Origin of the sequence: Acinetobacter sp. AG1, from assembly GCF_001005525.1 — a bacterium.
In the GTDB taxonomy this organism is placed as follows: domain Bacteria; phylum Pseudomonadota; class Gammaproteobacteria; order Pseudomonadales; family Moraxellaceae; genus Acinetobacter; species Acinetobacter modestus.
Genome location: NZ_LBMZ01000096.1, coordinates 1 through 44,180, shown reverse-complemented (window position 1 = coordinate 44,180; position 44,180 = coordinate 1). Strand labels below are relative to the sequence as shown.

Genomic DNA, 44,180 nt, shown 5'->3' with positions numbered 1-44,180 from the left:
TTTATTTAAGTGAACATTTTTAAACCAAAATCACAATTTTTCTTATATTTTTCGACCGAATTTGTTTTAATAATAAGAGAACAACTAAACTGTATACCTTATATCTATGTTTTGCGTCATGCAGCGCAATCATTCTAATGACTGTATTTCGCTCTAATGGCGATGAAGGACTTATATGCATTACTCAAATTATATCTTGCTTGGGCTGTTAACCGCTGGGGCATGCTCACCTGTATTAGCACAAGAAGTTCAAAACGAGCCATCTATTCAAACAAGCTCTGTGGCAAATACCAACAATCAACAATCAACATCGACTATTCAAGCCATAAAAGATTTAAAACATATCACTAGAAATGATTTAAAGGTCAATGCAAACGCTGCCCAACCTGATGCTGTAAAAGATCCTTTACAACCATTAAATAGACAAATCTTTGCATTAAATGATGCTTTGGATCGTAATTTATTAAAACCTATTGCAATACAGTATGTAGCAAAAGTTCCAGAAGAAGTGCGTACGCCTTATCGCCAATTCAGAAAAAATCTAGGTGAACCTTGGAATGCAGTCAACCAATTAATCCAAGGACGACCAACTCGCGCTGCCAAAACATTAGGTCGCTTCACGATTAATACACTTACAACACTAGGTTTTGCTGATCCTGCTCGTCGTTTAGGTCTAACTACTGAAGAGGAAAGTTTTGGCGTCACTTTAGGTTACTACGGTGTACCATCAGGTCCTTATGTGATGCTGCCATTTTTTGGTCCAAGCACATTCCGTGACGGTTTTGGTTTAGCAACAGATAGTTTTGGTCGCCCACAAAAATATTTATTAGATGATCAAGAAGGAATTTATTGGTCTACTAATTTATTACAAGCAATTGATGCTCGCTCACAAATTTTGGATATTGAAGAAAGCTTAAAAGGCGATAAATATTCAATGATCCGTGATTTTTACTTACAACGTAAAGCCTTCCAAATTGCTGAAAAGCATGGAGATTCTGCAGATGTTTCATTTGTAAGTGACGAAGATGATAATAACGATCAATCAGGTGATGACAAGTAATCTCTGAGGAACTTTAAATGATAGACTTATGTATTAATTTAAAGTTTTAGCAATACTATGTTTTTCATCATATTTCATCTATGATGAATTAAAAAATGATCATACAAATACAAAAGGTCGGCTACTTATCTATGTATTTTATTCAACCCACACGCTCAATATCTTATTTAGACCAAGCACTAAATGAGTTACCGAGTTTACAAATCATTCATATTGATGATTTAGATTTGTATGATCAAACGATAATTGCTATTGCCGATGTACAAGATTTTTTAAAATACCAATGGAAATTGCCTACAATTGTTCTTGCTTTTGAACATGAAGGAACTGCATTAGCTCAAGCATGGGAAATGGGTGCGTTGGCAGGATGGATCTGGAGTGAATTACCCAAAAATCCTGTTCACTCATTGTTTAAAATCGATGCTCAATATAAACGTAATCAAGATAGTAGAGATTTACCTTCCGCCGCAGAACTACAAAAAAGATTATTACCAAACCCGATCGAATTACCAAACTATCAATTTGAATCATTTTTTCAGCCTTCAGCTTATCTGTCAGGAGATTGGTATGATTACTGGAGATTAAATGATGATGAAGTTTTGTTTTATTTAGCAGATGTTTCAGGTCATGGGGTAACAAGTAGTTTACTAACATCTTGGATGGCGGCATTTCATGGCCGATCAAAAACACCTAGTCAATTGATTCAAAAACTAAATGCAATGTTAGTACAAGAAAATATTGAAAAGCATATTACTATGGTGGCGGGAATATTAAACTTAGCAACCCATGAAGTATGTTGGTCTAGCGCTGGTCACTACCCTCCACCAATTATTTTTGAGCCCAATCAACCACCACAAATCCTTACAACAAGTAGCTTTCCGTTAGGTCTTACTGAAGAACTAGAAGTTGAAGAACACTGTTGTACTCTGAGTCGTAATGCTCGGTTTATATTATGTTCTGATGGCGCACTTGAACCATTTGATGGCGGTTTAAATGATCAATTTAATCAATTGGTCGAACATCTTCAGCATGACGCTTTCAAAGCACCAGATCACGTTGCTGACGATATTGCAATATTAAGCATATGTCGAATGAATTAACTCTAAAATCAATATTTTAATTAGATCACAGCATCCAACCACTTGTGTCTAGAATATCACTATGGGATAATTTTATATCCTTTCTCTGAAAATGGCATTTATATGTCAACAGGTCATGTTGAATATGCAAGTTTGAACGGAACGCATATTTTCAAGCTTATTGGCGAAGTGCGCGCTCACTCTTGTATAAGTTTAGACAAGTTACTCAACAAAATTGAACAGCAACAGAATGTTGTCGGTGCAATTGTTGATTTAACTGAAACTACATTTATTGACAGCACAGTCTTGGGTGTACTTGCAAAACTAGGTCTTAAGCTTAAACAAGTTCATCATATTCAAGCTGTTATGCTCTCGACAAATCCAGATATTACAACTTTAGCCAACAGTATGGGGCTAGGTCAGGTATTTGTGATTTTAAATTATTGCGGCGATCCAAACGTATGCACTTTAGAATTAACTGAAGAGCACGTTACACATAGTGCAATGCTCAACACTGTGTTAGATGCGCATAAAACTTTAATGCGTTTAAATGAAAACAACCAAAATATGTTTGAGCCACTTGTAAAGCAATTGCAAAAAGAACAAGAGTGTTTATCTCTTGATTCACAAAAACAAAATGCATAATTGCTGAAAACTAAATTGTGATGCTTGTATGACCTTACTTTCTGTTGCACAAATGAACTCTCAAAATGACATTGAAGCAAATTTCATCGTCATTGAGTCATTGATCCAACAAAGTAAGGCTCAAGCTGCTGAGCTTATTGTTTTTCCAGAAAATTTTGTTTGTTTTGCAGCAGGGAAACAACGCGAGACAGCAGCACAATTCGAGAGCATCCAACAACGTTTGGAACAATTGGCTCATCGTTATCAAATCTGGATTATCGCAGGTACCCTCCCTTGTCCGTTTCGTCCTGGTGGTTCAATCATTGATGATGGTCGAGTTCGAACCGTCAGCTTATGCATTAGCCCTGAAAGAACTGAAGCGCGTTATGACAAAATCCATTTATTTGACGTTCAGGTCAGTGATGCTGTAGGTGGCTATCAAGAATCAAAGTTCTTTGAACCTGGCGATCAAGTGGTGGTTGCCAAAACACCGTTTGGTAATATTGGACTGATGGTATGTTACGACTTACGCTTTCCAGAACTTGCTTTGATTCTACGCAAACAAGGTGCAAATATCCTAACCGCGCCTGCTGCATTTACTTACACAACAGGGCAACTTCATTGGCAATTACTATTACAAGCACGTGCAATGGATAGCCAATGTTATGTGCTTGGTGCAGCTCAGCAAGGCTGGCATGGTGAACAGCGTCAAACTTGGGGTCATGCAGGAATTACAAATAGCCGAGGGCAACTATTAGAAATGATTACGGTCGAAGGACATGGTTTAATTACATCTTCATTTGACCTAGCAGAACAAAATGATATTCGACTAGCAATGCCATTGATGCAGCATCGCAAACTTATCAATTATTAAAAATAATCGTTTTATCTAAGCATACTTTTGTTCAATTTATCCTCATATGGCATCACTTTGACTGTTATAGTCAATTTTCATAAATGTATGTTTTGTAGGATCATGATTTAATAGGCTTTATTTATCATGGTAGAACAAGATCAAATGGTCGTATTCTATACTTGATGTAATATCCTCAATTAATTCATATTAAGTTTGATTTATGTTTAAAGTAGTTTTCATTTTTTTATTTTTCATAGGGGCAATTGCACAACTTCATGCAGCAATCGTTGAAACCAATACCAGTCCACAAAGTGCCTTATCTACACCGCAAAATTTATCATTAAATTCTTTTGGGCAATGGGTGATTGGTTGGGGGACGGGTGCTGAAGGTGCAAGACAAAGATTAGATAATATTCAGCGAGAAGATGTAGTTATTATCAAACAAAAAGGTGCAACTTTAGAAATGATTATTGCTTGGCAACAATATTATGAACAAGAAGCACTTAATAACCCCAATAATCCAACAGCTCGCTACAGAGCACGTTTAATGAAGAAGATTACTGAGCTTTGGTAATTATTGATGTGAAATCTGCGTAACTAATCATAAGCAGATCACGATATACTGATCAAATGAATATACTGTTTGAGAAGCGCATGGGTGATGAACATAAGCAATTACTATTAGATAATCAGCTTTGTTTTCTGATTTATTCAACTAACCTTGCCTTAAATCAAGTCTACCGTCAATTGCTCTCTCCTCTCGGATTAACTTACCCTCAATATCTGGTAATGTTAGTGCTTTGGGAAAGGGATCAACTCAGTGTTTCTGAGATCGGAGAAAGATTATTCTTAGAATCTTCCACACTGACTCCATTATTAAAAAAGCTTGAAGCCTCACAACTAATTTCACGCAAGCGTTCAGTAGAAGATGAAAGACAGGTTATTATTTCTCTTACACCACAAGGTCATACTTTAAAATTACAAGCAGTCGATATACCATCAAAAATTTCAGAAGCAGCGACCTGTTCAACCGCATCACTTACAGAACTTAAAGATCAGCTTGCAACATTACGTCACCATCTCACACAATAGAACCTAAGTTTACAAATCGATAACTTGCATTCCCATATATATCGTGTACGATTTAATTGTATACAATATTTATTCAGGAATAAGAATCATGTCTCTAGAACAAGTCGTTTATCGTGCAAAAGCAAAAGCTACAGGTGGTCGTGATGGTCGCGCAACTTCATCAGACGGTGTCTTAGATGTAAAATTAGGTGTGCCAAAAGAAATGGGCGGTGCTGGTGGTGAAGTGACCAATCCTGAACAGCTTTTTGCGGCGGGTTATTCAGCATGTTTCTTAGGTGCAATGAAATTTGTTGCAAATCGAGATAAATTCAAAATTACGAAAGATGCTTATGTTGAAGGTGAAGTGGGAATTGGTCCAATTCCAAATGGCTTTGGTATCGAAGTCACTTTAAATGTCTATCTGATTGGTATGGAACAAGCTGAAGCTGAACAGCTGGTTGCTGCTGCACACATTGTTTGTCCATATTCAAACGCAACTCGTGGCAATATTGATGTGAATTTTAATATCGTAACTACTGAATAAATATTTCAGATTTTACAAAGAAAAATAGCATGGTGATCCATGCTGTTTTTTTACTTATATCGTATTTATACTTCCGCAGCTTCATTCGTCACACGCAATACTTCTTCTAATGTGGTTTTTCCAGCTAACACTTTCAATAAACCATCATCACGAATTGAAGCGGCATGGCGACGCGCATGATTTTCTAATTCAAACTCAGCTGCATTACCATGAATCAAACGGCGCATCGACTCATCTACTGGCACAATTTCATAAATTGCAGTTCGTCCGCTAAAGCCAACATGTGAACATTTTTCACAACCATGCGGTTCAGGCAACTGCATATATTCATCAACTTTGAGATGTTGGAACACTTGTCGCTCAAAATCATCTGCTTTTCGCCATGTCACGCAATGTGGACACAAGGTACGAACAAGACGTTGTGCAATGACACCTATTAAAGAACTTGCCAACAAGAATGGTTCGATCCCCATATCTTTTAAACGTGTTACCGCACCAATTGCTGTATTGGTATGCAGTGTTGATAACACCAAGTGCCCTGTTAAAGATGCTTGTACCGCAATTTCAGCAGTTTCAAGATCACGAATTTCACCTACCATCACCACATCTGGATCTTGACGTAGCATCGCTTTTAATGCACGCGCAAAGGTCATATCAACTTTAGTATTGACCTGCGTTTGACCAATTCCTTCCAATTGATATTCAATCGGATCTTCGGCAGTCAAAATATTGCGTGTATTGTCATTAAGATCAGACAATGCAGCATACAAGGTTGTGGTTTTACCCGAACCTGTAGGACCTGTCACCAAGATAATGCCATGTGGGCGATGTACCAATTGCGTTAAACGTTCATAGTCATTTTTCATTAAACCAAGATGAGTCATATTTAAACGCCCAGCTTGCTTGTCTAGTAAACGCATTACCACTCGTTCACCATGCGAAGACGGTAAAGTCGATACACGCACATCCACTTCACGTCCCGCTAAACGTAATGAAATACGTCCATCTTGTGGAACACGCTTTTCAGCAATATCCAGTTTCGCCATAACTTTAATACGTGATACCAATAATGGTGCAAGTTCACGGCGTGGCTGTACAATTTCACGCAGTTGACCATCGACACGTAAACGTACCGAAAGTTTTTTCTCAAAGGCTTCAATATGAATATCAGATGCACTGACACGAATCGCTTCAGACAATAAGGCATTAATTAAGCGAACAATTGGTGCATCATCCTCTTGATCCATCAAGTCTTCAGCTTCCGGCACTTGGTCTGCCAAACTTAATAAATCTGGATGGTCTTCTAGACCCGCAGCCACTTGTTGTGACTCACCTGTATCCCCTGCATAACTCGAACTCAATAGAGCATGGAACTCTTGATCAGTACATAATTGATCGTGAGCCGATTTCCCCAAAATTCGACGTGCTTCCTGCAAAGCAATACGCGCGGTGTCCTTCCGTCGCACAATGAAAATTTGATCGCCTTCATAACGTAATAAAACGCCATGTCGTTTAGCAAAACTATAAGGAATTTGTATTTGTTTAAGTATTTGCATCACACAAATAATGATAAAAGAAAACAGTGAGTGTACTCTAAGCAGATTACAGCGTGAAGTCTGTTTAGCATACTCACACAGGAATTTTGCATCTTGTCTCAAAATAATCAATATCAAGCTCCACATGCCAACGAATTGAAATGGTGGGGCGAACAACAATTTGAAATTCAACAAGCCAAAGCTTGGCAATTTGGTTCATTATTATTTCGTCTGACACGTGGCATTAAAGAATGGCGCTTGGAATATCATCGCCCTCAATCTCAACATGATTACGAACAGCAATGGCATGTCTTGAATGACACGATTTTTGCAATGCCACAACCTGCAAAGATCGAACGTTATATGTTCCATAACACCCATAGTACGTTTCACTTAATGCCCCGTTTAGCAGATCGCTCTGTGGTGATTAAACCCGTTGATCCGATTTATATTCCTGCTGGACAACGTGGAACTTTATATATTAGTACCCCACTATGGATTGCAGGTTTAGTGGATGGACTCACTGAACCTCTATTTGATATTCCTGTGATCCAACCGAAAGACACATGGTTCGGTAAAGATCCTCAGCACGGAGAGATTTGTTACGCGACCTCTGTAGATGGCCGCACAGATTTAAATCTGTTAAAACCACGTGCTTTTCGCGCAGTCACTCCAATTGAATTCCACAATACTAGCCAACATCAATTACGTTTTGATCGTATGAATGTTCCTGTTCCTGCTCTTCCCCTTTTCTATAGTGAAAGTACAGGTCGTTTATGGACTTCACAAATCAAAGTCTATTATGAAGGTACGGATCATCCAGCACGTATTCGGATTGAGAATAAAACCCCAACTCAAGCAGGTGAGGTTATCTATGTACATCCCCCTCGCGCGCCTGGAAGTACATTATTCAATATGTTTGATTCATTCTTTTAAGAGGTTGCTATGCCTGATTCGAATATTCCAAAGGATGTTGCTAGCAGTCTCGCCAGTATTTTCACCAATATTAACTTCGAACGTTTAAGCGAAATCGTTGTTGCGATTATTCTAGCGTTTATTGGTTTTGTGATCGCAAGGCTCGTATCGAATGCCTTCATTCGTACAATTGGAAATCGTTTTAATGCCCATCAACGCCTGCTATGGCGTAGAGGGATTTTTTATTTTATTTTCCTGTTATTTATTATGACCAGCTTAAGAGAGGCTGGATTTAAACTTAGCGTGTTCTTGGGTGCAGCAGGAATTCTGACCGTTGCTTTGGGTTTTGCATCACAAACATCAGCAACCAACTTAATCAGTGGTTTATTTTTGATTGGCGAAGGTTCATTTGAAGTTGGAGATACGATTCAAATTACGCTAATTCGCGGACAAACCATTGAAGGACAAGTCATTTCAATTGACCTCCTCTCAGTTAAATTGTTGACACTAGATAATGTGTATATTCGTCTACCAAACGAACAATTGATTCGAACACCCGTCATGAATTTATCAAAATACCCAATACGGCGTATTCCAATTACGTTGGCGATTAATTTCCATGAAGACATTATCAAAGTACGACAAGTACTTTTAGATGTTGCTGCTAAATATCCTTTGGTCATGGATGATCCGAAAGCAACCGTTACCGTAACAGCATTTAGGGAGTCATCGATTGAACTTCTTTTTGCGGTATGGTGTAGACAGGAAAATGCATTGAAAGTTCGCGATGAAATGCAAGAACGTGTACGCAATGGTTTCTTAGAAAATCAAATTGAGATTCCTGTACCTAAAATGGGTTTAATTGATCGCCCTTTACCATTAGAAGATGATGAGGTCGATCAATATGCAAATCAAAAAGAACTGAAAACAGCAGAGAAAGAGAGATAATTAACTCTCTTTCTGAGTGTCAGAAATTGTTGGTGGTAACGGTGCAAGATATGCAATCACAAGCATGATTGCACCTGAACCAATAAATGAAATGACACGAGTCAATGTGCCACTTTGCGATAGATCAAGCAGCAATAATTTAGCGACGACAATTGCCAATAATGCAGCTCCAACAAACCAGATTTGTCGAATATGGCGGCGACTAGAAAATGTCATCAAAATAAAGGCCAAAATCACCCATAATAAAGTCAGGCTCAGCTGTACATCACCATTCGACCAAATCTCGATCCCCCATAGTGGTGTCCCAAGATAATGATGCATCGCACGTACCACCACACTACTCAAAACCAATAAACCGACTAAAATAGTGATGACTTTAAAGCCCCATTCTATTGAATGCTCATCACTCAGCTTGTATCGATAGACTATCCAGATCAGTCCGATGAAGATCAATAAAGAGAAAAGATCCGTAAGATTTAATAAAGGTAAGAAATAATATTGTTCAGCAGAATGTATATCTAAACTAATCAGGATTAACCAAACTAGGCTTAAACTAAGCACAGGTATTTGTTGTAGAAGTTGAGTATTTTTAGTGGTTATTAAAAACATTGCATACAATACTGGAATAATGGCTAATCCAATCAATGGCATAATTGGGAAAGTCGACAAACCAATGCTCGCCAAACTTAACCACAATAAGCTTGACCATATAATAAGACTTTCCTTTGAAGTATTACTCTTCAAAGTGATTAGCATTAGAGTCAATACAACCGAAGCAACCGCAAAGCTGACTTGATTTAACTTACTCGACCAATGCAACAGGACATACACATTCTCTGCAAAACTTTCACCATAAAGCAGAAATAATAAACTTCCCAATAAGATCAGCTGTACATTGTCCCACTGTAATCTTGATGTAAAGTGAACGACTAGACTGAACGAAGCCAATAATAAAACTGCTATTGCTAAATAAGGGCTCAGTCCATGTTGTTGCCACTGCATCAATTCAACGCCTGCAATCGCTCCTGCATACATCCCCAATGCTAAAAAAATTCCACTGAGCATTCGAGCACTAAAATATTTTTCAACTTGTTGATAATTTAATAAATAGTAAGCTGAAATAAACTGAGCGATTGCATAGATGACTGTACTGAGTATCGGAAAGTGGTCATTTGACCAAACTTGAAAAATGAGTGCCACTGAACTTAACAGCACCAAGACAACACCAATATAACGACTTAAACGATAACGTTCAGTTACTCCCCAGACAATTAATGCTGTTCCTTGAATCACCCAACCCGTTGAAGTCCAATGTGCCCCTTTAGCCAATGGGAAAATTAATGCCGTAAAAACCACTGCAAGAATAAAGAAACTTTTTGCCAAGATAGATAATTGTGGATGCCGACGTTTAATCCATAGATTTAATACGATGTACACAATGGCTAATGCAACAGCTCCCCAAGTTAATGCTTGAGTCGAGTTATGCATTAAATATGCATGCAGGGAAAAACCAAGTACAGGAACACTAAAAATAAGCCCAACATCTAAGATAGGCTGTAAACGTTGACGACTTTGAGAAACTGTCTGATCGATACTTGTATCTTGAGTTTGTGTCCGTAACATCAGTTGGCTATAGCGAATGCTTAACCAAATAAATAAAGCAATATGCAGCCATAAGATAATATCTAAGGTGTCAAACTGATATGTTTTTGCATATATCCCAATCGTTGCGCCACCGATAAACATGGTGGCAAAAAATGCAATTTGATGCAAAATTTTCCACGGCTGAATAAAATTAACCGCAGCAACAGCTAAATTAATTAAAAAGTAATAGCCAAATAAGAAAATCACGTCAGGATGGTTTTGTGGAATCACCAGTGGTGCAAGATATGCCATGCTCAAAGCTAACATCGCTAAATACAAGGCTTGCTGTTTTAAACTGAGATAGACCGTCGCTAATAATAGAATTACAAATAAAATACTCGCTGTACTTAAGCTAGCAATCACGGCGAAATGATGAGTGAAAATCAAGGTCAAAAAAACGACTGCTAAACCCACGCCTTGTAAAGCTACAGCAAATAATTGGTTTTTCTTTTGCAGTAAATAACCTGCAATGGTCGTGATAACACCAGCAATAGCAATAAAACTCAGTTTTACCCCCAAACTTAATTGCCAATGCTCGCTAGCAAAGCGTAACAGTAACACCACGCCAACCATTAATATTGCAACCGCAACGCGTAAAATTGGATTGCCATGCATCATCCAATCAAGTGCAGGTTGCAACCATGATACTGTTTGAGTTGTTGCTTGATGCTCAAAATCAATAGGTGACTGACTATTTTGATTTTGTATCGCCTGATAATCAGCTTTCATCCACGCAGGATGTTGTTCAAAAACTGGTGTCTGAGCTTCTGTCTTCTTGGCTTCATCAAGATATCGTTCAATATTTTGGGCGTTGATCTTTTGCTGAGCTAAAGCCTCTATGTCAGGCTCTACATTTGTATATTGTTCTAAATGAGTTAGTCGAGTTTGAAATGCACTGATCGTTTGGATTAAACATAGCATTAATACCAATAATGCACCGCCAGCTAACCACATCCACGTATTGGCGTAAGCAAAAAGTGCCACGAGTGCCGCAGCATAAATAATAATTTTTTGCCCATTAATATTCGCTGATTGTGCAAAAAAACTTGGCGCGGCCTGCTCTAGCTGGCGTAAGCGCTGATGAATTTCTGAAATAACGTGCACAATAACAACAGTTAATCCAATTGTTGCAGCAACAATCGCTCCATGCCATTGAAATGCAATTGCGCAAGCAAGCAGCACAGTCAAAGCAACTAAAACGATAATAATTCCCTGTTTATTTTTTTTATACATAGACTTAGATCAATTATGACAGCTTCATTTAAGTTATCTTACTTGATCACTTGATAAGCAGCCATTTTTGCATACAAAATACTGCAATTATTTAATGCAACACAGTTTGCTACTGCTCTACAAGACAACAAGGACAGCCACTACTTTTTCACGTAAAATGGCATTTAGTTCATAATAAGGATTTGCATAATGCCACCTTTTGTCTTGGTTGACGGGTCTTATTTTTTATTTCGTGCTTTTCACGCTTTACCGCCATTAACAACCTCTACAGGTTTACACACCAACGCAATCCGTGGCGCAATTTCAGCAATTCAAAAGTTAATGCGTCGTACTCAGCCTACTCATATGGCTGTAATTTTTGATACACCAGAACCAACTTTTCGCCATAAATTATCACCCATTTATAAAGGTGATCGCCCAAGCATGCCTGAGGAGTTATCTCAACAAATTCCCTATCTACATGCATTGATCAAAGCTCAAGGAATTCCTCTGTATAGTCTTCCGGGTGCGGAAGCCGATGATATTATTGGCACACTCACTAAACGTGCATTGGCTGAAGGTCACCATGTCTTGATCTCAACAGGTGACAAAGACATGGCACAATTGGTCAATGAACACGTTAAACTCGAAGATAGTTTTAAAGAACGTGTGTTAGATGAAGCTGGGGTACTAGAAAAATTTGGGGTACATCCACATCAAATTATTGATTATCTCACCCTGATGGGAGATGCGTCTGACGGTATCATGGGTGTGCCAGGTGTAGGCGCAAAAACTGCCGCAAAATTACTGACTGAATATGGTTCCTTAAATAATATTATTGCCAATGTTGATCAACTGAAAGGCAAAATCAGCCAAAATATTAAAGACAATTTAGAGAATATTAAGATTGACCATCAACTGGCCAGTATTGTCTGTGATCTAGATTTAGCTTTAGATTGGCATGATTTAAAACTGAGTAACCCAAATGTAGATCAATTACGTGACCTCTATACAGAACTAGAATTCCGTAACCAATTACAATCTTTAGACCATCCCAACAATCCAAATAACTCAGCTTACCAACAAACATCTCAAAGTATTGTCAAAGCCGAACAGAAAGTTGAGCAAGTGGTCACTGAGGATCATGCCAACCTTTCCAGTCAAGATGATCAACTCGGAACTGCAACCTATCACACTGTATTAACCCAAGATGCTTGGGATGCTTTATTTCAACGTATGCAGCATGCTGATCATTTTGCAATTGATACTGAAACTACTAATCTAGATTATCGTGTTGCTGAGTTGGTCGGTTTCTCAATCGCATTCGATGCTCATGATGCTTACTATGTACCTGTTGCCCATGACTATGAAGGTGCACCTGTTCAACTCAACCGTGAAACATTATTAGCTCAGATCAAACCAATTTTAGAAAATGAGCAAATCAAGAAAATTGGTCATCACTTAAAATATGATGCGCATATTTTTGCTAATCACGGTATCACGATTCAAGGCTGGTATTTCGATACCATGCTTGCCTCGTATGTACTCAATGCAGCGGCAACCCGTCATGGGATGGATGATGTAGCACGTGTTTATCTCAGCCATTTGACCACCACTTTTGAACAAATCGCAGGTAAAGGCGTAAAGCAAAAAACCTTTAATCAGATTGAATTAGAAATAGCGGCACATTATGCTGCTGAAGATGCACATGTCACTTATCGTCTTTATGAAGTATTAAAAGCAAAACTTCAAAGCCATCCTGAACTTGTTCATATTCTACATAATATTGAAATGCCTGTAGCACGTGTGCTTACAGGTATGGAAGAAGATGGAATTAAACTGGATCATCAATTTTTGGATCAACTCAGTGTTGAGTTCTCTGAAACGATTCAAACTTTAGAAAACCAAGCAACTGAATTAGCAGGTGAAGCATTTAATATCGCATCACCTAAACAAGTGGGTGAAGTCCTATTTGATAAGCTTGGACTTAAAGGTGGTAAGAAAACTGCCACGGGTCAATACAGCACCAGTGAAAGTATTTTAGAGAAAATCGAACATCCTTTAGCTGAAGTCATTTTAGAACATCGTGGATTAGCAAAACTCAAAAACACCTATACTGATCGCTTGATCGAGCAATCACATGACGCAACGCATCGTGTGCATACCAGCTATCACCAAGCACTCACAGCAACTGGGCGTTTATCTTCCACTGATCCAAATTTGCAAAATATTCCAATTCGTACACCAATTGGTCGTCAGATTCGTAAAGCATTTATTGCGCCTGAAGGTCGTGTGTTACTCGCAGCCGATTATTCACAAATTGAGCTACGCTTAATGGCACATTTTTCGCAAGATGATGCTTTAGTCCATGCTTTCCAACAAGGCCAAGATGTACACCGTCGTACTGCATCAGAAGTCTTGGGAATTGCGATTGAAGATGTCACTAATGATCAACGTCGACAAGCCAAAGCCGTTAACTTTGGTTTACTCTATGGAATGTCTGAGTTTGGGCTTACTCGTCAACTGGGCTTTACACGCGAAGAATCTCGTAGCTATATTGCACGCTATTTCCAACGCTATCCGGGCGTACTCGACTATATGGAACGTACCCGTCAGATTGCACGTGAACAAGGCTTTGTTGAAACCATTTTAGGTCGTCGTCTGTATACACCAGACATTATGGCAACAAATAAAATGATCAAACAGGCAGCCGAACGTGCAGCAATCAATGCACCATTGCAAGGAAGTGCTGCTGATATCATTAAACTTGCCATGATTGCAGTTGATAAAGTCCTACCAAAAGATCAGGCTAAGCTGTTATTACAAGTTCACGATGAATTGGTATTTGAAGCAGATATCACCATTGCAGATGAACTTTCAAAACAGATTGCAAAAGTGATGCAGTCTGTATTAGAAATTTCAGTGCCATTTGTGGTTGAAGTTGGACAGGGCCTTAACTGGGATGCTGCTCACTAATACGTGAGCAATAAAAAAAGGATTGTGTAACACAATCCTTTTTTTATTTAAAGCAGATTAAAGTCCTGTTAAAAGAACTTTAGCAGCTTCATTCATTAATATCTCAGCAATATATAAAGCTAAGAAAGCCAAAATTGGAGATAGGTCAATCATCCCCATATTCGGCAACAGACGACGAAATGGTGCAAGTAAAGGTTCTGCAAGCTCCTGAATCACTTCAATATAAGGTGACCGTGACTGGGTAAACATCACCACCCAACTCAAAATGATTGTTGCAAAAATCAAATAACGACAGAAACGAATTAAATCTTGGATCATCGTCACAAATGTCGTGATCACAAGATACACCGCACTATGTGGCATTTGTCCTGACAAATACATCAACCCAAAAATTTTCAGTAAGTACAATACCACCAACAAAGCAACTGCGGCTAAATTGACACGCCCCTTACCTAGAGTGGGAAAAATACGGCTAAAAACATCCACAATCTTAGTCGCTTTCACGGTTGAAAGGACCACTGGATTGTATGGACTCACTGCCGCTAATTGCATTAAAAAACGGAAAAAGACCAATAAAATTGCAACATTGATCAAAACACCAAAAATTAGCGCAGAACTTGCACCCATAATTGTCTTATCCTACTTAAACCGATTTAGTCTTGTCACTCAACTCTTGTGCAAGCTCTTGGCTACGCTTCTGAGCTGCTGCAAGCGCTGCTTGAATATTTTGTGAAATCTGCGCACGATCAAACACTTCTAAAGCCGCTTGCGTTGTACCATTTGGAGAAGTCACATTTTTACGTAATTCTGTTGGAGAATTTGAGCTAGTAATCGCCATTTGTGCCGCACCCAACGCTGTTTGCAGGGTCAATGCCGTCGCGACTTTCTCATCTAAGCCCAAGTTTTTACCTGCACGAATCATACTTTCCATCAAGTAAAAGAAATAGGCTGGACCAGAACCAGAGACTGCTGTTACTGCATCAATTTGCGCTTCATTGTCTACCCAAATGGTTAAACCTGTCGCAGCCAAAATTTGACTGGTTAATTCACGATCTTGAGCATTTACTGCTTCAGATGCATAAATACCATGTGCACCCGTTTGTACCAATGCTGGCGTGTTTGGCATTACACGAACAATACGCTGACTACCGCCAATTAAATCTGAAATCGTTTGAATTTCAGCACCTGCAATAATCGAAATCACGAGTTTATCTGACAATAAGTCTTTTAATGGTTGTAATACCGTTGCCAAAACTTGTGGTTTTACTGCTAACACCACCACATCGGCGTGTTTAACTGCTTCGACATTATCGACTGTGGTTTGAATTCCTTTTTCTTCTAATATGTGACGAATTTGTTCAACTGGATCAGAAACGGTAATGCGGGTCGTCGGTAAACCACGTGAAAGTAGCCCACCAATCAAGGCTTGCGCCATGTTACCACCACCAATAAAACAAATATTTTGATTCAATGTTGTCGCCATGTCCTACTCATCATATGAAAAAGACTGCTGAAAAAAGTCATTGCAGTCAGAAATTAAACTTGGTTGCCAACCGCCCTGCTCTAAATAATCAGATTGCGCCAACCAAAAACCCTTTGGGCTAAAAACCCCAAGCATAACATTATCTACAACTAATATTTGAATTGTATGACGTAACCAAGGCAAAATCTGTGCATCTTGAATGGCTTTTTTCAGTGGCCAATGTCCAACACGACCATAGAGATGAATTTTTTCCCCCCCTAGGCGTTTCAGCAGCTTTAACTCTCGCCCTAAAAGCTGGGATGAAAACCCAATCGCTTGAGATTCGATTTTAAACGTTCCAGCCGCAACTTTGATCGTTTCACCCATCTCATATCGCTCTAATAATGCAGGCAGAATGGTAGATTGTTTTTCTGCATATAATTGGTTGTGAGTTAAACGATATAATTTTTTCTGATAGCGAACAAAATAGTGTTGATTGATATGTAAAATTGCCTGAGCATCTGGCTTTGCTAGAATAACCTCTTGTTGTAAGCGTTGTACCATATCGTAGCTTGGGCGATATTGATCCTTAGCTTTTACCCAAGCGGATAGTAATTGACGTTTTCGTGCATCCGATAATTCCAACAGACAAGTTAAATCCAGCTCATTCTCAGTTGCACATAATTTCCAATCACTTTGCAACACATCATCTAAAATTTCTGCGGCATCTTGCATCAGATAACTCGTTCGTGACACAGCTGACTGCATTTTAGGGAAGCGATTTTCTAATACAGGCCATAACTGTTCTCGACACCATGCCCGATCATAGTACGTATCGTGATTGGTGAGATCAGTCACATAATCAAAACCAAGTTGCTGTGACCATTGCTCAATTTGCTCACGACTCATATCTAAAAATGGTCGCCAAATGGTCATATCTTGCCGAACATCAATTTGCTGCATCGCTGCCAAACCATTGACCCCTGCACCAGAGAATAGTCGTAATAACAGCGTTTCCGCTTGATCCTGCTGATGATGCCCGAGTACTAAAATGTCATTCTCAGTTAAATGTCTACAATAAGCTTGATAGCGCGCATGTCGTGCTTGTTGCTCTAGATTACCTGACTCGACTGAGACCTTTTGCAAAGCACAAGGAATCTTTAGCGCATCAGCGTGCTTTTGTACTAAATTGCCCCATTCTTCACTCATCGATTGAAGTTGATGATCAATATATATCGCACGGGTTCGGGTGGGGAAAAGTTCAGACATCAGATACAACAACAGCATGGAATCCATGCCGCCGCTGCACCCAATTAAGAATTGAGTTTGTTCAGAAAAATGCTGAGTTTGTGCTAAGACGCGATGCCTAAATTGCTGCTGCCAAATTTCATTAAACGTTGATAACGTGCATCGCATCGTTCTTGTGCATCCATCGGTTGCAATTCATTTAAGGCTTGTTTTAACACATCTTTCAAATCGTGCATGACTTTTTCAGGTTGTAAGTGTGCACCATCACCCTCATCAACTACATATTCAACAATACCTAAAGCTTTCAGCTTGTCGGCAGTTAATGCAAGCGCTTCACTGGCTTGAGCAGCTTTATCTGCAGTTTTCCATAAAATCGAAGCACAGCCTTCAGGTGAAATCACTGAGTAAATACTATGCGATAGCATAATCACACGGTCAGCGACACCAATACCAAGTGCCCCGCCAGAACCGCCTTCACCAAGTACAGTCGCAATCACAGGTACTTTTAAACTAGAAAGCTGCGCTAAACTTGTTGCAATCGCTTCTGCTTGACCACGCTCTTCGGCACCTACACCAGGATAAGCACCCATGGTATCGACAAAAGTAAATACTGGAAGATTAAAACGTTCAGCCATATCAAGTAAACGCTGTGATTTACGATAACCTTCTGGATTACACATACCGAAGTTATGTTGTAATTTTTCACGCGTACTGCGACCACGATGTTGACCAACCACCATCACTGGCTGCCCATCGAAACGAGCTAAACCGCCAATCATAGCACCATCGTCACCATATAAACGGTCACCATGAAGAGCATCAAATTCAGTAAAGATTTCACTGACATAATCTAGAAATTGCGGACGTTCAGGATGTCGTGCAATTTGAACCGTAGCCCAAGCCTTGGACTGAGTCGCTTTATTTTTCATAAGTCGTAGATAATCCCTAACAAGGATATATTGTTAATCAACAAAATTGTCTGACTGAATATTTAACTCAATGTCCCAATGTTTAAATTGCACTTGCTCATCATGTAAGTCTGCAACCAATAAGGGCCATTGTTTAGCATCACCAGAAACGCTGAGTTGCCATTGTTGATCATTTCCAACGCTCAGTTCAATGGCAGGAAGCATCTGATCACTACGACTATGGTTCAGCAAAACAGCGAGACGAAGCAACAAGCAGAGATACAATAAATGACTACCACCAACTTTTAGAACGTCATTTTTTGCATCAGCACGTAACTTGCGACGATGATGTGAAACTAAATGAGACAGATGATTTTGATCAATTTGTGAAAAACCAGGAATATCGGAGTGCTGTAATAAATATGCACCATGACGATGGTAGCCACCATGGCTAATTGCTAAGCCGATCTCATGCAAATAGGCTGCACGACGCAGTAAGTCACTGTCTTCAGTCGTTAAATTTAAAGCATCCGCCACACCATCAAATAACTGTTGTGCTGTATTTACGACACGTTCAGCTTGCTTTGGGTCAGCATTATAACGTCCCATTAAGGCTTGCACACTTCGGTCACGAATATCTTCATGTTTAAAGCGACCAAGTAAGTCATACATCACGCCTTCACGTAAAGCACCATCAGAATATGCCAATTTATCAAGCTCTAAAACTTCAAAAATGGCATATAAAATCGCAAGACCTGCTGGCAAAACTGCTCGTCGATCTTCACGTAGACCTTCAAAATCAATTTCAGAAATATGTTTAAATTTAAGCAAACGATCTTTTAACTTATATAAGCCTTCGCGAGTTAAATTTTCTTGTTCATCGCTCAAACCAAGATTTACAGTAATTTGACGACAAGCTTTGATTGTTCCACTTGAACCAACAACAGTATCCCAACCTTCTGTTTTATAGGTATTTGCAATCGCAGAGAGTTCTTTACGCGCCGCGACAACAGCTTTATCAAAAGCCTTGCTTGAAATCTCACCATCAGCAAAATAAGCTTTACTGTAAGCGACGCAACCCATTTGCAAAGATTCAGTGTGTAGCGGTTCAAACTCTTCGCCAATGATGAACTCTGTTGAACCACCACCAATATCAATTACTAAACGTCGACCACCATTGGCCATCGTGTGTGAAACGCCTAAATAAATCAGACGCGCTTCTTCACGTCCAGCAATAATTTCAATTGGTTTTGGTAAGATTTCAGCTGCTTTTTGAATAAATTCATGACCATTTTTTGCTTGTCTTAAAGCATTCGTTGCCACAATTCTTAGACGATTTGCTTGTACAGAGCTTAAACGACCTACAAAACGAGCCAAACACGCCAATCCACGCTGTTGCGCAGCTTCAGTTAAATTTTTATTTTCATCTAGCCCAGCTGCTAATTGTACTTTTTCTGACATTGAAGCAACTTTTTTCACTTCACCGTGATCAACACGAGCAATCGCCAAGTGGAAACTATTCGACCCCATATCAATTGCAGCAAGTAATTCTTCATCAATCAGAAAATCAGACATTATTCATATAAACCTATGCTCAATTCACGCATTAGAGTAATTCACACGCCAATAATTTTAAAGTCATTTTAAGCAATAATAGGTGCGTATTTTCGCTTTTAAGCTATAAATGATTGTAGAAGTCGATACTCAACATCGTGAGCATCCATTAGACTTTTCATTTTGAAACTTGAATAATCAGAACAAACCCTTACATTGAATAAAGTAGCAATGTAATATTCATGCTGATGATGAACGAATTTGCACTTTATTTATTAAATTTGGAGTAACCTTATGTCTGCGACTATTGTTAATACAACTGATGAAAACTTCCAAGCAGATGTTTTAGATTCTGAAACTCCTGTACTTGTTGACTTTTGGGCTGGCTGGTGTGCGCCATGTAAAGCCATTGCACCAGTGCTAGAAGACCTTTCAAATGAATATGCAGGAAAAGTCAAAATCGTTAAAGTTGACGTGACTGCATGTGAAGACACTGCTGTGAAGTACAACATTCGTAACATTCCAGCATTATTAATGTTTAAAAATGGCGAAGTTGTAGCTCAACAAGTCGGTGCAGCACCTCGTTCTAAACTTGCAGCATTTATTGATCAAAATATCTAATGAGATTTTGACCGTATAAATAAGAGAAATACGTCTAAATTAAGCGACGTATTTCTCAGTAAAAATTGACAAATTTCTTAGTTTCGCTTATATTCTTGGATCAAGAAGCTTTGAATGGAATCTACTTCATCGCGTTTCTTACAAGACACAAACATAAGATCGCCGCTCGGCAATAATAATTGTTTTCACATTTCTCTCTGAAACAATGAACCAGACTACTGAATTGTGGTTGTGTAACTATACAATTACATCAGCATGTATGTATGCGGTCGATTTTTTATTCTTTCCAAACACTCCTCCACTTATTCCATTCTGTCTGACCACTTATGAACTTAACTGAACTCAAGAAAAAACCCATTGGCGAACTCATTAAAATTGCGGAGTTTATGGGCCTTGAAGGCATGGCACGTAACCGTAAACAAGATATTATTTTTGCCATTTTAAAACGCCATGCCATGAATGGCGAAGAAATTTTTGGTGATGGTGTTCTCGAAATTCTTTCAGATGGTTTTGGCTTTTTACGCTCTGCTGCTGGTTCATATTTAGCAGGACCAGATGATATCTATGTCAGCCCATCGCAAATTCGCCGTTTTAACTTACGCACAGGCGATACCATTACAGGTACTATTCGACCACCAAAAGAAGGCGAACGTTACTTTGCATTACTAAAAGTTAATCAAATTAACTATGACACACCTGAGAACTCACGTAATAAAATTTTATTCGAGAACTTAACCCCTCTCTTCCCAACAGAACAACTGATTATGGAATTGGGCAACGGTACAACTGAAGATCTCACAGCTCGTGTGGTCGATTTGGTTGCTCCGATTGGTAAAGGTCAACGTTCTATTATTGTTGCACCGCCTAAAGCGGGTAAAACAATGCTATTACAAAACATTGCTCAATCAATTGTGCGTAATAATCCTGAAGTGTTCTTAATCGTACTTTTGATTGACGAACGTCCTGAAGAAGTTACAGAAATGGAACGTACTGTTCGCGGTGAAGTTGTGGCATCAACATTTGATGAAGCACCTGCTCGCCATGTTCAGGTCGCAGAAATGGTGATTGAGAAAGCAAAACGTTTAGTTGAGCATAAGAAAGACGTTGTGATTTTACTTGACTCAATTACTCGTCTTGCGCGTGCCTACAACACAGTGATTCCATCATCAGGTAAGGTATTAACCGGTGGTGTCGATGCTCACGCATTAGAACGCCCTAAACGTTTCTTCGGTGCTGCACGTAACATCGAAGAAGGTGGTTCTCTGACCATCATTTCAACTGCTTTGATCGAAACAGGCAGTAAAATGGATGACGTGATTTACGAAGAATTTAAAGGTACAGGTAACCAAGAAATTACGCTTGATCGCCGTATCGCAGAGAAACGTGTATTCCCTGCAATGAATATCAAAAAATCTGGAACTCGTCGTGAAGAGCGCCTAATGAGTGAAGAAAATCTACGTAAAGTTTGGATTTTACGCAAATTGCTTCACCCTATGGATGAACTTGCTGCAATGGAATTCTTATTAGATCGTATGAAGGAAACCAAAACTAATGATGACTTCTTTGATCAAATGAAACGTAAAGCATCTACATAAGATAAGTGCATTAAAAAAGGCTACCTTTATGGTAGCCTTTTTTATTTGGTTGACAAACTTACATAATATTTACAGATTATTTTAAAATCCCAATAAAACAATAAGCTATTGTTTTTAATATATTTAAAATTAATTTCAATGATAAAAACAATAAAATACCGATTTTAATTTTAATTTCCATAGTTTTTTTCTATCAAAAAATAGCCAAATTCTGCCCATTTTTGTCGTTTTGTTGGACAGAACAGTAGTAATTCATGATCTGCTTTGATAGGATAGCAGCAGACCAGTTAGGCTGCTCCCTGCGTTGTTACCTAAAGCGTTTAGGAATAATAAAAGCACAAACAGACTAACTCTAGGTTTTTTTTAATCTCACAATTTTATGAGAGTGATGCCATGTTATTCAAAAAAATCGCTGTTGCTGCTGCTATTGCTACTACTTTAGCTTTCGTTGGTTGCTCTAAGAAAGAAGAAGCTCCTGCTGCTGATGCTAACGCTGCTGCTTCTGAAGCTGTAGCTGCTGCTTCTGAAGCTACTACTGCTGTTGAAGCTGCTGCTTCTGACGTTGCTGCTGCTGCTTCTGACGTTGCTACTGCTGCTTCTGACGTTGCTGCTTCTGAAGCTGCTCCAGCTTCTGCTGCTCAATAATCTAATATTTTTAGATTATCAAAAAGAGAACCTTTATAGGTTCTCTTTTTTTACGCCTAGGTTTCTAATCAAATAAAAATATAACTATAAAAAAAAGCAGATCAATCGATCTGCTCATTTCCAACGCGCTGTCTAAATTTTTGACCCGCTCTAAACGTAACCACGCGGCGGGCAGAAATCGGAATTTCTTCACCCGTTTTGGGATTGCGTCCTGGACGCTCACGTTTATCACGTAATTCAAAATTACCGAAACCAGAAAGTTTGACTTGTTCACCAGCAATTAATGCTTGGCTGATCTCATCAAAAAACAACTCAACCATCTGTTTTGCTTCACGGCGATTTAAGCTAGTAAGCTCACTTAAATGGTCCGCCATCTCTGCTTTTGTTAATGCTGTCATGAGGCCCTCAATGTCGCTTGGTAAGTGTCTTCCAACACTTGAATAATGTTATCCATACCAGATTTAATTTCAGCATCTTCAAGCGTACGTGCTGGATGTTGCCACAACACTGCAAATGCTAAAGAGCGCTTGCCTTGTTCAACCCCTTGCCCCGTATACACATCGAACAACCATGTTGAGTCGAGTAACTCACCACCAGTCTGCTCAATTAACCGCTGAATATCTCTTACCTCAATATTATCAGAGATTAAAAGCGCAATATCACGTCTAACCGATGGAAAACGTGATAATTCTGTAAAATTAGATACATAAGATTGCAAAACTGCCTGCTGATCCAGTTCAGCCACCCAAGTTGTGCCCAAATCTAGTTCATTTTCCAAAGATGGATGTAAGCGACCCAGATAACCAATTGACTGCCCATTCACTAAAATTTCAGCTGCCTGACCTGGATGTAACCACTCGCGTTCAGTACGAACAAATTCAACAGCAATACGACCGGCAGCTAAAATCTCTTCAACCTCACCTTTGAAATCGAAGAAGTCCATGGCTTGTGGTTTTGCATGCCAAGATTCTGGTACACGTGAACCAACCGCAATCAATGCCAAAGTTGGGATCTGTTTTAGATCATGAATGCTTTGCGCATTCTGATAATCAAAACGCAAACCGAGTTCGAAGAAACGAACACGCTGCTGCTGACGGTTTAAGTTGTATTGAACACAAGGAATCAAGCTTGAAAGCAAGGTACTACGCATTGCTGCCAAATCACTTGAAATCGGGTTCGCCAACATCAACGGGTGTACATTTGGATTCAATTGCTTTTCAAGTTTTGCATCAGCAAAGCTAAAACTAATCGCTTCTTGGTAACCCAAGGTTGCAATAGTTTGACGTAATTGAGCGATTTCAAAACGATCTTGATATTTCTCCAATTTCACATCAATTTTTGGCAAACTGATTTGGATATTGTCATAACCATGAATACGAGCAACTTCTTCAATCAGGTCTTGATAAATTGTCATATCATAGCGATGTGATGGTGGGATAACACTCCACTCACCTTCAGCTTTGGTTTCCACCACACAGCCCAACCGTGTTAACGCATCCGCAATAAAATCACCAGCCACTTCATAACCCAACAACTGATCAACCTGTGCTTGTAGCAATGCAATCGCTTCACGCTTCGGCAATAAAGCTGCTTGCTCAGCAACAGTAATTGGGCCAAATTCGCCACCTGCAAAGGCTTGAATCAGTTCAGAAGCACGATGCATTGCAATCATTGGCAATTCAAAGTCAACGCCACGTTCGTAGCGCTGTGATGAGTCAGTATGCAAACCGAAACGACGAGCACGCCCTGCAATAGCTAAAGGTGCAAAGAACGCACTTTCAAGGAAGATATCTTGAGTTTCATCAGTTACCGATGAATCCAACCCACCCATAATCCCTGCTATCGCCAATAGTTTTTGATCATCGGCAATGACCATGATGTCATCTTGCAATTCAACTTCTTGATCATTTAATAAAGTCAGTTTTTCTTGTGCTTTGGCTTGACGAACTTGAATTGAACCTTCGATTTTTGCCAAATCAAAGGCATGCATCGGTTGACCAAGCTCAAGTAATACATAGTTGGTAATATCCACCAAAATACTATGCGTACGGATGCCTGAGCGTGCCAATGCCTGTTCCATCCATTCAGGTGTCGGCGCTTTTACATTCACATTTTTAACGATACGACCTAAATAACGTGATGTACCTTCTGTACTGATGTTGACCGCTTTCTCATCAGTAATATTTGCTGCAATGGCCTGAATCTTCGGCTCATTCACTTCAAGCTGGTTAATCACCGCGATTTCACGTGCAATCCCGCGAATACTAAAGCAGTCACCACGGTTTGGCGTGATACTGATGTCAATCACATTGTCATCAAGTTTTAAATATTCACGAATACTCATTCCCACTGGCGCATCAGCAGGCAATTCTAACAAACCATCAATTTTGTCTTCTAAATCAATTTCAGAAGCACCGCAAAGCATGCCTTGTGATTCAACACCACGTAACTTGCCTTTTTTAATTTTAAAATCACCTGGTAATACTGCACCAATCGTCGCAACAGGGGCTTTCATGCCCACGCGAACATTTGGCGCACCACATACGATCTGTAAGGGTTCACCTGAACCAATATTAATCGTGGTCACACGTAAACGATCTGCATCTGGGTGTTGTTCAACTGTGAGCACTTCACCGACAACTACACCCGTAAATGGTTTTGCAACAGGTGCTAACTCATCAACTTCCAAACCCAACATGGTCAATTGATCAGACAATGTATCGCTATCAATGGCTGGGTTTACCCAGCTGCGCAACCAATTTTCACTAATTTTCATGTGTATAAACCTTCTTTAATCCTGAAAAACTGTTTAGGCAAACTGGCGTAAGAAACGCACATCATTTTGGTAGAACATACGTAAATCATTGATGCCATAACGCAACATTGCAAAACGCTCTACCCCTAAACCAAAGGCAAAGCCTTTGTATTTATCAGGATCAATTCCTGCAGCACGCAGTACATTTGGATGTACCATGCCACAGCCTAAAACTTCTAACCAACGACCACGTTCATCCATGATATCCACTTCAGCGCTTGGCTCAGTGAATGGGAAGTAAGATGGACGGAAACGTACTTTTAAATCTTTTTCAAAGAACTCATTGAGTAGGTTAATCAATAAACCTTTTAACTCAGCAAAGCTGGTATTTTCAGCAACGTACAAACCTTCGATCTGATGGAACATTGGCGAATGGGTTTGATCTGAGTCACAACGATAAACACGGCCAGGACACACGATACGAATTGGCGGCTGACTAGTTTCCATAGTTCGAATTTGCACGCCCGAAGTATGGGTACGAAGCAAATGCGTTGCATCAAAGTAGAAAGTGTCATGCATCGCACGGGCTGGGTGATGTCCCGGAATATTTAAGGCTTCAAAGTTGTGATAATCATCTTCAACTTCTGGACCATGAGCAACTTGGAAACCTGCTTTGGTAAAGAATTGGCAAATACGCTCTTGTACTTGAGTAACAGGATGAATACTTCCCATGCGCTGACCGCGGCCCGGCAAGGTAATATCAATGGTTTCACTTGCTAATTTTTTTGCAAGTTCAGCTTGTTGTAATGTCTGTTGACGCTCAGTCAAAGCTGCATTGATTGCTTCACGCACAGCATGAATCGCAGCACCTTGTACTTTTCGCTCTTCAGGATCCATTTTTCCAAGTGCTTTCGACTGTTCTGCGAGCTGGCTTTTCTTCCCTGTAAATTGCACACGAACTTGATCGAGTGCAGCAAGGTCTTGAGCCGCTGCAATGGCAGCAAGCGCTTCAGTGGTCAGGGCTTCCAGTGACATAGTAACTCTCAAAGCAACAAAATATAGAAATATAATAAAACGCTATAGTTTATCAGCTTTTTACCAGTTTGATGAAAATAAACAGCGGTTTAAATAGCGTACTTTTGAAAATATAGATGCAAAAATAAAATAACAAGATACCTAAGCAGATCAACTAAAATTTCCGAAAAATTACTCAACAATTGAATAAAATGTATAAGATACCGATATCGTCAATGAGAAAGAATAACGATGGCGCTTGATCAAATCTGGAAACAACAGCTTACACTAGTGACTTATGGCAATGAGTATTTAGCAGGAAATCTCAATTTTAGTCGTTGGATTGAACATCCGATTTTCAATCAAAATCGACTCATTTTTAGAGACTTACTGTCTCAACGCCTGTTGGCACAACATTTCCAGATTTGGCTTGAAGGCTTAAAAAAACAAGGTGTTAAAAAACTCAGCCTACATTTATCTAGCTTACTTAATGATGAGCAAAATCCAAATGCTAACGTAGAGCTGCTTCCCTTTGCGCATTTTATTGTGAGCCATCAAGGCAATAAAAAAACCGCATGGATCTGTGGACATGAACTGGCTGAATGGGATAACAGTGATCAAGCCTTTAATGTGCCGGCACCTCAACAAACAACACTCCGCCAAGAAATATTTTGGCGTTATGAGTTGAATGATAAATTCGCTAAAAAAATTGATGCTGACTTACAGAAGGTAAATTGGAATCAGGTTGCCATTTTCTTGGAGAAAGAACTGTTCGATAGTAAATATGCTGAACATTTTCCAGAGCCAGAACAACAAGATTTGCCTTTTTATGGTTATGAAGCTGATCTTATACATCTTTCTAGCAAACAATTAGCATTGATTCCAACAGATTATCCAGCGGATTGTGCACATCGATTATTACATCGCACACAAGCATTAACTGATTATTTAGAACAACAAAGAAAGCATCCTTATACGGCTACAGGTGAGTTAATTAGCCCTGAAGAACAGATTAATCTCCGTAATTTTTCACAAAAAACTGATGACTTATTTGCAAAGCTGATTGTAAAAACCGCAAATCACTACCAAACGGCTCAACTTACGGCAGAAGAACCTGAAATCATTGACCGAACCATGGAAATTCCACATCAGATTGATAAGTCCCACCATCATAAAGTAGGTGCGTCTGGCGTAATTAAATTGATTATATTAACCGTGATTATTTGTCTAGTTGCTTATTATTTTGGGCTATAACTCCCATCAAACGCTCAGTCATATTCATAGATGTTGATAAAATCAGATTCAGATGATAGCTCAAATTCTATCGTCATAACATCAGCATGTTTGAACAGACTTATATAAGGGCTATACAATAAATCTGAGTATAGCTTCTTCTCAAAGGCTCAATACTACTGAGCCAGAAATTGAGACCAAACCTGTATCAGAGCAAATCCAAGTAAGTTTAACCCCTGCCATTGATTCGGGTCTTGGATATGCTCGTGATCTTGTGCCATACCAATCCCCCAAATCTGATCGACAGGCGATGCTTCAACCAAAATACGACCATGCGTGGTAAGTAGAAAATCTCTTAGCTCAGGATGCTGTGAAAATTTAGCCAAATTTGCCTGCACTACGATCTCAAAACGCTTTTCCTGCCACAATTGCTCGTCATAATGCTGTACTTTTCGACCGAGCTGTTTTGCTTCGTTCGGATGTATGACCTTCAAAATCTGGTTAAATCTCTCATCATCGTTAAAGAGTTTTGCTTTTTGCGCCATCATATAATGTTCCGCCGTAAGATATTCAATACCCTCCTGTTTAAATGGCGATGGAAACCACTGGCTAAAACAACTTCTGTCTACATGATTGGTTTGCTTTGGGGTATGTCCCCAGAAATATAAATATTTAAATTGACGACCTTGTTGGACTTGCTGAATTAAATCATTTAAAAATTTTTCGTCTTGCATCATCTATCTCTGATTATTATCTATTATTGAAAATCCAATTCACTAAAAATAAAAAAGACCGCTAAAAAGCGGCCTTCTTTGAATCTCTAAGCTTATGCAGCTAATGCACCTTTAGCTTTTTCAGCTAAAGCAGCAAATGCAACTGCATCATGCATAGCGATGTCAGCTAATACGCGACGGTCGATGATCACTTGAGCTTTTTTCAAGCCATCGATCATACGGCTATAAGACAAACCGTTAAGACGAGCACCAGCATTGATACGCGCAATCCATAAAGCACGGAATTGACGTTTCTTTTGACGGCGGTCACGGTAAGCGTATTGACCAGCTTTGATTACCGCTTGGAACGCTACGCGGTAAACGCGTGAACGAGCACCATAGTAACCTTTAGCGCGAGCAAGAATTTTTTTGTGACGGCGATGAGCCACTACACCACGTTTTACACGAGCCATTTATAATCTCCTTAGATGTATGGGCACATAGCACGAACTGATGCAACGTCACTTACGTGAACCATTACACAACCGCGCAATTGACGGATACGCTTAGCAGATTTTTTGGTCAAAATGTGGCGCTTGAATGCTTGTTTGCGCTTGAAACCGTTTGCAGTCGCTTTAAAGCGTTTAGCTGCACCACGGCGAGTTTTTAACTTAGCCATAGTAACCTCTTTTGGGCACCTGTTCGGCTCGTTTGCACTATTGCAAATCGACCTGCAGGTAAGGAAGGCAGTATCATATAGCATCTGCCTTTAAAACAAAAGTAAAATGCTCATTTTTTAACAGCAACTACTTTATTTTTCTCAAACGTTATTTCCCATAATTAATTCTCAAATTATGAGAAACATCCACAAAATCAGCACCTATAATAGAATCAAATTATTAAATCTTTATTCTTATGAATATTCAGAATGACGCATTCGCCGCGTTACGGTATCGAGATTTCTCTATCGTGACCTTGAATCAATTTTGCTTAACACTGGCAATTTTAATTCAGGAAATTATTGTTGCTTATTCACTCTATCAAATCACTCGTGATCCCCTAACCTTAGGTTTTATTGGTCTGGCTGAAGCAATCCCATTTATCACGCTTTCTTTATGGGGTGGCTATTTTGCAGATAAACTGAATAAACAAAGCATTATGAAGGTTTGTTTATTCTTTTCCATTCCTTTACCTTTGGTTCTTTGGGGCTTATTCCATTTACATGGCTTAGAAAAAATTGGTATTAGCACACTTTCTTGGGGCATTTATGCTGTCATATTTGCCTTGGGTACTATTCGAGGTTTTTACAATCCATCAGCAACCTCACTCAAACCCTTTTTAATTCCACGCGAACTGTATGCAAATGGTGCCACTTGGACCACGATCGGTTGGCAAAGTGGTGTCATTATCGGGCCAATGTTGGGTGGCTTTATGTTGGCATTTCTGGGACGTGAAACAAGCCTTTTTGCAGTATCAGCATTATTGGCTATCTGCTTTATTTTGATTAATTGCTTACAGAAACGAACATTCCCAAAAATGGAAACTGAGAATGTCTTACAAAGCCTGACCGATGGTTTCCGCTTTATTTGGAAAACTAAAATCGTTTTATGGGCAATTTCATTAGATCTTGTTTCAGTATTATTTGGTGGTGTAATTGCATTATTGCCAATTTTTGCAGAAGAGATTTTAAAGGTTGGTCCTGAAGGTTTAGGCTATTTACGTGCAGCCCCTTCGATCGGTGCACTCATTACGATGATCGTACTCACCAAGTTCCCACCGATGCATCACGCTTGGCGGAATATGTTATTGGCTGTCGCTGGCTTTGGTATTTTTACCATTCTGTTCGCCTTTTCAAACAATATATGGCTATCACTATTTGCCTTAGCCATGACCGGTGCTTGTGACAGTGTTTCTGTCGTGGTTCGTCAAACTGTGCTACAAATTTTCCCGCCTGAAAATATGCGAGGTCGAGTGGCTGCGGTAAATGGAATGTTCGTTTCATCGAGTAATGAACTCGGGGCTTTTGAATCAGGTCTGGCAGCCAAATATCTCGGAACAATCACTGCGACCATATTTGGTGGTTGTATGACGCTTGCAGTTGTAACTTACTGTTGGTTTAAAACCAGCGATTTATTTAAAGTCGATATTACTAAAGGTACTGATCATTAAAGGTTTTAGGGAAAGTCAAACTTTCCCTTTTTTCAAACAACTCCAAGATATAACACATACAATGTTAAATAACGCCCACCTTTGGCGATGGTGACAATCAATAAAAATCGCCAAAAATTTTCTTTCATCAATCCCGCAATCAAGGTAATCGGATCACCAATCACAGGCGTCCAACTCAGTAGCAGGGAATAAAAACCATATTTATGATAAATCTGTTGTGCCTGCTCTAAACGCCGTCCAGAAACAGGAAACCATTTTTTATCTTTAAAATGTTCAATTTTCAGTCCTAACCACCAATTCACACATGAACCCAAGACATTTCCAATGGTTGCAATCAAGATCAGATAAAGAGGATTAGAAAGCCCTTGTATCAATAAGGTTATTAATACTGCTTCCGACTGTAAAGGTAATAACGTCGCAGCCCCAAAAGCAGATATGAACAACAACCAATAACTCATGAGGCAAACTTTAACACAGTAAAATATTAGACTTGGATCGATAAAGCTTTTTGTATCGCAGAACGCGCCGTTAAGCGATCAATATAGTCTTGCACATATGGATAATCTTCAAGTTGAATGCCTTGCCATTCATAACGCAATGCCCAAGGCAAGATTGCCATATCAGCAATTGAATACTCACCCGCCACGAACTTCTGACCAATCAATTGCTTATTTAAAACGGTGTAAAGGCGCTTAGTCTCATTGATATAACGATCAATTGCATAAGGAATACGTTCAGGTGCAAATTTATTAAAATGATGATTTTGCCCTAGCATTGGACCAAACCCACCCATTTGCCACATTAACCATTGCTCCACTTCAACTCGCTCTTGTTCATCCGTAGGATAGAATAATCCAGTCTTTCGACCTAAATATTGTAGGATCGCACCTGATTCAAATACAGAAATCGGTTCACCTCGTGGTCCATTTTGATCAACTATCGCTGGAATTTTATTATTAGGAGAGATTCTTAAGAAGTCTGGTTGGAACTGATCATTTTCTAAAATATTAATAGGAAAAATCTGATATTCGACTCCCATTTCCTCCAAGGCAATTGTTATTTTATGGCCGTTAGGTGTACCCCAATAATATAAGTCAATCATTATATTGTCCTATTCATGGTTATCTTGACTGTTGTTGCGTTATAGCACATTTCATAGTAAATGATCAGCAAACCAGCACGAAAAGAAACAATAAAACCGTGTTTTCAAAGGTAATCTTTTTAAATATCTAAATCCGATCAGCTAAGAATTGTTTTGCTTGTTCTCCTACAAATCTACGCCCCGCATTAGTTCCATTGATCCACTCATCGGCAGAGAATAGATCAAACATACCCACTTTAAATAAAGTTGGAACTGCTAAAATCAGCTCTTCCTCTACCGCACCTCGAACGCCTGCATTATAGAGATTAATATTATGCAACATGGTGGCAACTGTTCCTGTTTGCACCCGACTACCATCTTTGAGCTTTACCTGTGGCAATACTTCACCATTTTGCACCACTTTTTGATTAATTTCTGCGAGTTCTTTAGTTCCTATAATTGTAGTCATAAATGTTCCTATTCTTAAATTATGTAATTATCAATCAAACCTATCATATTTTATTTTAGATATTGTTGAGTGATATGGATAAATTTTAAGTAGATAAATATATTATTTTTTGACATAAAAAAACACCGCTTGTTGCGGTGCTTTTTCTAAAGAAAAATTACTTTTTCTTTTTCGGACCAAGTAACATGCCCATCTGACGACCTTCCATCTTCGGCGCTTGTTCAACTACGCCAAACTCAGCAACGTCAGCTTCAATTTTTTGCAATTGAGCCAAACCAAGCTGTTGATGTGCCATCTCACGACCACGGAAACGCAAGGTAATTTTTACCTTATTTCCTTCTTCAAGGAAACGTAAAATTGCACGCAATTTTACTTGGTAATCACCTACGTCCGTTGCAGGACGTAACTTGATTTCTTTCACTTGCACTTGATGCTGTTTTTTCTTCGCATCTTTTTGCTTTTGCTTTAAGTCAAATAAGTGCTTGTTGTAGTCCATGATTTTACAAACAGGCGGTTCTGCATTAGCAACAATCTCAACAAGGTCAAGATTAGCTTCTTCAGCAGCACGTAATGCTTCAGTTAATGAAACAACACCTTTTTGTTCTCCATCTGCAGCGACGAGGCGTACTTCTTTCGCACGGATCTCTTCGTTAATTGCAGGACGGTTACTTTTAGCACCTTGTTGCTGGTTACGGTCAGGCTGTTTAATCTTTATTACTCCACAATGTACCGGCCGCGTTCGGCAACGGCAGATTTCACTAGGTCAATAAATGCATCTACTGACATAGTACCTAAATTTTTTCCTGAGCGAGTACGCACATTAACAGTACCTTCTTCAACTTCTCGATCACCAAGAACTAGAAGGTAAGGAATACGCTCTAGGGTACGCTCACGAATCTTAAATCCGATCTTTTCATTTCTCAAGTCAGAAATAGCACGAAGACCATTTTCTTTGAGTTTTGCAACCACTTGTTCACATGCTTCTGCTTGTGAATCAGTAATATTCATAACACACGCTTGAATTGGTGTTAACCAAGGCGGCATAAAGCCCGCATAGTGTTCAATTAGTATACCAATAAAACGCTCAAAACTACCAAGAATTGCACGATGAAGCATGACTGGTTGATCACGATCGTTGTCTTCAGTGACATAAGACGCATCTAAGCGAATTGGTAAGTTGAAGTCACATTGAATCGTACCGCACTGCCATACACGGCCTAAGCAATCTTTCAATGAAAATTCAATTTTCGGACCATAGAATGCACCTTCACCAGGTTGCAAATCCCAAGCCAAGCCTGCGTTATCTAAAGCATCCGCCAAAGATTTTTCAGCCAAATCCCAAAGTGCATCATCACCGACACGTTTTTCAGGACGTGTAGACAATTTCATTTGTACTTCTTCAAAGCCAAAGTCTTTATAAACATCTAAAGTCAGCTTAATAAAGTCAGCAACTTCTTTACCAATTTGTTCTTTAGTACAGAAAATATGCGCATCATCTTGGGTAAATCCACGAACACGCATAATCCCGTGTAAAGAACCTGATGGCTCATTACGGTGACAAGAACCAAATTCAGCCAAACGAATTGGTAAATCACGGTAAGATTTCAAGCCTTGGTTAAACACTTGTACGTGACAAGGACAGTTCATTGGCTTAACAGCATAGTTACGACTCTCTGAATGAGTTGTAAACATGTTGTCTGCGTAGTTGGCTGCATGACCAGATTTTTCCCAAAGCGTAAAATCGACGATTTGCGGCGTTTTAATTTCTAGGTAGCCATTGTCTTGCTGAACTTTACGCATGTATTGCTCAAGCACTTGGTAGATTGTCCAACCATTTGGATGCCAGAACACCATACCCGGTGCTTCTTCTTGCATATGGAATAAATCTAAAGCCTTACCAATTTTACGATGGTCACGCTTTTCTGCTTCTTCGATACGTTTGATATATGCAGCTAACTGTTTTTTATCAGCCCAAGCCGTACCATAGATACGTTGAAGCTGTTCATTCTTCGCATCACCACGCCAGTAAGCACCAGAGATTTTTGTGAGCTTGAATGATTTTAAGAATTTAGTGTTTGGTACGTGCGGACCACGGCACATATCCAAATAATCTTGATGGTAGTACAAGCCCATTTGTGTTTCATTCGGCATGTCTGCGATCAAGCGCAATTTGTATTCTTCGCCACGTGCTGTGAATTCTGCAATCACCTCATCACGTGGTGTCATTTTTTTGATGACATCATAATCTTGGTCGATGAGCTTTTTCATACGCTCTTCAATCGCTGCCATATCATCTAAAGTAAAAGGACGTGGCATCCAGATGTCATAGTAGAAACCTTCTTCAATGACTGGACCAATTACCATTTTTGCTTCTGGAAACAGCTGCTTAACAGCGTGACCAACGAGATGTGCGCAAGAGTGACGAATAATTTCTACGCCTTCTTCATCTTTAGGCGTGATAATTTGCAAAGTTGCATCTTCGGTAATCAAGTCTGAAGCATCGACTAGACGATCATTGACACGACCTGCTACGGTATTTTTCGCAAGACCCGGACCAATGCTTGATGCAACGTCCATCACAGATACGGCTTGATCAAACTGTTTTTGATCGCCATTTGGCAAAGTGATAATTGGCATAATAAAATCCTTAAGGAGTGATGCCCTATACGAAGGAGCATATCACCGCGAGATTATGTATTGAGGCGAACCTCAAAAGATAAAAAACGGCGGATAAAAAAGTATTCAAGATTTTACACAGGTTTAGTTGAGGATGAAACCTTTGAATCATAAAAACCTAGATTGATTAGGCTTCATCTCCGACTAAAGCCTAAATGATTTAGACTGAATGACACACTATGTTGATATAGATATAAATGAAAAAAACACAAATGGAGCAAACACATGGTTAGTGCATATGATGAATTACCGAGAACCCCTGCAAATTTCGTTGCTTTATCGCCTTTACGTTATTTAGAACGTGCTGCTTATATTTATCCACACCAAGCCGCAATTATTCATGGGGAACGTCAAATCACATGGCAACAAAGCTATCAACGTTGCCGCCAGTTTGCACATCAGCTCACTCAGTTAGGAATTCAAAAGAATGATACCGTTTCGGTACTTTTGCCGAATGTACCTGCAATGATTGAGGCACATTTTGCTGTACCAATGGCAGGTGCAGTACTCAATACGCTGAATACTCGCCTCGATGCCAAAACCATTGCTTTTATGCTGGCTCATGCAGAATCAAAAGTTCTTTTGGTCGATCCAGAATTCAGATCACTTGCTGAAGACGCGTTAAAGCTGATCACTCAAGATATTATTGTGATTGATGTATTTGATCAGGAGTATGAAGGTGAGCAAATTGCACTTGGGCAATATGAATATGAATCGTGGTTGGCTGAAGGTAATCCTGAATTTGAATGGCTACTTCCACAAGATGAATGGGATGCGATTAGTCTGAATTACACTTCAGGCACCACAGGCAATCCAAAAGGTGTGGTTTATCACCATCGTGGTGCTTATCTCAATGCAGCCAGTAATATTTTGGCATGTGGCATGAAACCTCGTGCAGTTTATCTATGGACGCTACCATTATTTCACTGTAATGGGTGGTGTTTTGCATGGTCAATTGCAGCTAGTGGCGGCACCAATATTTGCTTACGTCGAGTTGATCCAGTTTTAATTTTTAAATATATCGCTGAACACAAAGTCGATTATTTCTGCGGTGCGCCAATTGTCTTATCGATGCTCATCAATACTCCAGCAGCACAAAAAACAGCTTTCAACCACCATGTTGAAGTCATGGTTGCTGGAGCTGCTCCGCCCGTTGCGATTATTGAAGGTATGCGCCATATTGGAATTAATGTTAATCATGTCTATGGTTTGACAGAAACATATGGTCCATCGGCATTATGTGCTTCGCAAGCAGGATGGAGTGACTTATCTATTCAAGAACAAGCACAGCTACACTCTCGTCAAGGTGTTCCTTATCCACTCCAAGACAGTATGCGAGTACTTGATCCTGAAACGATGCAACCCGTACCGAATGATGGGCAAACCATGGGCGAAATTATGTTCCGTGGTAATATCGTGATGAAAGGTTATCTCAAAAATCCACAAGCGACCGAAGAAGCTTTTAAAGGTGGCTGGTTTCATACAGGAGATCTAGCTGTTTGCCATCCTGATGGTTATGCCAAAATTACTGATCGCTCTAAAGATATTATCATTTCAGGTGGCGAAAATATTTCATCGCTCGAAGTCGAAGATGTACTTTACCGCCACCCTGCTGTACTCACCGCCGCAGTGGTCGCAAAACCTGATGAACGTTGGCAAGAAGTGCCTTGTGCATTTATTGAGTTGAAACAAGGTGCATCTGCTTCCGCAGAAGAGATTATTGCACATTGCCAAAAAGAACTGGCTCGCTTTAAAGTTCCTAAAGATGTGGTAATTACTGAGATTCCAAAAACATCGACAGGGAAATTACAGAAATTTATTTTAAGAGAATGGGCAAAAGAACGAGCAAGCATTTCGTTTGAAAATTAACCCCTAAAAACAAAAAAAAGAAGTTTCAACTGAAACTTCTTTTGGCTTTAACCTTGATCAGATAACAAGGCGACTTGCTGCACATAGTTCACAAATTTGAGCTTAGATGCGGCAAGTTCTTCTTCACTCACCTGCTGTTTGATATCTCGATGAATGCGTAAAACATGCTGACGCAAAGTATGGCGTTCAGAAGCATTAAACACTTTACTAAACTCATTAATGATTGGATCACCTTGATCAATCATTCGATCCACCCAACGCATCAATTGCATTTGTTTTTTAGCACCTTGTTGTGGTGTCAAATAAGATAAAATCGTGGTTTCATTTTCATTACGCAATAACTTACCAACACGTTGAAACTGACGACGACGTGCTTCAAATGAACTGATCTTCTGCACTTCAAGTAATGCATCAATCAAACGCTCATCGACAGGAAGCTTTTGAATTTGTTTTGGATTGAGTTGAGCCAATTGCTCACCTAAAGCAGCCATACGTTGCACAGCTTTTTTTTGCTCGGTTCTACTCGCACGTCCTTCTAATGACTCAAAATCTTCATCTGTATAACGTTGTTGGGTACCACGTGCCACTATTACTCTGCCTCATAAAATTTTGCTGCGAACAGCGTTTGAATTTCTTCCAGTGCTTTTTCTTCATCAGCACCATCAATCACCAATCTTAATGTTGTGCCTTTACCAGCACCCAACATCAACAATGACATAATATTTTTTGCATCAATCAATTTTTCACCCTTACCAATTTGTATCGAAGAGCTAAACTTGGTTGTGACTTCAATAAGTTTACCAGATGCACGTGCATGTAAACCGAGTTTATTAATTACATCAATTGTTGTGTCTATCATGACCAGTGCTTCATTTCTCTATGTAAGATTTGGACAGTCCATTTTGCCTTAAGGGCCTGTTTGAGTCTATCCACGATATAAACTGAACGATGTTGCCCACCTGTACATCCCACTGAAATGGTCATGTAATGTCGATGTCCTTCCGCAAAAGCTGGCAACCATTTTTCCAAGAAGTTATAAATATCGGTAAACATTTCATTGGTTTGTTGATTGCTTTCTAAAAAACGGCAGACTGGATCATCCAACCCAGAAAGACGACGCAACTCTAAATCCCAGTGCGGATTAGGTAAATGACGCACATCAAATACATAATCGGCATCAAGCGGAATGCCATGTTTATAGCCAAACGATTGTAGAATCACAATCAACTTATCAGACTGCCCCAATCGAGACAGCAAGATATGTTTGAGATCATGAACACTTTTACCCGTCGTATCAATATGCACCGTAGAGCGGAATTGTATCGGGATAAGCAACTGTTTTTCTTCCTGTATACATTGCAACAGGCTATTAAAACGATTTGCTAAAGGATGTGGTCTACGCGAAGAGCTAAACCGTGCAACTAAGTCTTGATCTTGCGTGGTTAAATAAATGATATCCACCGTACCATGTTTTTTTAATTGTTCAAAAACATGATCGAACTCTTGCATATCCGCACGAGTACTTCGAATATCCACACCTAATGCTAACTGCTCTAAATTATTTTCATGATCCAGTTTAGCTACAATTTCAGGCAATAATGCCAAAGGTAAATTATCTATACAATAATAGCCCAAATCTTCAAGCACCTGTAATGCAGATGATTTTCCTGAACCTGACTGTCCTGTAACGATAAGAATACGCTTCATCGCATATCGCCCTTTAATTTATTTTATGTTTTGAAATTAATTTGTAAATTATCAATCAAACGTGTTGAACCTAATTTAGCCGCAATAAATAAAACTAAATCACGATCAAACTCGTCAATTGGTTGCAAATTAGGTTGACGAGCCTCTACATAATCCACAACAAATCCAGCTCGTGTCAATTCCGTTGAGATATTTGCTAACACTTGTGAAAGTGATTGCCCCTCTCCCAATCCAACCTCAGCTTGTTTTAACAACTGATAAATTGTTGGCGCAATACTTCGTTGCTCTTCCGACAAATAACCATTGCGTGAACTTAAAGCCAAGCCATCTGCTGCTCGTACAATTGGTACACCGATGACTTCTAATGGAATATTTAAATCCTGCACCAACTGACGAATTACAGCCAATTGTTGATAATCTTTTTGCCCAAAAAAAGCATAATCAGGTTGTACAATATTGAATAGTTTAGTGACAACAACCGCCACGCCATCAAAATGACCTGGACGCGATTGACCACATAAATCATTGGTAATTTGACTAACACTAATATTGGTTAAACGAGGCTGCTTGCCATACATTTGGTCGACAGAAGGGGCAAAAATAATGTCACACCCTACATCTGCCAACAAACGACTATCTTGTTCTAAGGTACGTGGATAACTATCAAAATCTTCACCCGCACCAAACTGGATTGGGTTAACAAAAATACTCACCACCACGACATCACAGATTTTTTTTGCAGCGCGCACTAAAGTCAAATGACCTTCATGCAAGTTCCCCATAGTTGGAACAAAACCAATAAGTTTTTTTGCTGTTCTTGCTGGAGCTAATGATGCAGTTAAGCCTTGTATTGTTGTTTCTGTTTTCATGAGTTAGAGCTCAACTTGAAAAGTGTGTTCTTTAGCAGGAAATGATTGGTTTTGAACAGCTGCATGATACGATTTAAATGCATCTACAATTGCTGTTTCGCCCGCTTGTTCTTTCATGAAATTACGCACAAAACGCGCAACTCGACCAAAAGTCAAACCAAGCATGTCTTGTACAACCAAGACTTGTCCATCAGTTTCATTGCCTGCACCAATACCAATCACTGGAGTATTTGGGAATAATTCAGCAATTTCCTTGCCTAACTGAGCTGGAACACACTCTAATAATAATACCGCAGCACCTGCATCAACCACAGCTTGGCAATCCGCAATTAATTGATCTGCTGCTTCACGCGTTCGTGCTTGAAGTTTATAGCCACCAAATACGTGTACTGATTGTGGCGTTAAACCCAAATGCACGCAGACAGGAATACCATTACGTGTCAAAACTTGGACTAATTCACTTAACCAAGCACCACCTTCAATCTTGACCATCTGCGCGCCAACTTGCATTACTGCTTTCGCATTTTTCAAACCATCTTCAAGCGTTGCATAACTCATAAATGGTAGATCAGTCATAATTAAGGCGTGCGAATTACCACGACGTACAGCTGCTGTATGATAAGCCATATCTTCAACTGTCACAGGAAGTGTGGAATCTCTTCCTTGAATCGCCATTCCTAGAGAATCACCAATTAAAATTGTATCAATCTCAGCCAATTCCATCGCTTTAGCCATACTTGCATCGTAACAGGTAAGACATGAGAACTTACGTCCATCAGCTTTAAATTTTCTTAAGTCACTTAGACTAATCATGATGATATCCTCTGCAGGCATTTCCAGAACGAAACAATCTTACGCAGTTGCCCAAGATTGATCTGCGATTACAGTCAAGTTTGCTTGCTGCACTAGTTCTAAATCTTTTAATGAGTGCCCATTTAATTGTAAATGAGCATCTAAATCTAATAAGGGAAGGATCACAAAATCACGTTCTAAAATACCAATATGTGGTACGGTCAAACGTTCATTTTGAATCTGCTCTTGACCATAAATCAATAGATCTAAATCAAGCGTGCGCTCTCCCCATCGCCTTAAACGAATACGACCTGCTTCTTGCTCAAATTGTTGTAATTGGTCTAATAAGGCAAGTGCTTCAAGTGTCGTGTCCAATTGAACAACGGCATTTAGATAATTTGGCTGGTCCTGAGGACCCATCGGTGGACTTTGATAAAGCCTTGAAACTTTTAACGAACCTAAACTAGCCAACTTCACAACAGCTTCGCTAAGAATCTGTTGTGAATCACCTAAGTTACTGCCTAAACCGATATAGGTACGAATAGTCATTGCGTCGGTCCAAAAACCACTTGGCTCAGATCACGTTGTACACGCTTACGCTTAAGGATCGGATGATCTGCATTGATTTGTCCTGAAACGGCAGTCGCTTTTTCAATAAAACGGCTAGTTGATTCATCTGCTCTAACACGTTCTTTCTTGGCACGACGGCTTCTCGGCTCAGGGACATTCACCAAAGGCTCAATCTCAGTAGTCTTTGGCTCATCAACTTCAACTGTCTTACGACGCGTTTTACTACGTTGACGGTTGTACTGACGAATTGCGACTTCTTTCTGATCGATTGACATTTCTTGGTAAGCTTCCCACCAAATCCCCATGCCTTCGGTACTGCCATCACCTGATTTCTCACGTAACAATAAGAAGTCAAAGCCTGCACGGAAACGTGCATGTCCAGCTAAAGCTTCAATTTGCTGTGGTTTTGGATTGAGCAAACGGGTTTGCATTTCCCATACTTCACGAATAAAAGTTTCAGCAAAACGAGGAATAATGGTACGTGTGGCTTGACGTTTCAATACATCCAAACCGGCTTGGGCACGTGCTTCAGCAGGAACAACACCTTTATTTAAATAAAAATCGCAACGTTCTAAGAAAGGCTTCCACAACAATACTGCATAAAAAAATGCGGGATTAATGGTCTTACCAATTTGAATTCGTTGATCAGTATTTTTAGCTGCACGTTCAATGAAAGCTGTTAGATTTGGAGGAATTTCAGCAAATAATTGCTTCCAAACACCAAACTCAATCAGCATCGGCAAAACGCGTGCAAGATGTCCCATAGTAAATAATTTTTGAGACTCATCGTATAATCGATGAGGCGAAACGTCACGCAACAGTTGCGTCATTTCAACATCAAAAACATCAATAATCGATTGATCAATTTGGAAGTTGAGTTTCGCAGCAAAACGTAAAGCACGTAACATCCGAACAGGATCTTCTTCAAATCGCTGTGCAGGCTCACCTAGAAAACGCAAAGTACGCGTTTTAATATCATCAACTGCATGACAAAAATCTAACACGATCGCTTGGCGCGGTTGATAATACAAAGTATTAATTGAGAAATCTCGACGTGCAAAATCTTGCTCAATTGTTCCCCAATTATTATCTCGCAGGATCATACCAGAAGCACTGGTGACTGCTTTTTTGGGAGGAGCGCGGAAAGTTGCGACTTCAATCAGTTCGCGACCAGAATAAACATGTGCTAATTCGAAACGTCGACCAATAATTCGGCAACGTCGACCAAAAACTTCTTTCACTTGTGCTGGTGTTGCATTGGTGACAGCATCAAAATCCTTGGGATTAAGACCTAACATCATATCGCGAACACCGCCGCCCACAATATATGCCTCATAGCCCGCTTTCGTTAGGCTATCGATTACATCTAATATTGAAGAAGGGAGTTGGGCTGTGGACAAACCACATTTTGACGCACGCAAAGTTTGCAAAAGACACTGTCTCCTACGTCAGGACGTAAATAACAATTTGTCGCTAATCATAGCTCTAACACACTCAAAGGGCAATTTATTCTGTTGAAGTTTCAACAGATCAGTATCTTTTAATTGCAATATCATCTTTATTTTTATCCTATAATGCTAAGCGTGCTTTATTTTTCTCAAGCAATTTTGGACCAATTCCTTTTACATTGACCAACTCGTCCACCGTTTTAAAACCACCATTCTTTTGGCGATATTCAACAATTGCCTGAGCCTTTTTCTCACCAACGCCATTTAAAGTCTGTAACTGCTGTAAATTTGCTTGGTTCAAACTAATCTTATCTGCCTGAATATTGACAGAGGATGAAACTTGCTGAGAACTTTTTTGTGGCGTAGGTCTTGATAAATAATAATTATTGTTAGGCTGCTTCGCTAATTGCTGATCACGTGCTTGTTGTTGAGCTTTCCATTTTTCATAGGATTGATCAAATGGTTGTGCACTCACATAAACAAAGCAGCTTAAAAATATAAAAATAAACAGAATAAAGTTATGCTTGCTGCGTAGTTGCGGCAAATTCATTGGATTTCCCCTGAAGTTTTAAGTGTCGTTTTGCTTGCTCCCATAGTTCATCCATTTCTGCCAAACTCATTTCTTGCAAGTCTTTATTTTGTCTTTGTGCTTGTTGTTCAATATATGCAAATCGGCTTCTAAATTTATGAATCGTTGCCAATAATGCAGTCTCACTCGACACGCCAAGTTTACGTCCTACGTTAATTAAAGAAAATAGACAATCTCCAAACTCTTCTTGTATTTCATCAGTTTTTTGAGTATTTATTGCCTCTTGTAATTCCTCTAATTCCTCATTTAACTTCCCATAAGCATCTTCAACTGTTTCAAAATCAAAACCCAACTGCGCTGCTTTTTTTTGAATCTCATGTGCCTGTACCAATGCTGGCGCATGTTTCACTTCATCTAGTCGAGATTGAGCCTTACCTTGTTTTTCTTGTTGCTTAATTGTTTTCCATAATTCACTGACTTGTTCTGGATCTAAATTTTGATATTTTTCAGCTTGAAATACATGTGGATGACGACGAATTAATTTTTCACTAATCGCATCTACCACATCATGAAAGTTAAATGCACCTTGTTCACTATACATCTGAGATTGGAACACGACCTGCAATAACAAATCGCCTAACTCATTACGAATTTCATTTAGATCACCCTCTCGAATCGCAGCTTCTACCTCATAGGCTTCTTCGATCGCATAACGCGTCAAACTATTTGGTGTTTGTTGTTGATCCCATGGACACTTTTGTCTTAATTCGTGCATGATTTCTAATAACTTTTCCATGAGTTTCTCCAAATACACCAAATTGTTGCAGCCTGAACCTGCTTATGCGTAATATACGCCGATTAAAGAAATATGATAAAGCAAGGGAAAGTAATGCAACATAGCGTATTTATCAGTGGGGCCGCACAAGGAATTGGTGCTGAGATCGCACGTATGTTTTATCGACAAGGTTATAAAGTTGGTATATATGATATTAACGATGAACAAGCGCGACAATTAGCCGATGAACTTGGGGAAAATGCGAAAGCGGGCTATCTCGATGTAAGCAACTTTCGACAATGGCAAATCGCTTTACAAGACTTTAATAACTGGGCGGGTGAACTCAATATTTTAATTAATAACGCTGGCATTCTATATTCAGGTGCATTTGAAAACACCCCAATCCAATCTCATCATCGCACCATCGACATCAATGTAAAAGGTGTTTTTAATGGTTGCCATGTTGCCTTACCTCACCTACAAAAAGCCAGTTTTGCTCGTGTAATTAATCTTTCTTCAGCTTCAGCAATTTATGGACAAGCAGATTTAGCCTCATATTCAGCAAGTAAGTTTGCTGTTCGTGGTTTAACAGAAGCTTTAGACGTCGAGTGGCAGAAATATAATATTCGTGTGCTTGATGTAATGCCTTTATTTGTACAAACCAATATGGTGAAGAATATGGATGCGGGCAGTATTCAAAATATTGGCGTAGATTTAACCCCCGCTGATGTAGCAAAACAAGTATTACATCTAGCACAACAAAAAGATCATGCCTTGATTCCAACACACACTCCTATAGGAATTAAAACTAAATTGATGTATCAATTGTCGAGCATCAGCCCGCAATTTTTAAATCGATTGACCAATATTTTTTTATCAAAAAGATAATTTAAAAGATTCATTCAAATAATATTTGAATGAATCAAAATAAATATTATGTTTCAAAAACTTATACTAATAAAAAAATCTTTTACTTTATAAAATAAAAATATTTATTAAATATCATCTTAAATC

At 39.4% G+C, this 44,180-nt stretch carries 44 protein-coding genes; 17 read left to right on the top strand and 27 right to left on the bottom strand.

Annotated elements, in window-relative coordinates:
• Positions 1–175 precede the first annotated feature (175 nt).
• The 7 genes from AAV96_RS04820 to AAV96_RS04790 all read left to right on the top strand — a co-directional run bounded on the left by AAV96_RS04820 (position 176) and on the right by AAV96_RS04790 (position 5,234).
• Entirely contained in the window at positions 176–1,060 is an 885-nt protein-coding gene (locus tag AAV96_RS04820; RefSeq protein ID WP_004664263.1) for a VacJ family lipoprotein, read from the top strand.
• A 131-nt stretch (positions 1,061–1,191) separates the two neighbouring features.
• The gene (gene gigA, locus AAV96_RS04815; RefSeq protein WP_034601930.1) at positions 1,192–2,160 is read left to right on the top strand and encodes an RsbU family protein phosphatase GigA; all 969 of its coding nucleotides are present in this window, start codon (positions 1,192–1,194) and stop codon (positions 2,158–2,160) included.
• 102 nt (positions 2,161–2,262) lie between these two features.
• On the top strand, positions 2,263–2,784 hold the full coding sequence (gene gigB, locus AAV96_RS04810) for an anti-anti-sigma factor GigB (RefSeq protein WP_004664261.1): 522 nt from the start codon (positions 2,263–2,265) through the stop codon (positions 2,782–2,784).
• A 28-nt stretch (positions 2,785–2,812) separates the two neighbouring features.
• Positions 2,813–3,637, top strand: coding sequence for a carbon-nitrogen hydrolase family protein (locus tag AAV96_RS04805; protein WP_046738489.1), 825 nt, complete (start codon positions 2,813–2,815; stop codon positions 3,635–3,637).
• 202 nt (positions 3,638–3,839) lie between these two features.
• A complete protein-coding gene (locus AAV96_RS04800) occupies positions 3,840–4,193 on the top strand; it encodes a DUF4951 domain-containing protein (protein ID WP_046738488.1) in 354 nt (117 codons plus the stop codon).
• A gap of 80 nt (positions 4,194–4,273) precedes the next feature.
• Positions 4,274–4,711, top strand: coding sequence for a MarR family winged helix-turn-helix transcriptional regulator (locus tag AAV96_RS04795; RefSeq protein WP_046738487.1), 438 nt, complete (start codon positions 4,274–4,276; stop codon positions 4,709–4,711).
• An 88-nt stretch (positions 4,712–4,799) separates the two neighbouring features.
• Positions 4,800–5,234 (top strand): organic hydroperoxide resistance protein, encoded by a 435-nt coding sequence (locus tag AAV96_RS04790; protein ID WP_046738486.1) that lies wholly within the window; start codon positions 4,800–4,802, stop codon positions 5,232–5,234.
• A 65-nt stretch (positions 5,235–5,299) separates the two neighbouring features.
• Here the strand turns inward: AAV96_RS04790 and gspE are convergent, their stop codons facing one another.
• Positions 5,300–6,790 (bottom strand): type II secretion system ATPase GspE, encoded by a 1,491-nt coding sequence (gene gspE, locus AAV96_RS04785; RefSeq protein WP_046738491.1) that lies wholly within the window; start codon positions 6,788–6,790, stop codon positions 5,300–5,302.
• Between the two features lie 93 nt (positions 6,791–6,883).
• On the opposite strand from gspE, the gene AAV96_RS04780 reads away from it, so the two are divergent.
• Positions 6,884–7,705, top strand: coding sequence for a hypothetical protein (locus AAV96_RS04780; RefSeq protein WP_004664245.1), 822 nt, complete (start codon positions 6,884–6,886; stop codon positions 7,703–7,705).
• Between the two features lie 9 nt (positions 7,706–7,714).
• On the top strand, positions 7,715–8,632 hold the full coding sequence (locus tag AAV96_RS04775; protein WP_004664243.1) for a mechanosensitive ion channel family protein: 918 nt from the start codon (positions 7,715–7,717) through the stop codon (positions 8,630–8,632).
• On the opposite strand, the gene AAV96_RS04770 is transcribed toward AAV96_RS04775, so the two are convergent.
• Complete coding sequence (locus AAV96_RS04770) at positions 8,633–11,509, bottom strand: DUF2339 domain-containing protein (RefSeq protein WP_046738485.1); 2,877 nt, start codon at positions 11,507–11,509, stop codon at positions 8,633–8,635. It lies immediately after the preceding gene.
• 189 nt (positions 11,510–11,698) lie between these two features.
• On the opposite strand from AAV96_RS04770, the gene polA reads away from it, so the two are divergent.
• Positions 11,699–14,464 carry a DNA polymerase I gene (polA, locus tag AAV96_RS04765; RefSeq protein WP_046738484.1) on the top strand — a complete coding sequence of 922 codons (2,766 nt, stop codon included), beginning with the start codon at positions 11,699–11,701 and terminating at the stop codon, positions 14,462–14,464.
• A 57-nt stretch (positions 14,465–14,521) separates the two neighbouring features.
• On the opposite strand, the gene AAV96_RS04760 is transcribed toward polA, so the two are convergent.
• The 5 genes from AAV96_RS04760 to ppx are packed head-to-tail and all read right to left on the bottom strand — an operon-like array spanning position 14,522 to position 19,657.
• On the bottom strand, positions 14,522–15,091 hold the full coding sequence (locus tag AAV96_RS04760; protein ID WP_004664238.1) for a YggT family protein: 570 nt from the start codon (positions 15,089–15,091) through the stop codon (positions 14,522–14,524).
• A 16-nt stretch (positions 15,092–15,107) separates the two neighbouring features.
• Positions 15,108–15,947, bottom strand: coding sequence for a pyrroline-5-carboxylate reductase (gene proC / locus AAV96_RS04755; RefSeq protein ID WP_005214555.1), 840 nt, complete (start codon positions 15,945–15,947; stop codon positions 15,108–15,110).
• Between the two features lie 3 nt (positions 15,948–15,950).
• Positions 15,951–17,342 carry a tRNA lysidine(34) synthetase TilS gene (gene tilS / locus AAV96_RS04750; RefSeq protein WP_081407479.1) on the bottom strand — a complete coding sequence of 464 codons (1,392 nt, stop codon included), beginning with the start codon at positions 17,340–17,342 and terminating at the stop codon, positions 15,951–15,953.
• Positions 17,279–18,103, bottom strand: coding sequence for an acetyl-CoA carboxylase carboxyltransferase subunit alpha (locus tag AAV96_RS04745; protein ID WP_046738482.1), 825 nt, complete (start codon positions 18,101–18,103; stop codon positions 17,279–17,281). The genes tilS and AAV96_RS04745 overlap by 64 nt, the downstream gene beginning before the upstream one ends.
• A 33-nt stretch (positions 18,104–18,136) precedes the next feature.
• Positions 18,137–19,657, bottom strand: coding sequence for an exopolyphosphatase (ppx, locus tag AAV96_RS04740; RefSeq protein ID WP_046738481.1), 1,521 nt, complete (start codon positions 19,655–19,657; stop codon positions 18,137–18,139).
• A gap of 273 nt (positions 19,658–19,930) precedes the next feature.
• Here ppx and trxA point away from each other — a divergent pair, with 273 nt between their 5' ends.
• The 3 genes from trxA to AAV96_RS04725 all read left to right on the top strand — a co-directional run bounded on the left by trxA (position 19,931) and on the right by AAV96_RS04725 (position 22,497).
• Positions 19,931–20,257: a thioredoxin gene (gene trxA, locus AAV96_RS04735; RefSeq protein WP_004664228.1), complete on the top strand. Its 327-nt coding sequence runs from the start codon at positions 19,931–19,933 to the stop codon at positions 20,255–20,257.
• A gap of 326 nt (positions 20,258–20,583) precedes the next feature.
• Entirely contained in the window at positions 20,584–21,852 is a 1,269-nt protein-coding gene (gene rho, locus AAV96_RS04730; protein WP_004664227.1) for a transcription termination factor Rho, read from the top strand.
• Between the two features lie 393 nt (positions 21,853–22,245).
• Positions 22,246–22,497: a hypothetical protein gene (locus AAV96_RS04725; protein ID WP_046738480.1), complete on the top strand. Its 252-nt coding sequence runs from the start codon at positions 22,246–22,248 to the stop codon at positions 22,495–22,497.
• A 101-nt stretch (positions 22,498–22,598) separates the two neighbouring features.
• Here AAV96_RS04725 and AAV96_RS04720 read toward each other — a convergent pair whose 3' ends face one another.
• The 3 genes from AAV96_RS04720 to pheS are packed head-to-tail and all read right to left on the bottom strand — an operon-like array spanning position 22,599 to position 26,287.
• Entirely contained in the window at positions 22,599–22,895 is a 297-nt protein-coding gene (locus tag AAV96_RS04720; RefSeq protein WP_004664224.1) for an integration host factor subunit alpha, read from the bottom strand.
• Positions 22,892–25,273 carry a phenylalanine--tRNA ligase subunit beta gene (gene pheT / locus AAV96_RS04715; protein ID WP_046738479.1) on the bottom strand — a complete coding sequence of 794 codons (2,382 nt, stop codon included), beginning with the start codon at positions 25,271–25,273 and terminating at the stop codon, positions 22,892–22,894. Before pheT ends, AAV96_RS04720 begins: the two co-directional genes overlap by 4 nt.
• 33 nt (positions 25,274–25,306) lie before the next feature.
• The gene (gene pheS / locus AAV96_RS04710) at positions 25,307–26,287 is read right to left on the bottom strand and encodes a phenylalanine--tRNA ligase subunit alpha (protein ID WP_004664219.1); all 981 of its coding nucleotides are present in this window, start codon (positions 26,285–26,287) and stop codon (positions 25,307–25,309) included.
• A gap of 231 nt (positions 26,288–26,518) precedes the next feature.
• On the opposite strand from pheS, the gene AAV96_RS04705 reads away from it, so the two are divergent.
• Positions 26,519–27,520, top strand: coding sequence for a hypothetical protein (locus tag AAV96_RS04705; RefSeq protein ID WP_046738478.1), 1,002 nt, complete (start codon positions 26,519–26,521; stop codon positions 27,518–27,520).
• 155 nt (positions 27,521–27,675) lie between these two features.
• On the opposite strand, the gene AAV96_RS04700 is transcribed toward AAV96_RS04705, so the two are convergent.
• From AAV96_RS04700 to rpmI, 3 genes are all read right to left on the bottom strand, one after another.
• The gene (locus tag AAV96_RS04700; RefSeq protein ID WP_046738490.1) at positions 27,676–28,233 is read right to left on the bottom strand and encodes an NADAR family protein; all 558 of its coding nucleotides are present in this window, start codon (positions 28,231–28,233) and stop codon (positions 27,676–27,678) included.
• Positions 28,234–28,325: 92 nt separating this feature from the next.
• Complete coding sequence (rplT, locus tag AAV96_RS04695) at positions 28,326–28,685, bottom strand: 50S ribosomal protein L20 (protein ID WP_004664213.1); 360 nt, start codon at positions 28,683–28,685, stop codon at positions 28,326–28,328.
• Between the two features lie 11 nt (positions 28,686–28,696).
• Entirely contained in the window at positions 28,697–28,891 is a 195-nt protein-coding gene (gene rpmI / locus AAV96_RS04690; RefSeq protein WP_004637967.1) for a 50S ribosomal protein L35, read from the bottom strand.
• A gap of 236 nt (positions 28,892–29,127) precedes the next feature.
• On the opposite strand from rpmI, the gene AAV96_RS04685 reads away from it, so the two are divergent.
• On the top strand, positions 29,128–30,381 hold the full coding sequence (locus AAV96_RS04685; RefSeq protein WP_046738477.1) for an MFS transporter: 1,254 nt from the start codon (positions 29,128–29,130) through the stop codon (positions 30,379–30,381).
• Between the two features lie 32 nt (positions 30,382–30,413).
• Here AAV96_RS04685 and AAV96_RS04680 read toward each other — a convergent pair whose 3' ends face one another.
• From AAV96_RS04680 to thrS, 5 genes are all read right to left on the bottom strand, one after another.
• A complete protein-coding gene (locus AAV96_RS04680; RefSeq protein ID WP_046738476.1) occupies positions 30,414–30,839 on the bottom strand; it encodes a YqaA family protein in 426 nt (141 codons plus the stop codon).
• A gap of 26 nt (positions 30,840–30,865) precedes the next feature.
• Entirely contained in the window at positions 30,866–31,483 is a 618-nt protein-coding gene (locus AAV96_RS04675) for a glutathione S-transferase N-terminal domain-containing protein (RefSeq protein ID WP_046738475.1), read from the bottom strand.
• Positions 31,484–31,610: 127 nt separating this feature from the next.
• Positions 31,611–31,931 (bottom strand): hypothetical protein, encoded by a 321-nt coding sequence (locus tag AAV96_RS04670; RefSeq protein WP_005214578.1) that lies wholly within the window; start codon positions 31,929–31,931, stop codon positions 31,611–31,613.
• 157 nt (positions 31,932–32,088) lie between these two features.
• Complete coding sequence (infC, locus tag AAV96_RS17915; protein WP_081399795.1) at positions 32,089–32,640, bottom strand: translation initiation factor IF-3; 552 nt, start codon at positions 32,638–32,640, stop codon at positions 32,089–32,091.
• Positions 32,641–32,645: 5 nt separating this feature from the next.
• A complete protein-coding gene (gene thrS, locus AAV96_RS04660; RefSeq protein ID WP_046738474.1) occupies positions 32,646–34,568 on the bottom strand; it encodes a threonine--tRNA ligase in 1,923 nt (640 codons plus the stop codon).
• A gap of 264 nt (positions 34,569–34,832) precedes the next feature.
• On the opposite strand from thrS, the gene AAV96_RS04655 reads away from it, so the two are divergent.
• Positions 34,833–36,476 carry an acyl-CoA synthetase gene (locus AAV96_RS04655; protein ID WP_046738473.1) on the top strand — a complete coding sequence of 548 codons (1,644 nt, stop codon included), beginning with the start codon at positions 34,833–34,835 and terminating at the stop codon, positions 36,474–36,476.
• A 47-nt stretch (positions 36,477–36,523) separates the two neighbouring features.
• Here AAV96_RS04655 and yjgA read toward each other — a convergent pair whose 3' ends face one another.
• The 9 genes from yjgA to mazG form a co-directional block, all read right to left on the bottom strand.
• Complete coding sequence (gene yjgA, locus AAV96_RS04650) at positions 36,524–37,063, bottom strand: ribosome biogenesis factor YjgA (RefSeq protein WP_005164369.1); 540 nt, start codon at positions 37,061–37,063, stop codon at positions 36,524–36,526.
• 2 nt (positions 37,064–37,065) lie between these two features.
• On the bottom strand, positions 37,066–37,335 hold the full coding sequence (locus AAV96_RS04645) for an HPr family phosphocarrier protein (RefSeq protein ID WP_004664196.1): 270 nt from the start codon (positions 37,333–37,335) through the stop codon (positions 37,066–37,068).
• Positions 37,332–38,183: an RNase adapter RapZ gene (gene rapZ / locus AAV96_RS04640; protein WP_004664195.1), complete on the bottom strand. Its 852-nt coding sequence runs from the start codon at positions 38,181–38,183 to the stop codon at positions 37,332–37,334. Before rapZ ends, AAV96_RS04645 begins: the two co-directional genes overlap by 4 nt.
• A gap of 23 nt (positions 38,184–38,206) precedes the next feature.
• A complete protein-coding gene (panC, locus tag AAV96_RS04635) occupies positions 38,207–39,052 on the bottom strand; it encodes a pantoate--beta-alanine ligase (protein WP_004664192.1) in 846 nt (281 codons plus the stop codon).
• Between the two features lie 3 nt (positions 39,053–39,055).
• Positions 39,056–39,865: a 3-methyl-2-oxobutanoate hydroxymethyltransferase gene (panB, locus tag AAV96_RS04630; RefSeq protein WP_004664191.1), complete on the bottom strand. Its 810-nt coding sequence runs from the start codon at positions 39,863–39,865 to the stop codon at positions 39,056–39,058.
• A 39-nt stretch (positions 39,866–39,904) separates the two neighbouring features.
• Positions 39,905–40,393: a 2-amino-4-hydroxy-6-hydroxymethyldihydropteridine diphosphokinase gene (gene folK / locus AAV96_RS04625; protein ID WP_046738472.1), complete on the bottom strand. Its 489-nt coding sequence runs from the start codon at positions 40,391–40,393 to the stop codon at positions 39,905–39,907.
• The gene (pcnB, locus tag AAV96_RS04620) at positions 40,390–41,844 is read right to left on the bottom strand and encodes a polynucleotide adenylyltransferase PcnB (RefSeq protein ID WP_046738471.1); all 1,455 of its coding nucleotides are present in this window, start codon (positions 41,842–41,844) and stop codon (positions 40,390–40,392) included. The genes folK and pcnB overlap by 4 nt, the downstream gene beginning before the upstream one ends.
• A 139-nt stretch (positions 41,845–41,983) precedes the next feature.
• Positions 41,984–42,412, bottom strand: a complete 429-nt coding sequence (locus AAV96_RS04615; RefSeq protein WP_046738470.1) for a ComEA family DNA-binding protein — start codon at positions 42,410–42,412, stop codon at positions 41,984–41,986.
• Positions 42,381–43,187 carry a nucleoside triphosphate pyrophosphohydrolase gene (mazG, locus tag AAV96_RS04610; protein WP_046738469.1) on the bottom strand — a complete coding sequence of 269 codons (807 nt, stop codon included), beginning with the start codon at positions 43,185–43,187 and terminating at the stop codon, positions 42,381–42,383. The genes AAV96_RS04615 and mazG overlap by 32 nt, the downstream gene beginning before the upstream one ends.
• Before the next feature lie 93 nt (positions 43,188–43,280).
• On the opposite strand from mazG, the gene AAV96_RS04605 reads away from it, so the two are divergent.
• Complete coding sequence (locus AAV96_RS04605) at positions 43,281–44,054, top strand: SDR family oxidoreductase (protein WP_004664183.1); 774 nt, start codon at positions 43,281–43,283, stop codon at positions 44,052–44,054.
• Positions 44,055–44,180: the final 126 nt, after the last annotated feature.

What these genes read in the sequence shown, in the direction of transcription:
- AAV96_RS04820 (WP_004664263.1), top strand. Translation starts at nt 176, where the DNA reads ATGCATTACTCAAATTATATCTTGCTTGGGCTGTTAACCGCTGGGGCA.
- gigA (WP_034601930.1), top strand. Translation starts at nt 1,192, where the DNA reads ATGTATTTTATTCAACCCACACGCTCAATATCTTATTTAGACCAAGCA.
- gigB (WP_004664261.1), top strand. Translation starts at nt 2,263, where the DNA reads ATGTCAACAGGTCATGTTGAATATGCAAGTTTGAACGGAACGCATATT.
- AAV96_RS04805 (WP_046738489.1), top strand. Translation starts at nt 2,813, where the DNA reads ATGACCTTACTTTCTGTTGCACAAATGAACTCTCAAAATGACATTGAA.
- AAV96_RS04800 (WP_046738488.1), top strand. Translation starts at nt 3,840, where the DNA reads ATGTTTAAAGTAGTTTTCATTTTTTTATTTTTCATAGGGGCAATTGCA.
- AAV96_RS04795 (WP_046738487.1), top strand. Translation starts at nt 4,274, where the DNA reads ATGGGTGATGAACATAAGCAATTACTATTAGATAATCAGCTTTGTTTT.
- AAV96_RS04790 (WP_046738486.1), top strand. Translation starts at nt 4,800, where the DNA reads ATGTCTCTAGAACAAGTCGTTTATCGTGCAAAAGCAAAAGCTACAGGT.
- gspE (WP_046738491.1), bottom strand. Translation starts at nt 6,790, where the DNA reads ATGCAAATACTTAAACAAATACAAATTCCTTATAGTTTTGCTAAACGA.
- AAV96_RS04775 (WP_004664243.1), top strand. Translation starts at nt 7,715, where the DNA reads ATGCCTGATTCGAATATTCCAAAGGATGTTGCTAGCAGTCTCGCCAGT.
- AAV96_RS04770 (WP_046738485.1), bottom strand. Translation starts at nt 11,509, where the DNA reads ATGTATAAAAAAAATAAACAGGGAATTATTATCGTTTTAGTTGCTTTG.
- polA (WP_046738484.1), top strand. Translation starts at nt 11,699, where the DNA reads ATGCCACCTTTTGTCTTGGTTGACGGGTCTTATTTTTTATTTCGTGCT.
- AAV96_RS04760 (WP_004664238.1), bottom strand. Translation starts at nt 15,091, where the DNA reads ATGGGTGCAAGTTCTGCGCTAATTTTTGGTGTTTTGATCAATGTTGCA.
- proC (WP_005214555.1), bottom strand. Translation starts at nt 15,947, where the DNA reads ATGGCGACAACATTGAATCAAAATATTTGTTTTATTGGTGGTGGTAAC.
- tilS (WP_081407479.1), bottom strand. Translation starts at nt 17,342, where the DNA reads ATGCGATGCACGTTATCAACGTTTAATGAAATTTGGCAGCAGCAATTT.
- AAV96_RS04745 (WP_046738482.1), bottom strand. Translation starts at nt 18,103, where the DNA reads ATGAAAAATAAAGCGACTCAGTCCAAGGCTTGGGCTACGGTTCAAATT.
- ppx (WP_046738481.1), bottom strand. Translation starts at nt 19,657, where the DNA reads ATGTCTGATTTTCTGATTGATGAAGAATTACTTGCTGCAATTGATATG.
- trxA (WP_004664228.1), top strand. Translation starts at nt 19,931, where the DNA reads ATGTCTGCGACTATTGTTAATACAACTGATGAAAACTTCCAAGCAGAT.
- rho (WP_004664227.1), top strand. Translation starts at nt 20,584, where the DNA reads ATGAACTTAACTGAACTCAAGAAAAAACCCATTGGCGAACTCATTAAA.
- AAV96_RS04725 (WP_046738480.1), top strand. Translation starts at nt 22,246, where the DNA reads ATGTTATTCAAAAAAATCGCTGTTGCTGCTGCTATTGCTACTACTTTA.
- AAV96_RS04720 (WP_004664224.1), bottom strand. Translation starts at nt 22,895, where the DNA reads ATGACAGCATTAACAAAAGCAGAGATGGCGGACCATTTAAGTGAGCTT.
- pheT (WP_046738479.1), bottom strand. Translation starts at nt 25,273, where the DNA reads ATGAAAATTAGTGAAAATTGGTTGCGCAGCTGGGTAAACCCAGCCATT.
- pheS (WP_004664219.1), bottom strand. Translation starts at nt 26,287, where the DNA reads ATGTCACTGGAAGCCCTGACCACTGAAGCGCTTGCTGCCATTGCAGCG.
- AAV96_RS04705 (WP_046738478.1), top strand. Translation starts at nt 26,519, where the DNA reads ATGGCGCTTGATCAAATCTGGAAACAACAGCTTACACTAGTGACTTAT.
- AAV96_RS04700 (WP_046738490.1), bottom strand. Translation starts at nt 28,233, where the DNA reads ATGCAAGACGAAAAATTTTTAAATGATTTAATTCAGCAAGTCCAACAA.
- rplT (WP_004664213.1), bottom strand. Translation starts at nt 28,685, where the DNA reads ATGGCTCGTGTAAAACGTGGTGTAGTGGCTCATCGCCGTCACAAAAAA.
- rpmI (WP_004637967.1), bottom strand. Translation starts at nt 28,891, where the DNA reads ATGGCTAAGTTAAAAACTCGCCGTGGTGCAGCTAAACGCTTTAAAGCG.
- AAV96_RS04685 (WP_046738477.1), top strand. Translation starts at nt 29,128, where the DNA reads ATGAATATTCAGAATGACGCATTCGCCGCGTTACGGTATCGAGATTTC.
- AAV96_RS04680 (WP_046738476.1), bottom strand. Translation starts at nt 30,839, where the DNA reads ATGAGTTATTGGTTGTTGTTCATATCTGCTTTTGGGGCTGCGACGTTA.
- AAV96_RS04675 (WP_046738475.1), bottom strand. Translation starts at nt 31,483, where the DNA reads ATGATTGACTTATATTATTGGGGTACACCTAACGGCCATAAAATAACA.
- AAV96_RS04670 (WP_005214578.1), bottom strand. Translation starts at nt 31,931, where the DNA reads ATGACTACAATTATAGGAACTAAAGAACTCGCAGAAATTAATCAAAAA.
- thrS (WP_046738474.1), bottom strand. Translation starts at nt 34,568, where the DNA reads ATGCCAATTATCACTTTGCCAAATGGCGATCAAAAACAGTTTGATCAA.
- AAV96_RS04655 (WP_046738473.1), top strand. Translation starts at nt 34,833, where the DNA reads ATGGTTAGTGCATATGATGAATTACCGAGAACCCCTGCAAATTTCGTT.
- AAV96_RS04645 (WP_004664196.1), bottom strand. Translation starts at nt 37,335, where the DNA reads ATGATAGACACAACAATTGATGTAATTAATAAACTCGGTTTACATGCA.
- rapZ (WP_004664195.1), bottom strand. Translation starts at nt 38,183, where the DNA reads ATGAAGCGTATTCTTATCGTTACAGGACAGTCAGGTTCAGGAAAATCA.
- panC (WP_004664192.1), bottom strand. Translation starts at nt 39,052, where the DNA reads ATGAAAACAGAAACAACAATACAAGGCTTAACTGCATCATTAGCTCCA.
- panB (WP_004664191.1), bottom strand. Translation starts at nt 39,865, where the DNA reads ATGATTAGTCTAAGTGACTTAAGAAAATTTAAAGCTGATGGACGTAAG.
- folK (WP_046738472.1), bottom strand. Translation starts at nt 40,393, where the DNA reads ATGACTATTCGTACCTATATCGGTTTAGGCAGTAACTTAGGTGATTCA.
- AAV96_RS04615 (WP_046738470.1), bottom strand. Translation starts at nt 42,412, where the DNA reads ATGAATTTGCCGCAACTACGCAGCAAGCATAACTTTATTCTGTTTATT.
- mazG (WP_046738469.1), bottom strand. Translation starts at nt 43,187, where the DNA reads ATGGAAAAGTTATTAGAAATCATGCACGAATTAAGACAAAAGTGTCCA.
- AAV96_RS04605 (WP_004664183.1), top strand. Translation starts at nt 43,281, where the DNA reads ATGCAACATAGCGTATTTATCAGTGGGGCCGCACAAGGAATTGGTGCT.